Source organism: Bradyrhizobium sp. 164 (assembly GCF_023073715.1).
Classification (GTDB): Bacteria; Pseudomonadota; Alphaproteobacteria; order Rhizobiales; family Xanthobacteraceae; genus Bradyrhizobium.
This window is the reverse complement of record NZ_JADPKA010000093.1, coordinates 1-57,671: the sequence shown is the minus strand read 5'-3', so window position 1 is coordinate 57,671 and position 57,671 is coordinate 1. Positions and strand designations below refer to the sequence as shown.

Here is a 57,671-nt window from a genome sequence, read left to right as displayed (position 1 = left end):
AATTTGCGATCGGCCCTGCCCGCCGGTTGCCTGGAGGCTTCATGTTCGACGGCCCGTTTGACGTCTTTGCGTTGATCCTTGCGATCGCCGCCTTCCTGATCGCGATCAAGGCCTCCAGTCAGGCGGCTGAGCTGCGCCGCCGGCTGAGCTCGCTCGAAGAGATGTTTGACGCGCAGCGGAAAGTTAAGCCGCCGCCACTTACGCCGACTTGGGAGCAGGCGCCCGCAACCGCGACGGCCGCCGCGGAGCCGCCGCCGCTTGCGCCGGAAGCCGAGCAGGCGCCCCCGGCCCTCGCCGAACCCGTTTCGCCGCCGCCGCTCGGAACGAGCACCGAGGCCGATGCACCGCCACCCCTGCCTGCACCCGCACCCGGCTTCGAGGAGCGACTCGGCACGCGCTGGGTGGTGTGGATCGGCGGGCTTGCGCTCGCGCTCGGCGGCTTCTTCATGGTGCGCTATTCGATCGAGGCCGGCCTCGTCGGGCCCGGCGTGCGCGTGTTCCTCGGCGGCCTGTTCGCGCTGGCGCTGCTCGGTGCCGGCGAATGGACACGGCGCAAGGAGAGCATCTCCAGCATCGCGGCGCTGCCGATCGCCAACATCCCCGCGATCCTCACCGCGGCCGGCACGGCGGTGGCGTTCGCGACCATCTATGCAGCCTACGCGCTCTACGGCTTCCTGGTGCCCGCCACCGCCTTCGTGCTGCTCGGCCTCGTCGCGCTCGGCACGCTGGCCGCCGCGCTGCTCCACGGGCCCGCGCTCGCCGGCCTCGGCGTCGTCGGCGCGTTCGTGACGCCGGTCCTCGTCTCCAGCGGCAAGCCGGACTATTGGGCGCTCTACATCTATCTTGCCATCGTCACCGCAGCGAGCTTCGGCCTTGCCCGCATCCGGCTATGGCGCTGGCTCGCGGTGACTACGATCGTCTTCGCGGTGCTCTGGACCTTCATGGGGCTCGAGCTCGAGCTGCAGGTGGCCCCGCACGCCTTCCACGTCATTGCGGGCTTCACGCTCGCTGCGCTTCTCGTCGTCTGCGGTTTCATGTTCGGCCCGACCATCGAGGACGGCGAGATCGAGCCAGTGTCGTCGAGCTCGCTCGGCGCCTATCTGTTCGCGGCAATGATCATCGTGCTGTCGAGCGCGCATGCCGATCTGGCGCTCATTGCCTTCACCCTGCTGGTCGCAGGGACGCTGTTTGTCGCCTGGCGCGCGCCGGCGGCAACGGGTGCACTGGGCGCGGCTGCGGCGACCGTCTTCATCGTGTTCGCGGAATGGGCGGTGCGGGCCAATCCCGACATGCTGGTGCTGCCGGGCGGCCCCATGGCCGGCATCGGTCCTGTCCCCACCGATAGTTCGGTGACACTGCATCTGGTCACGGCCGCGATCTTCGCCGCGGGCTTCGGCATCGCAGGCTTCCTCGCGCAGGGCCGGTCCAATTCGGCGATCATCCCGGTGGTGTGGTCGGCAAGTGCGGTCGCGACGCCGATCGCGATCCTGGTTGCGCTCTTCGCCCGCATCGCCCATCTCGACCGCTCGATCCCGTTTGCGATCCTCGCCGTGCTGCTCGCTGCCGCCTTTGGTGCTGCGACCGAATCGCTGACGCGGCGCGAGACCCGGCCGGGCGCCATGATCTCGACGGCGCTGTTCGCGACCGGTACGCTCGGCGCGCTCGCGCTGGCGCTGACCTTCGCGCTCGAGAAGGGCTGGCTCACCATCGCGCTCGCGCTGATGTCGCTCGGCACTGCCTGGATCTCGATGCAGCGGTCGATCCCGTTCCTGCGCTGGCTCGCCGCCGTCTTCGCCGGCATCGTCACGGCACGCATCGTCTATGATCCCTGCATCGTCGGCGATGCCGTCGGCACCACGCCGATTCTGAACTGGCTGTTGTGGGGCTATGGCCTGCCGGCGCTGTCGTTCTGGGGCGCGAGCATGTTCCTGCGCCGCCGTGCCGACGATGCGCCGCTGCGCATGGTCGAGGCTGCGGCCGTCCTGTTCACCGCGCTGCTCGCCTTCATGGAAATCCGGCACCTTGCGACCGGCGGCCGCATGACCTCGCCGCCTTCGCTGCTGGAATTCTCGCTGCAAGTCTGCGTCACGCTCGCGATGGCGATCGGGCTGGAGCGCCTGCGGCTGCGCAGCCACAGCATCGTGCACAATGTCGGCGCGGTCGCGCTCACCGCGATCGCCGGGCTCATCAGCGTGTTCGGCCTGCTGATCCTGGAGAACCCGCTGCTGCTCTCCAGCGTCAATGTCGGCGGCCTCGTGTTCAACCTGCTGCTGCTCGGCTATGCGCTCCCCGCGGTGCTGATGCTGCTGTTGTCCTATGCGGTGGCGGGCCATCGCCCCGCCGCCTATGCCAATACGATTGCGGGCGGGGCACTTGTGTTCGCGCTCACCTACGTGACGCTGGAGATCCGCCGCTTCTATCACGGCCCGGTCCTGCTCTATGGCGGCACCACGGGCGCGGAGCAATACACCTATTCGATCGGCTGGCTCGCCTTCGGCGTGGTGCTGCTCGGCGTCGGCATCCTGGTCAATTCGGAGCGGGCGCGGCTCGCCTCTGCCGCCGTCATCGCGCTGACGATCCTGAAGGCCTTCGTCATCGATATGTCGACGCTGACAGGCGTCTACCGCGCGCTGTCGTTCATGTGCCTCGGCGTCGTGCTGGTCGCGATCGGCTGGCTCTACCAGCGCATCCTATTCCGGCGGCAAACGCCGCCGGCTCCGCAGACGAGCGCGTAGGGATCAGTGGAGGTCCCCTCACCTGGATCGCATCTTCGATGCGATCCGACCTCTCCCTTCGGGAGAGGTGAGCCAAGAGCCTGCGCCGCTTTTAGGCCGCGCGGACCGACTCCAGGAACTGCGCGACTTCGACCCTCAGACGGGTGCTGTCGGTCGCCAGTGATTTCGCCGCCGACAGCACTTCAGTCGAGGCCGAGCCGGTTTCGATCGCCCCGCGCTGCACGTTGGTGATGTTCGACGATACTTCCTGGGTGCCGAGCGAAGCCTGCTGGACGTTGCGCGATATCTCCTGCGTGGCCGCGCCCTGTTCTTCGACCGCGGCGGCGATCGCAGCGGAGACTTCGGACAGACGCTCGATGGTGCCGCCGATCTCCTGGATGGCGCTGACGGATTCCTGCGTGGCGGCCTGAATCCCTGCGACCTGCGCACCGATCTCGCCGGTGGCTTTCGCGGTCTGCTCGGCGAGCGCCTTCACTTCCGAGGCAACGACGGCGAAGCCGCGGCCGGCCTCGCCGGCGCGTGCGGCCTCGATGGTGGCGTTCAGCGCCAACAGGTTGGTCTGGCCCGCGATGGTGTTGATGAGCTCGACGACGTCGCCGATGCGCGAGGCCGCCTGAGACAGCGCGTTGACGCGCTCGTTGGTCCGCGCCGCCTGCTCGACGGCTTCTGCGGCCATCCGCGCCGAGTCCTGCACGCGGCGGCTGATCTCGGTGATGGAGGAGGACAGCTCCTCCGAGGCGGAAGCAACCGCCTGGACGTTGGTGGAGGCTTCCTCCGAGGCGGCGGCGACGACGGTCGCGAGCTCCTGGCCGCGCTGGGCGGTGCCGGTCAGCGTCGCTGCCGATGCTTCGAGCTCGGTCGAGGCTGATGACACGGTCTCGACCACCTCGCCGATCATGGCCTCGAAATTGCGCGTGATGGCATCGACGCGGCGGCCGCGCTCGATCTTGGCTTCGGCATCGCGCGCCGCTGCCTGGTCGGCGGCTTTCTTGGCGATCAGCGCCTCCTTGAAGATCTGGAGCGCATCGGCCATGGCGCCGATCTCGGTCTTGTCGCCGCGATGCGGCACGTCGGCCGAGAGGTCGCCCTGGCCGAGCGACTGCATCGGACGGATGATCGAAGCAATGCCACGAGAGACGTCGCGCACGAGATAATACGCGGCGCCGATCGCGATCACGACCGAAAACACAATGATGCCGACCAGGACGCGGAAGATCGTGGCGTAACTGTCGGACGCCTGCTTGGTCTCCAGCTCGGCGCCCTGATTGTTCAACTCGATACCCTTCTGGAGCAGCGGATCGGCGGCCTGGGCCATTTTCGCGACCTTGGTCTGCAACAGCTCGTTGGCATCGGTCGGGAAGCGGCCGACGCTCTTGCGCGACAGCGCCATCACCTCCTGAACGCCATTCAGATACTCGGCCCACGCCTTCGCCCATTGTTCGTAGAGCGCGCGCTCCTCGGCGGCAGTGATCAGCGGCTCGTAGACCTTGCGGGTCTTCTCGATGCGTTCGCGGAGCGAGGCGAGGCGCTTCTCTGCGGCATCCTTGCCTTCAGCACTATCCTGCATCAGGTGCAAACGAAGTGCGACGCGCAGCTCGTTAATGTCGGCGCGCATCGAGCCGAGCGCACGCACGCTGGGGAGCCAGCTCTGCGCAATCTCGACGGTGTGGGCGTTGATGTTCTGCATCGTGCCGATCGCCGTCACGCCGACACCGGCGAGCGAGAGCACGAGGACTGACAACACGGTCAGCAGCTTGAAGACGATCGACAACTTCGACATCACAACAAATCCCAACGATGCCTGGCAACGCGCACATCACCTGCGCCACAGGCGTCACGACGGACGACCGGGCCGAGGTCAGTTCAACAATGCTGGCTGGTTCTTATCCCGTAAGATTGCGCTCTATCCTCGCAAGCAGGCGTTAACATCGTCCTACGTAAAACTACCGGGCGGGCGGACATTCGTTGTTTTCTGCAATCATCCGCTGCACCTGCACGGATCTCGCGCTGCACCGCGCTTGATGGAGCAACATCTCCAAGGCTAACGGTCGCAGGGCGAAATACGCACGCGCGCGACCGCCGCAGGTTCGCGCGCGGCGGCTGCAAGCGATGCCTATTGAACGTCGTCAGCCGGCGCGCACAGAGCCGAGAAACTTGCCGACTTCGAGCTTGAGACGGTTGCTGTCGCCGGACAGCATTTGCGCGGCAGACAGGATCTGAGAAGACACCGAGCCGGTCTCGCTTGCGGCGCGCTGCACGTCGGTGATGTTGGACGACACCTGATGAGTGCCTGCCGCCGCCTGCTGCACGTTGCGAGAAATTTCCTACGTCGCGGCGCCCTGCTCTTCCACGGCGGCCGCAATCGTCGAGGAGATTTCCGACAGCTTCTCGATGGTATCGCTGATGGCCTTGATGGTACCGACCGAATGTTCGGTCGCGGACTGGATGCTGGCTATCTGCTGCCCGATCTCGCCAGTCGCCTTCGCAGTCTGCTCGGCGAGCGCCTTGACCTCGGAGGCAACCACTGCAAATCCCTTGCCGGCTTCGCCAGCGCGGGCCGCCTCGATTGTGGCGTTGAGTGCGAGCAGATTGGTCTGGCCCGCGATCGTATTGATCAGTTCGACCAAGAAGGTCTCGTCATAGTTGTAAATTGCAACCTGAAGTCGGAGCCTAGGAAGCTTTGCATCCGACGGTCTCTCCAACAAGGCTGACGCGAAAGACCGGCTGCTTGTTCTCGTCGAGCAGCTCCATGCGCCACTCGGCATTCGGCTTCAGGCCGCGGGCGATGCCGCCGAGCAGATTGGCACAAACCTCAGTCATCTCAGTCCAGGCCGCTGCGCGGTCCTCGAACTCGTACGGCTGATCGGCGGCGCCGGAATAGCGACCGGTGCTGATGCGGAAGAAGTACAGCGACATCGTTGAACCCCTTGCGTCGGGGCGTCCCCCGGCCGTACGCAAACTGGGACGCGAACAGCTACCAAGGCATGAAAGCCGCCGTCCGTATGACTACGGCGCGGCGGCTTCGTGCTCGATCGATTCTTCAACGAAAAACTGTGCGGCTGTCCTGTGCAGCCAACTCACTGCGTCGAGCGGCGCAGCTCCAGCGGAGCCTCGGCCTTCGCGGGTTCCGACTTGGCTTCCGACTTCACCGGCTCGAGGCGACCGCTCTCGACACGCGGCGTCTCGACCCGCGCGGCGACTTCGGTGTTGGGTGCAGCGATCGAACCGGTCCGCTCCGAGCTGCGCAACGAGCGCGGACGCGCGGCGGCGCGCGCCATTAGCATCTGATTGCCGCCCTGATGGTGGAAGTCGCAATAGGCGAAGCCCATGCCTGACACCGAGCCGCGGAAGCTGCGATCATCGGTCTTTTCCAGGTTGAAGCAGGGCTCGAACGGAATCCCCTTGATCGAGGCGCAGACGTTCTGGCCGCGGATTTGGAGCGTATTGCCGGGCAGACGAAGATGCTTCACCGGGCCCGCGCCCGAGAATTGCACCGCGCCGGCGGCACCGAGGTCGTCGAGGATGCGGCCCGCACCGCGGGTGCCGTCGAAACAGGTGAAGGCGAACACCTTGCCGGCGACGAAACGGCGCGCCTCGTCAGCATTCATGCTCCCGGCAATGGCCGGCGCAAACGTCGCTGCCGCCGTGACAGCCCCCAACACAATACGCGCAAGCATGCTCAACTCCGAACCAACCCCCGCAGCGGGCGATGCCTTATCTCTCTTTACCCGCTGCTTACCATACCAACCATGGCAACATTGGAGCAGCTTGGTTGGTAAAGTCTGAACGCCGTCAGACAATTTTTACCACGATGCGGCCGCGAACCGCGCCGGCCAGAATTTTCGCGCCCCAGTCGGGCACCTCGGCGAGGGGAATTTCCTGAGTGATTTCAGCTAGTTTTGTCCGGTCCAGATCGGACGCCAGGCGCTGCCAAGCGGCTTTCCGCGGCTCGATCGGGCACATCACCGAATCGATGCCGAGAAGGCACACTCCGCGCAAAATGAACGGCGCGACAGAAGATGGCAGGTCCATGCCGGCCGCCAGGCCGCACGCCGCGATCGCTCCACCGTATTTCGTCATCGACAGGAGGTTGGCGAGCGTGGTCGAGCCGACGCTGTCGACGCCACCCGCCCAGCGCTCCTTGGCCAGAGGCTTCGCCGGCGCCGACAATTCGTTGCGGTCGATCACTTCGGCTGCGCCCAGATGCTTCAGATAATCTGCTTCCGCGGCGCGACCGGTCGAGGCGATGACGTGATAGCCGAGCTTCGACAGCACGGCGGTCGCAACCGAGCCGACGCCGCCGGCGGCGCCCGTCACCACCACCGGACCACTCTTTGGCGAGAGGCCCTGTTTCTCCAGGGCGATCACGGACAGCATCGCTGTGAAGCCGGCGGTGCCGATCGCCATGGCGTCGCGCGCCGACAGGCCCTGCGGCAGCGCCACCAGCCAGTCGCCCTTCACCCGCGCCTTCTCGGCATAGGCGCCGAGATGGGTTTCGCCCATGCCCCAGCCGGTGCAGACCACCTTGTCGCCCGCCTTCCACTGCGGATGCGAGGACGCTTCGATCGTGCCGGCGAAATCGATGCCGGCGATCATTGGGAAGCGCCGCACCACCGGCGCCTTGCCGGTAAGTGCGAGGCCGTCCTTGTAGTTCAGCGTCGACCATTCCACACGCACGGTGACGTCGCCGTCCATCAGCTCGGCTTCATCGAACTGCGTCAGCTGCGCGGTGGTGCCCTTGTCCGCCTTGTCGATCCGGATCGCCTTGAACGTGGCCACGACTAAACTCCCTGACTTGTTTGTCGAGGATGTTTAGCCGATCAGGCCGGCTGCGCAACCGCCCGTGTCACCGGTTTCTCCACGATCGGAAGATTGATCAGTGCAGAAAGCACGCCGAACACGATCGAGAGCCACCAGATCGGCGTATAGGAACCGAAGCGCTCGAACACGATGCCGCCGAGCCAGACACCGAGGAAGCCGCCGACCTGATGGCTGACGAAGGCAAAGCCATAGAGCGTTGCGAGCCAGCGCGTGCCGAACATCAGCGCCACCAGCGCCGAGGTCGGCGGCACCGTCGACAGCCAGGTCAGGCCGGAGATCGCACCGAACGCGATCGCCGAGAACGGCGTGATCGGGAACGAGATGAAGGCAAGGGTCGCGAGCGCGCGAGTGAAGTAGATGGTCGAGAGGATGTAGCGTTTGGGCAGATAGTTCTGGAGGTAGCCGACGCTGAGCGAGCCCACGATGTTGAACAGGCCGATCGCCGCGATGACCCAGCCGCCGGTTTGCGCCGAGATGCCACGATCGACCAGGAAGGCCGGCAGATGCACGGTGATGAAGGCGAGCTGGAAACCGCAGGTGAAGAAGCCGAGCACCAAGAGCACGTAGGAGCGGTGACCGAAGGCTTCCGCCAGCGCCTTGGTGAAGGTCTGCTCATCCGCAGGCGCCGCGGTTGCCGTGCTTGCGACCGGCGGCGTCGAGAGCGCCAGCGACAGCGGGATGATCAGCAGCATCAGGAAGCCGAACACGGAGAGCGCCTGCTGCCAGCCGAAATTGTCGATCAGCGCGACGCCGATCGGCGCGAACAGGAATTGCCCGAACGATCCCGCCGCGGTGCCGGCGCCGAGCGCAAGGCCGCGCTTCTCGGCCGGCAGCAGCTTGCTGAAGGCCGACAGCACCAGGTTGAACGAGCAGCCGGCAAGACCGAAGCCGACCATCACGCCGGCGCCGATGTTGAGTGACAGCGGCGTCGAGGAGTAGCGCATCAGGAGCAGGCCGCCGGCATAGAGCAGAGCGCCGACACACATCACCCGGAACAGGCCAAAGCGATCCGCCACCGCCCCGGCGAGAGGCTGACCCAAGCCCCACAGCAGATTCTGCACGGCGATCGCGAGGCCGAACACGTCGCGGCCCCAGGTGAACTCATGGCTCATCGGCTGCACGAAGAAGCCAAGCGCCGAGCGCGGACCGAAGCCGAGCATGCCGATGGCGCAGCCGCAGAGAATGATCACAGCCGGGGTGCGCCAGTTCGAGGAACGTGAGGCCGGAGCGAGCTCGCCGATCTGTGTCGACATGGTGGTCCTCGTCTGTCGTTGGCGGTTCTGCAAATCGGCAGCCGCGAATGAGCCCGGTTTAATGCACCTGCATGAAAATCCCAAGTCAAAAACGATTGCATTCCACGGGGAGCTGCCACCGGAGCATTGCAATTCACGCGGCCTCGCCTGACGGGCACTTGACGGGAATGTGTGCGGCAGCGCCTAGGCGTCTTCGGTAAAGCATGCTATTCTTGATTTACTCAGTTTGAGCATATAAGAGCTGGGTGACATTCGCTCCGGCCACTCGGCCGGACTATTCAGGACCTGTATATACTCAAATTGAGTATAAACAATGCGAGGGAGGCTTCGATGCCGATCATTGGAATTTACGGCCCCGACGATTTCGCCAACCGGCCGCCCGGCCAAATCAATGGCCAAATCAATGGCCATCAAGTCCATGACCATGTCGTCAGCTCCCCTCCCGCCGCGCCGAGCCGGCCGGGGCTTGCGCTGCCGATGCCCTCGCTGGACTGGACGCCGGAGGTCGAGCGCGCCACGGCATCCCTGTATGAGCGCGTGAAGCAGGTGATCCCGCCGATCGAATGGCCGCTGATGGCGCCGACAATCAAGGCGATCAACGAGCTGAAGGCGGCGCGGGGCGCGGTGATCCTCGCGCACAACTACCAGGCCCCGGAAATCTTTCACTGCGTCGCCGACATCGGCGGCGATTCGCTCCAGCTCGCGGTCGAAGCCACCAAGGTGAAGGCCGGCATCATCGTCCAGTGCGGCGTGCACTTCATGGCGGAGACGTCAAAACTGCTCAACCCGGACAAGACGGTGCTGATTCCGGACTCGCGCGCAGGCTGCTCACTGGCCGCCAGCATCACCGGCGCAGACGTTCGCCTGCTGCGCGAGAAATTCCCTGGCGTGCCGGTCGTTGCCTACGTCAACACCTCGGCCGAGGTGAAGGCCGAGGTCGACATTTGCTGCACCTCGTCGAACGCGGTGCAGGTGGTCGAGAGCCTGAATGCGCCTAGCGTGATCTTCCTGCCCGACCGCTATCTCGCCACCTACGTGGCCTCGAAGACCGACGTGAAGATTATTGCCTGGAAGGGCGCCTGCGAAGTGCACGAGCGCTTCACGGGTGAAGAGCTGCGCAGTCTTCGCGATGACGATCCCTCGGTGCAGATCATCGCGCATCCCGAATGCCCGCCGGACGTGTTGGCGGAGGCCGACTTCACCGGCTCGACCGCGCACATGATCAGCTGGGTGCGCAACAAGCGGCCGCGGCGGCTGGTGATGATCACGGAATGCTCGATGGCCGACAATGTGCGGGCCGAGCTGCCCGACGTGGAGATGCTGCGCCCCTGCAATCTCTGCCCGCACATGAAGCGCATCACGCTTGCCAATATCCTGGAGAGCCTGCTGACGCTCCGCGAGGAAGTGACGATCGATCCCGCGCTCGCGGAGCGCGCACGGCGCTCGGTCGAGCGGATGATCAATTTGAAGAATTGAGAGCGAGAAGCAGCAACACACCCGTCGTCTGAGACAAGCGCGCGCAGATCCGGGACCGACAGGACGCGAGTATTGGCACGCTGGTGGTCCCGGCCTGCTGCAACAACAACAGCAATGGGTTCTGGCTTTGGCCAGGACGACAATGAAGAAACCATGCAAGACAGAATCGAAAATCTCACCCGCACCACCGACGACGTGGTCATCGTCGGCGGCGGTCTTGCCGGATTGTTCTGCGCGCTGAAGCTCGCGCCGCGGCCCGTGACGCTGATCTCGGCTGCGCCGCTGGGACAGGGCGCATCCTCCGCGTGGGCACAAGGCGGCATCGCAGCGGCAGTGGCCGAAGCCGATAGTCCGGAAGCGCATACCGCGGATACGATTGCCGTCGGGGGCGGTCTCGTCGATAAAGCCGTTGCACTTGGGATGGCGCGGGAGGCGGCGCCGCGAATCCATGATCTTCTCGCCTTTGGTGTCCCATTCGATCGCGACCTGGAAGGAAAGCTCGCCGTCGGACGCGAAGCCGCACATTCGGCCCGGCGCATCGTACATGTGCGCGGCGACGGAGCCGGTGCCGCGATCATCGCGGCCTTGAGCGAAGCTGTGCGCCGCACGCCGTCGATCCGTATCATCGAAGGTCTGGTCGCCGAAGCATTGTTGACCGAGCACGGTGCCGTCACGGGCATTCAATTGCGCGAGGCCGGCCATCCCTGTGCACGGCCGATCACCCTCGCCTCGCGCGCGATCGTGCTGGCCACCGGCGGCCTTGGGCATCTCTATGCCGTCACCACCAATCCGCTCGAGGCCAGCGGCTCGGGCCTTGCGATCGCCGCTCGCGCCGGTGCGGTGATCGCCGATCCGGAATTCGTGCAATTCCATCCGACCGCCATCAGGGTCGGGCGCGATCCGGCGCCGCTTGCGACCGAGGCGCTGCGCGGCGAAGGCGCGACGCTCATCAACGGCAATGGCGAGCGTTTTATGGCGGCGCGCCATCCGCTCGCCGAGCTCGCACCGCGCGACATCGTCGCCCGCGGCGTCTTTGCCGAAATCGCGGCCGGACGCGGTGCCTTCCTCGATGCGCGGCAGGCGCTGGGTGCGCCCTTCGCCGACAAATTTCCGACCGTGCATGCAAGCTGCCTCGCCGCCGGAATTGATCCCGCGGCAGAGGCCATCCCGATCGCGCCGGCCGCGCACTATCACATGGGCGGCATCGCGGTGGACGCGCGCGGCCGCAGCTCGATCGACGGGCTCTGGGCCGGCGGCGAAGTGGCCTGCACCGGCGCGCATGGCGCCAACCGGCTCGCTTCCAATTCGTTGCTGGAGGCCGTGGTCTACGCCGCGCGCATCGCCGAGGACATCGCCGGCTGCGCCGTCCCCGCGCCCGCCCGGCTTCCGGACGCATTGGTGATGCCGCGCGGCGGCGCGCCGGAGGCTACGGCCGTGAAGCGGCTGCGAGCCATGATGAACACACGCGTCGGCGTCATCCGCGACGCCGACGGATTGGCGGAGGCCGTCCGCAGCTTCGCCGCGCTTGAACGCGAGGCCGGCAACATCGCGCTGCGCAACATGGCGACCTCCGCGCTGCTCGTAGCCGCTGCTGCCTGGAGCCGGCGCGAGAGCCGCGGCGCGCATTTCCGCGCCGACCATCCGGCGGATGTCCCTGCCCTGGCGCAACGAACGATGACCACGCTCGACGCTGTGCGCGAAGTGGCCGACGGCCTCGCCGATCGCCCGATGCCACCCACCGCGCAACCCATCATGGCCTGACGGAGCTCTCATGATCACCGCAACCTCGCTGCTCTATCCCGACGCCTTTCTCTCGCCCCTCGCAATTGACGAGGCCGTGCAGCGCGCACTCGACGAAGATCTCGGTCGCGCCGGCGACGTCACCTCGCTGGCAACGATTCCGGAAGCAACGACGGCGCAGGCGATCCTGGTCGCCCGCCAGTCCGGCGTGATCGCCGGATTGCCGCTGGCGCTGGCGACGCTGCAAAAGCTCTCGCCCGACATCGACGTGCGTGCGCATGTCCGCGACGCGGCACGGGTTGCCCGGGGGCAGCAGGTGTTGACGATCTCAGGGCCCGCGCGCGCCATTCTCACGTCGGAGCGGACCGCACTGAACTTCGTCGGCCGCCTGTCGGGTATCGCGACGCTGACGGCCGACTATGTCGCGCGCACCGAAGGCACGCGGATGCGCATCTGCTGCACGCGAAAGACCACGCCGGGATTGCGGGCGCTGGAAAAGTACGCCGTGCGCTGCGGCGGCGGTTTCAATCACCGCTTCGGCCTCGACGATGCGATCCTGATCAAGGACAATCACATCGCGGTCGCCGGCGGCATCCGCCCCGTGCTGGAGCGCGCCCGCGCTCATGCCGGCCATCTCGTCAAGATCGAGATCGAGGTGGACACGCTTGCGCAACTGCGCGAGGTACTGGCCACCGGAATGGCCGACGCGGTGCTGCTCGACAACATGGATACCGCGACGTTGCGCGAGGCGGCGCGGATCAACGAGGGCCGCCTCAAGCTGGAAGCGTCCGGCGGCGTCACACTGGACTCGATCGCGGCGATCGCCGCCACCGGCGTCGACTACGCCTCGGCCGGCGCGCTGACGCACTCGGCGCCGAATTTCGACTGTGCGCTGGATATCGAGGCGTGATGGTCCTTGCCTCTCCCCGCAAGCGGGCGAGGCAAGAAAACTACCGCCGCTCGCCCATCTCCGCGGAACTCTTGGCTTCCTGCGCAAGCGCGGCGGAAAGCGCTGCGGTCTGCGCGGGCGTGCCCCAGCTTGGCTCCTCGCTGCCATCGCCCCAGGCGCGCGGACGGTAGAAGGTGTGCACGCCGGTCTTGTACATCTTCTTCATCTCGGCGACCCAGGACGGGCGCACCCAATAGGCATGGTAGTGCGTGGACTTGCCGACCTCGGGCAGCCAGATCTGGCCATCGAGCATCGCCTTCGAAATCTTCTTGGCGCGCTCCCACATCTCGGGCTCGCGGATCACGTCGGCGTTGTTGTCGCAGGCGAAGGTGAACTGGCAGGCGAGGTGGCGGTACTTGTTCTGATAGACCACGCCGCACACGGTGTCGGGATATTTTCCCGAGAACACGCGGTTCATCACGACCTGCGCGACCGCCATCTGGCCGCGCACGGCCTCGCCGCGCGATTCGAAATAGACCGCTTCGGCGAGACACTTCTCGGACTTGGCGCGCGACTTGTCGTCGAGCGCGAGCCGCTCCGCGGGCGATCTGGCGCGCTGGTTGTCGGCGTTGACCTCGCCCTTCGGGGCGACGCTCTCGCCGCTCTCGATGTCCTTGGCGATCTCGGCTGTCGGCGGCGACAGCGAGGCCGTCACCTTCATATCGGGATCAGGCATTACGATCAGCGGCTCGGCCCCGGGCTGCCAGCTCTCGATGCTCTCGAGACTACCGCCGAGCGAGGAGCTGCCGAAGAACAGGTTCGACGTCTTGACGCTGAAGGGATCGCGCGCCGGGGCGGCCGGCGCCGTGGCCCGCTTCAGCGCTTCCAGCGGCTGCACCGCGATCGCGCGCGCGGCATCGCTCGCCTGCGGCGCATTGGTATATTGCGGCAGCGGCGGTGCACGGAGCGCTTCCTGGAGCTCGGGATCGAGCGCGGCCGCGGACTCCGGCGACATCGGCGGCGGTAACGCGGCGGTCTTGGCACCGAATACCGAGCTGTTCGAGGTCGCGGGATTTTCCTGCGCGGGCACTGCCGGCGGCGCAGCGGCCTCGGGAGGTGTCGTCGGGGTCATGATCGCGAGGCGATCACCCTTCATCGAGCGATCGACCTTTGGAAAATCGGCGGCCTGGTAGTGCGGCGGCGTCTGCAGCGCCGGATTGCGGCTGATCGCACCCGTGACGTCGCGACCATCGATGCTGGCGAGGCGAACCATTGCGCTCTGCGGAACCGAGGTGCCGATCGGCCGGGAAAAACTGTAGGTGGCGAGCTGGATCGAGGACGCCGCGGAATACACCTGCTTCTGCCAACGCTCGGCGACGCCCGGTTGGCGCGCCAGCAGCGAGGCAATGTCCTGATAGCCGGTCTCTCTCGGCATCAATGCGAAGATGCAGAGACCGATGCCGAAGGACGCGAACCGCGCGCCCTTCGGATGGTTACGCAACAGTGACATCGATACGCTCACGCTACGCTTACGCCAGTTCCGATCGAACGTCAGTACATCCGTGCAATTCGATCTTGATTGTAAGTATCCAATTTAGGTTGCCGGTGCGTTAATCGACGTGGCGCGCACGGCACACTCAAGCAAACACGGGTGTTTTCACGGGGCGATCGCGCGCGGTGGTAAATGCGTCGTCACGTCAGGGGGTAAACAACCGGTCAACGCGAATGGTGAAGGAACTCTTGCGCACATGTATCAATACGGGACGCGCGATCATTATGCTGTTTGGCGTTTGCGCAAAGCGTTCCCCCATCACGGGTGTCATGCTTCGCGAAAGCGGGGCATCCAGTACGCCGCGTCGTCTCGATTCATCACGACCGTCTCGGCGTATTGGATTGCCCGGTCAAGCCGGGCGATGACAGGGAGTGCGGCGAACGCGTCCCGCAAGCTCGTCATTGCGAGCGCAGCGAAGCAATCCAGTCTGCCTCCGCGGAAAGATTCTGGATTGCTTCGCTGCGCTCGCAATGACGGTAGGGATACAGCATCACGCAAAGAGGCGGGGTTGGGGCCCCCGCCTCTTTCATTCCAGCATATCGATGCTGCTTACGCCTGGCTCGCGATTGCCTTGCCGAGCGCGGCTTGCGCCGCAGCCAGGCGGGCGATCGGCACGCGGTAGGGCGAGCAGGAGACGTAGTCGAGGCCGATCGTGTGGCAGAAGGCGACGGAGGCGGGATCGCCGCCGTGCTCGCCGCAGATGCCGACCTTGAGCGAGGCCCGCGTCTTGCGGCCGCGCGCGACGCCGATCTTGACGAGCTCACCGACGCCCTCTTGATCAAGCGCGATGAAGGGATCGACCGAGAGGATGCCCTTCGCCACGTAGGGACCGAGGAAGCTCGCCGCGTCGTCGCGGCTGATGCCGTACGTCGTCTGCGTGAGATCGTTGGTGCCGAACGAGAAGAACTCGGCGCTTTCCGCGATCTCGGCCGCGAGCAGACAGGCGCGCGGCAGCTCGATCATGGTGCCGACTTGATAGGCGATCTTCGTATTGGTCTCGCGCATCACCGCCTGCGCAGTCGCATCGATCCGCGCCTTGACGAGGTCGAGCTCGGCCTTTGTCGCAATCAGCGGGACCATCACCTCGAGACCGACGGCCTTGCCGGTGCGCTTCTGCGCCTCGACCGCGGCCTCGAAGATTGCGCGCGCCTGCATCTCGGCGATTTCAGGATAGGCGATCGCGATGCGGCAGCCGCGGAAGCCGAGCATCGGATTGAACTCCGAGAGCTCGCGGGCGCGGTCGGCCAGGCGCCGCGGATCAGTGTTCATGGCGCGCGCCACTTCCTCGACCTCGGCATGGGTGTGCGGCAGGAACTCGTGCAGCGGCGGATCAAGCAGGCGGACCGTGACGGGAAGACCCTTCATGATCTCGAACAGCTCGACGAAGTCGGCGCGCTGCATCGGCAGCAGCTTGGCGAGCGCGGCACGGCGTGCCTGCTCGTCTTCGGAGAGGATCATTTCGCGCACCGTGCGGATGCGCGTCTCCTCGAAGAACATGTGCTCGGTGCGGCACAGGCCGATGCCCTCGGCGCCGAACTTGATCGCGGTGCGGGCATCCTCGGGCGTATCGGCATTGACGCGCACGCCGATCTTGCGGACCTGGTCGGCCCAGTTCATCAACGTGCCGAACTCGCCGGACAGCTCCGGCTCGATCATCGGCATGCGGCCGGCGAGCACCTGGCCGAGCGAACCATCAATGGTGATGACGTCGCCGGTCTTGAAGGTGCGCGAGCCGATGCTCATGGTACCGCGGCCGTAATCGACGCGGATGGTGCCGCAGCCGGAGACGCAGGGCTTGCCCATGCCGCGCGCGACCACCGCCGCGTGCGAGGTCATGCCGCCGCGCGTGGTCAAGATGCCTTCGGCGGCGTGCATGCCGTGGATGTCTTCCGGGCTGGTCTCGATCCGGACCAGGATCACCTTGCGTCCATCGGCCTGGAGCTTGGCCGCCTCGTCCGAGGAGAACACGATCTCGCCGGAGGCTGCTCCCGGCGAGGCCGGCAGGCCGGTCGCGATCACGTCGCGCTTGGCGTTGGGATCGATGGTCGGATGCAACAGCTGATCGAGCGAGGCTGGATCGATCCGGGTCACCGCTTCCTTTTTCGAAATCAGGCCTTCATTGGCCAGCTCGACCGCGATGCGCAGCGCCGCTTTCGCAGTGCGCTTGCCGCTGCGGGTCTGGAGCATCCAGAGCTTGCCCTGCTCGACCGTGAACTCCATGTCCTGCATGTCGCGGTAGTGCTTCTCGAGCAGCGTGTAGATCCGCGTCAGCTCCTTGAAGGCCTCCGGCATCGCCGATTCCATCGACGCCCTGTCGGAGCCCGATTCCTTCCGCGCCTCCTCGGTGATGTCCTGCGGCGTGCGGATACCCGCCACCACGTCCTCGCCTTGCGCGTTGATCAGGAATTCGCCGTAGAGCTTGCTTTCGCCGGTCGAGGGATTGCGCGTGAAGGCAACGCCGGTCGCGGAGGTATCGCCCATGTTGCCGAACACCATGGCCTGCACGTTGACCGCGGTGCCCCAGGATTCCGGAATGTCGTGCAGCTTGCGGTAGGTCACCGCGCGCGCGTTCATCCAGGAGGAAAACACCGCACCGATCGCGCCCCAGAGCTGGTCGTGCGGATCCTGCGGGAATTCCTTGCCAGTCTCGCGCGCGACCGCGTCCTTGTACTTGCCGACCAGCTCGACCCAGTCGTCCGCGGACAGATCGGTATCGAGCGTGTAACCCTGGCTGTCCTTGAAGGTGTCGAGGATTTCCTCGAAATGATGATGCTCGAAGCCGAGCACCACGTCCGAATACATGGTGATGAAGCGGCGATAGCTGTCATAGGCAAAGCGGCGGTCACCCGACAACTCGGCCAGCGCTTCCACGGTCTGGTCGTTGAGGCCGAGATTGAGCACGGTGTCCATCATGCCCGGCATCGAGGCGCGCGCGCCGGAACGCACGGAGACGAGCAGCGGGTTCTTGGTGTCGCCGAACACCTTGCCGGTCAACTTGCCGACATGCTCCAGCGCCTTCTCAACCTGCGACTGCAGTTCCTTCGGATAGGTCTTGTCGTGTGCGTAGAAGTAGGTGCAGACCGAGGTCGGGATGGTGAAGCCCGGAGGTACCGGCAGGCCCAGATTGGCCATCTCGGCAAGGTTGGCGCCCTTGCCGCCGAGCAGGTCACGCATTTCCGAGCGGCCTTCGGCCTTGCCGTCACCGAATGTGAACACCCATTTGCCGGCCTTGGCCGCTGCTGGCGCCGCCTTGGCGGAGGTAGCCTTCTTGGGTGCGGGCTTTGCAGCGACCTTCGGCAGAGCCGCCTTGGTCACAGCCTTTGCCGCCGGCTTGGCAGCGGGCTTTGCAACGGGCTTGGCGACCGGCTTCGGCGTGCTCTTGGCCAGCGCCTTGCGGGCCCGCGGCGCGGCCTTTGCGGCAGTGGAGGACTTTGATTTCGCTGGGATTTTCGCTGGCATTTTCTTGGGCTTCGAGGCGGCTTTGGCCATAGCTTGCACACAACCTGCGAGAGGAATGGGAAATCGCGGGCCTTACACCACTTTGGGCGGGCCCGCGCAAGTCGGAGAGTTCCGAAAAGTGAACGCCTAGAAGCGGAGCCACTTCAGGAGCCCAAGCCCGATCGCGCCATTCACGATGAGAAAGATCGCGACGATAAGATTCAGGAGTCGCGGCATGATCAGGATGAGCACGCCCGCAATCAACGACAGGATCGGCGAAATGTGGGCGACGGTGATGTGCATGAATTATCTTTCTGTGGAGGTGGACGAATCGCGGGCGGATCATAGCGGCCCCGGTTCCGCGAGTAGAGACGCGGAAAGCCAATGCGAGTTCCCGGCTTCTCGAAAACTGCCCGAAATTGCCGCGGATACGGCAGGCCTTTTCCCGGAACATTGCGAAGTCGCATGCATTGGCCACCGGTTGCGCCACTGGCGCTTGCCAAACATCACATCGAAGGAGTTGCCCATGCGGAACAGGATTCTTGCCCTTGCAGCGCTGGGCGTTGCGATCGGCTCGCCCCTTGCGGCACAGGCGCAAAGCGATGTCACGGTGGGACGCGCGCCTACCGTGGTCGACAGTGCCCCCAGCATTGCCGTCGACCAGCGGCCGGCCTTCCGCGACTATGTCGTCGAACAACGTGTGCCGCCCTTCCGCATCCCGGATCGCGTGGTGGTGGGCGCCACCTTACCCGAGAGCGGCGTCACGTATTATGACGTGCCGCAGCGTTTCGGCGCCACCACCTATCGCTACACCGTCGTGAACGGCGAGACCGTGCTGGTCGAACCGCGCTCGCGTCGCATCGTCGAGGTGCTGGACTGAGACTGAGATCGACTACCTGAGATCGACTAGATGTCCGGCGCGCCACATCAGGCTGGCGCGAGCAGTGTTAAATCGGACATCAGGCCCCGCCCGGTCCTCCCCCCGCCGGGCGGGGCACTTTTTTGCGGGCTCCTGTTGCGCTCGTGTCCCGAGCAAGCGAAGCGCGACCCGGACCCGGAAGCCCCAAGCGCGCGGCGACATGGGGCCGGCTCTGCAGCGCATCACTCCGCGAAGGGCGGCGCGCTGCGCAGCGTCCGGGCACGAGCCTCAATCCTGAATCTTCGAGAAATCCGCCACCGCCCGTGTGGCGCTGCGAATCTCGTTCAGCAGCTTCAACCGATTCTCGCGCACCTTCGCATCGTCGTCATTGACGCGAACCTTGTCGAAGAACGAATCCACAGGCGGACGCAATTTCGCCAGAGTGCTCATGGCCGCGGCAAAGTCTTCCTTGGCGACGGCGGCGCTCGCTTCCGCCTTGACCTCGCCGATCGCTTTCGCCAGCGCCTTCTCTTCATCGAGGCTGTAGAGCGCAGCATCCGGCGCGCCGTCGAACGTACGCTTGTCCTTCTTCTCCTCGATCGAGAGGATGTTGCTGGCGCGCTTGGTGCCGGCCAGCAGGTTCTTGCCGTCGTCAGTGCCGAGAAACCTGCCCAGCGCCTCGACTCGGCGCACGATCATCAGAAGATCGTCCTGGCCGCCGAGCGCGAACACGGCATCGACGAGATCGTGACGCGCGCCCTGCTCGCGGAGCTGGACCTTGAGGCGGTCGGCGAAGAAGGCGAGCAGGTCTATCGGAAGCTTTTGCGCATCGGCCGGCTTAACCGACAAACCGGCGAGTGCGGACGCCGCCACCTTCATGACCGACAAACGCAGCGCGTTCTCGGCAATCAACCGGATCACCCCGAGGGCAGCTCTCCGCAGCGCATACGGATCCTTGCTCCCCGTCGGCTTCTCGTCGATGGCCCAAAAGCCAACGAGCGTATCGAGCTTATCGGCGAGCGCCACAGCAACGCTGACCGGATCGGACGGTACGCGATCGGCAGGTCCTTGCGGCTTGTAGTGCTCCTCGCAGGCGGCCGCGACCGAAGCGTCCTCGCCCTGCGCCAACGCATAATACTTGCCCATCAATCCCTGCACCTCGGGGAATTCGCCGACGACTTCGGTCAGCAGATCCGCCTTGGCCAGATGCGCGGCGCGCGTTGCCTTGCCAACGTCGGCGCCGACCAGCGGCGCGATCTCGGCCGCCAGGCGCTCGATGCGCTTGATTCGCGCGGCCTGCGTGCCGAGCTTCTCGTGGAACACGATCTGCTCGAATTTCGGCAGCCGCTCCTCGAGCTTGGTCTTCAGATCCGTTTCATAGAAGAACTTCGCATCACTGAGCCGCGCGCGGATGACCCGCTCGTTGCCGGCGATGATGGTCTTGCCGCCGTCGGTCGCCTCGATGTTGGCAACGAGGATGAACTTATTGGCGAGCTCGCCCGTCTTGGGATCGCGCACCACGAAGCACTTCTGGTTGTTGCGGATCGTGGCGCGGATGACTTCCGCGGGCGTCGTCAAGAATTCCGGCTCGAACGAGCCCATCAGCACGACCGGCCATTCGACGAGGCCGGCGACCTCGTCGAGCAGGTTCTGGTCCTCGACGAGCTCGAACCCTTGCGCGAAGGCGAGCTGCTTGGCGTCGGTGAGGATCGCATCCTTGCGGCGCTCAGGGTCGAGCACGACTTTTGCGGCGAGAAGTTTAGCCTCGTAGTCCTCGAAACGACGCACGGAAATCGCCGCAGGTGCGAGGAAGCGATGGCCGTAAGTGGTTTGGCCGGCCTCGATGCCGTCCACCGAGAACTTCACGACGTCGGGCTGTTCCGTCTCGAGCCCGAAAGTCGCGGTGATTGCGTGCAGCGGACGCACCCAGTTCAGCGATCCGGGTTTGCCGGAGCGCGCGCCCCAGCGCATCGCTTTCGGCCAGGGGAAGGTGCGGATGATCACCGGCAGGATTTCCGCGAGCACGTCGATCGCGGCGCTGCCGGGCTTCTCGATCAGCGCAATATAGAAGTCGCCCTTCGGATCCCGTTGGATTTTGGCTTCGTCGAGCGAATTCAAACCGGTCGCTTTCAGAAAGCCCTGCACGGCCGCATCGGGTGCGCCGATCTTCGGTCCGCGGCGTTCGGTCTTGAGGTCAGGCTGGCGCGCAGGGATGCCGTGCACGGTGAGCGCGAGGCGGCGCGGCGTCGCGAAAGCCCTTGCGCCCTCGTAGACGAGGCCTTCGGCGACCAGCCTGTCGGTGACCATGCGGCGCAGATCGTCGGCCGCCTTGGCCTGCATGCGCGCGGGGATTTCTTCCGAGAACAGTTCAAGCAAAAGATCGGGCATCAGGCCGCTCCGCCCGCTTCAGTATGGATCCAGGCTTCGCCACAGGCCTTGGCCAGCTCGCGCACGCGCAGAATGTAGCTCTGCCGCTCGGTCACGGAGATCACGCCGCGCGCATCGAGCAGATTGAAGACGTGGCTCGCCCTGATGCACTGGTCATAGGCCGGCAGTGCCATCAGATGCTGCCTGCTGTTGTCGCCTTCGCGCCAGCCGGCGTCCAGATATTTCCTGCAGGCCGCTTCGGCCATCCTGAACTGCTCGAACAGCATCGCGGTGTCGGCATGTTCAAAGTTGTGCCGCGAATATTCCTGCTCGGCTTGCAGGAAGACGTCGCCATAGGTGACCCTGGCGTCGCCATCGCGGCCGTTGAAGTTGAGGTCGTAGACGCGATCGACGCCCTGCACATACATCGCGAGGCGCTCGAGCCCGTAGGTGAGCTCGCCCGCCACCGGCGCGCATTCGAAGCCCGCGACCTGCTGGAAATAGGTGAACTGGCTGACTTCCATACCGTCGCACCAGCATTCCCACCCGAGGCCCCAGGCGCCCAGCGTCGGGCTCTCCCAATCGTCCTCGACGAAGCGGATGTCGTGCACGGCGGAATCGATGCCGATCGCGGCGAGCGACTTCAGGTACAGCTCCTGAAGGTTCGGCGGCGACGGCTTCATGATCACCTGGAACTGGTAGTAGTGCTGCATCCGGTTCGGGTTCTCGCCGTAGCGACCGTCCTTGGGCCGGCGCGAGGGCTGCACATAGGCCGCGTTCCACGGCTTTGGCCCGAGCGCGCGCAGGGTGGTCGCCGGATGAAAGGTGCCCGCGCCCATCTCCATGTCGTAGGGCTGCAGGATCACGCAGCCCTGCTCGGCCCAGAACCGCTGGAGCGCGAGGATGAAGCCCTGGAACGAGCGTTCCGGGCGCATATGGGCGGGCAAGGAGGCGTCCATCGTCAGATCAGGCTCTCGCGGGGGGGGGTTTTGAATCGCGCGGGACCGTATCGGCGGCGGGGATGGGAATCAAGGCGAAGGGGGCGGGAAAGCAGCCCAGTTCTCCGTCATAGCCGAGCTGTCCCTGCCATCCACGAATGTTTGGCGCGGCACGAAGAACGTGGATGCCCGGGAGAAGCCCGGGCATGACGAATGGCGCAACTACCCCGGGCGGTAAGCTCCGGTCACGGGGTCACGTTTCAGCGTCTGGATGTCCCCCATATGGGCGGCTTCGGTGACGCGCGACAAGCGCATCTCCTCCAGCTCCTGGTTGATCCGGACAGCGGTCTTGTAGGCCCAGCGGACCACGGCAAGCCCGCCCAGCACGCCCGCGAAAGCGACGAACGGCGGCATCGGTCGATCCTTGTCTAGTGCTCAGCCCCCACGCGCATTGTTGCGCAGATGGACCTGCGCCGCAATCGGAGGGCAGAGGGGCCAAATGGCGCGGGAGTGCGAGCCCTAGAACCCGAATTTCGCCCAAATCGCCCGCGTCTCGACCGCCGAGATCAGCTCATCAGGCAGACCGGCCATTGTTTCCAGCGCCGAAAGCTGACCCGCCCCGGGCGATTTCCGGCCCAGAAGACCGGACAACAGACCGGTCGGCTGCGCGATCACAGGGGTGAGAACCTTCTCGCCGTAGCGGGCACGAAGAGTTGAGCGGAGATCGCCGATGCTGTCGGCGAGCCCTAGCGCGACCGCGCTCTCGCCCGCCCAATATTCGCCCGTGAACAGGGTGTCGTCGGTGCCCCTCAGGCGTCCGCCGCGGCTGTCCTTTACCAGGGCAATGAAGATCTGGTGGATCTCACGCTGGATCGCCTTCAGCTTCGCCACGTCATCAGGATTTTCCGGGAGGAACGGATCGAGCATCGCCTTATGGGCCCCGGCGGTGTAGAGGCGCCGCTCGACGCCGAGCCGCTTGATAGCCTCCTGGAAACCAAAACTGCCACCGACCACGCCGATCGAACCGAGGATCGAAGAGGGATCGCAGATGATCTCATCGCCGGCACAGGCGATCATGTAGCCGCCTGAGGCGGCGACGTCCTCGACGAAGACCAGCACGGGCAGCTTCTTCTCCGCCGCGAGCTGCTTGATGCGCAGGTAGATCTGGCGCGACTGCACCGGCGAGCCGCCAGGCGAATTGATCACCAAGGCCACCGCCTTGGCGTTGCGATGTGAAAACGCCCGCTCCAGCACGCGCGCTACGCCCGCGAGCGTCATGCCGGGGCGCAGCGGCGTCACTGCGCCGATCACGCCGGACAGCCGCACCACGGGCACAATTGGCGTGCCGGGCCGGAAACGCGCCGGCAGATATTGCATGAGCTTGTCGGCCAGGCCGGAACTCTCACGATCGTTCAAATGTTCGGCCATGCCGTTACCTCTGTTTAACCATTTTTTATCACGCGACTGTCATTGGAAGTGCCTGGAACGTGTTTTGCAGATTTCCCGTTGGGAGGCTGCAATGAGGCAGCGGAGAACGCCATGAAAATCTATTTGCTGATGCTGCTGATCGGTGCGCTGTTCATGGCGATCCGCCTGACGACGCCGCAGGAACAGCAGTCGGAATCGCTTCCGCAATAAGCAATCACGGCTCCGCCAGCGGCAAGACCGCCCTCCCCTCCAGAATCTCCTTCACCTCTTTTTCAGGCACGCCCGACTCGTCGTTGAGCATGAGCCCCGGCAGCACTCGCGCCGGCGCCCGGCCGCCTTTCACCGCGCGCACCAGCACCCGGATCGCGGGCCGTCCCGCCTCGCCGTGAACCGGCAGGATCGAGAGACTGCCGAAGCCCCGTGACAGCGCTGCCAGGACGTCGGCGATCCCATCTGCACGCCAGATCAACGTCAGCACGCCGTTCGATCGGAGGATGCGCCGCGCCGCATACACCCATGCATTCAGTGTCTCGTCCCTCGCGACATGGGCGGTGTGACGCGCCTGGTCCGGCGAGCCGCGATGCCGAACCGGATCGTTGAAAGGCGGGTTCATCAGCACCACGTCGACGCTGTCGGGCACGAGCCCATTTGCCGCAAACGCCTGTGCATCGGCAGTGACGTCGAGCACGATCGTCTCGGCGGCAATTCCATTCGCCGCCGCATTGGACCGCGCAAGCTCTGCCAGCACCGGATCGATCTCGACCAGGCCGAGCCGCAATCCAGCCACGCGCCTGGCAAGCGCGAGGCCCGCCGTACCGATGCCGGCGCCGAGATCGATCACGCGATCGCCCGCCTTGGCCGCGGTCGCCGCCGCAAGCAGGATGGCGTCGTGTCCGGCGCGATGGCCGGATCGCTTCTGCTTCAGGCGCAACTGCCCGCCGAGAAAGGTGTCCTCGGTGATATCAGCTGCGGCCTCAATCATCGCCGCGCAATTCGTGGCTGAGCCCGGCCGCGGTGAGAAGCTGGCGGGCCTCGAGGGCGTCATCCTCATGGACCAGGATCCGCCGCGGCAAAATGCCGAGCGAGCCCTCGATGATGCTCATGTTCTGGTCAAGCACCAGATGATGGATATTGGCACCGTCGAGCAGCGCGCCGATCGCTGACACCAGCACCATGTCGTTGGTCCGAACCAGTTCACGCAAACGCAGGTCTCCTGCCTGAAAAAGAGGGAAGCGGCAAATGTCAATGGTTCCGCGGCACTTGCCGCATCCGCCACCAGTTTCTATTGTCTTTCCATCAGAATAGCCCTTCCGGGGCAAATATTGGAGACCGGCGTGGCCGTCATCGTACCTTTCGAAACTCCCGGCGCGTCGATCGAAGAGCTGGTTGCCCTTGTCGCCGGTGACATGGAGCGCGTCAACGCCACGATTCTGTCGCGGACCGGTTCGGATGTGACCATGATCCCGGAGGTCGCCAATCATTTGATCTCCTCCGGGGGAAAACGCCTGCGGCCGATGCTGACGCTCGCCATGGCCAACCTCGCCGGCTACACCGGCGACGGCCACATCAAGCTCGCCGCCTCCGTCGAGTTCATGCATACCGCGACCCTGCTCCACGACGACGTCGTCGACGAAAGCGAGATGCGCCGAGGCAAGCTGTCGGCGCGCATGCTCTGGGGCAACGAGGCGAGCGTGCTGGTCGGCGACTTCCTGCTCGGCCAAGCCTTCCGCATGATGGTCGAGGTCGGCTCGCTGCGCGCGCTGGACATCCTCTCTGCGGCCGCCGCGACCATCGCCGAGGGCGAGGTGATGCAGCTCGCCGCGGCCAAGAACACCGCGACCACCGAGGACGAATATCTCGCCGTGATCCGCGGCAAGACGGCCGAGCTGTTCGCCGCCGCCTGCGAGGTCGGCCCCGTGATCGCCAACCGCCCGAAGGCGGAGCAGACCGCCTGCCGCTCGGTCGGCATGAATCTCGGCATCGCCTTCCAGCTCGTCGACGACGTGCTCGACTATGGCGGCAAGAGCGCCAAGCTCGGCAAGAACACCGGCGACGATTTCCGCGAAGGCAAGATCACGCTGCCGGTGGTGCTCGCCTTCCGCCGCGGCAACGACACCGAGCGCGCCTTCTGGATTCGGGCACTGGAGCGCGGCGACATCGGCGATTCCGATCTCGACCACGCCATCGGCCTGATGAACAAGCACCGCGCGCTGGAGGACACGCTGAGCCGCGCCCAGCACTACGGCGCCATGGCCGTGGACGCGCTGGCACTGTTCCCGTCCTCGCCGATGAAGAGCGCGCTGGAACAGGTCGTGGCGTTCTGTCTGGCGCGATCACATTAAGCGTGACAGCCTGACGCGCTTTCCACTCGTCATTGCGAACTCAGCGAAGCAATCCGAAATCCTTCCGCGGTGGCGATCTGGATTGCTTCGCTCCGCTCCCAATGACGGAGCGTTAGGCAGCATCGCACTCCCTCCCGTGTCCCGGACGCGCTGCAACGCTCTTCGCGGGGCCGCGCAGAGCCGGGACTCACGCGGCACGCGCAGCTAGATGGGTCCCGGCTCCGCAGCGCACCGCCAAGAGGCGCTGCGCTGCGTCCGAAGCACGAGCGCGGTCCGGCAAGTGCCCACCGCACATTCCTACCAGACGCGCTGTCTCCCCCACCGAACCATCATATCACTTACACTGCTCGCGCCTGCTGCTGCCCGCTCCAGTCACTTGCTTTTTGCAAGTCACTCACTTACCTTCCTGCCATGCAGCCCAAATCTTCCTCCATCCTGGAATGCCCTGTCGGCCGCGCCGTGCAGACGGTTGGCGAATGGTGGAGCATTTTGATCCTGCGCGATGCCTTTCAGGGCGCGACGAAATTCGACGAGTTTTCGCAAAGCCTCGGGATCGCGCCGAACATCCTGTCGCGGCGGCTCGCCCATCTCACCGAGAACGGCATGTTTGTTCGCCGCCGCTATCATGAGCGGCCGCCGCGCTACGAATATGCGCTGACGGACAAGGCGCGGGATTTCTTTCCCGTGATCGTGGCGCTGCTCGCCTGGGGCAACAAGCATCTCGCTCCAGAGGGCGAAGCCATCCGGCTGGCGAGCCGCGACGAGATCCGCCCGTTCGATCCTGTCGTCGTCGATGCCGCCGACCTGCGTCCGATCACGCTCACCAATGCAGTCGTCATCGCAGGTCCACGCGCCAGCCGCGGGATGCGCAAACGACTCGCTTCACTCAAGGCCATGAACCCGGCCGTCGCGCCGTCTGGAGACTGACATGCGTCGTATCGTCGTGACGGGAATGGGCGCGGTGTCGCCGCTTGGCTGCGGTGTCGAGCGGTCTTGGCGCCGGCTGCTGGCCAGTCAAAGCGGGCTGCGCCCTCTGCCCGAATGGGCGCAGGTACTGCCGGCGCACATCGCCGGACTCGTGCCCGACAAGGGCGATGACGCCGAAGCCGGCTTCGATCCCGCACAGGCGGCTGCGCCAAAAGACCAGCGCAAGATGGACCGCTTCATCCTGTTCGCGCTGCTCGCCACCGCAGAAGCAGTGTCGCAAGCCAAATGGATGCCGCAGGACGCCGCGGCGCTGGCGCGGACTGCGACGATCATCGCTTCCGGCGTCGGCGGCTTTCCGGCGATCGCAGAGGCGGTGCGCATCACGGAGCAGCGCGGCGCGCGCCGGCTCTCGCCCTTCACGATCCCCTCGTTCCTCGCCAATCTCGCCGCTGGCCACGTCTCGATCAGATACGGCTACAAGGGACCGCTGGGCACGCCCGTCACCGCCTGCGCGGCCGGGGTCCAGGCGATCGGCGATGCCGCGCGCATGATTCGCGCCGACGAGATCGACGTCGCAATCTGCGGCGGTGCGGAGGCCTGTATCGATATCGTCAGCCTCGGTGGCTTTGCTGCGGCACGTGCGCTGTCGAGCGGCTTCAACGATGAGCCTGCACGCGCCTCGCGCCCGTTCGATCGCGACCGCGACGGTTTTGTGATGGGCGAAGGCGCCGGCATCCTAGTGATCGAGGAACTGGAGCATGCGCTGGCGCGCGGCGCGGCGCCGATCGCGGAGATCGTCGGCTATGGCACGACGGCGGATGCCTATCACATGACCTCAGGGCCGCCCGACGGTGATGGCGCCCGCCGCGCCATGGAGATCGCGCTTCGGCAGGCGAACCTTGCGCCCTCGGATGTGCAGCACCTCAACGCCCATGCGACATCGACGCCCGCCGGCGACGAGAGCGAGCTTGGCGCCATCGCCGCGCTGTTCGGCCGTGACCGCGGCATTGCCGTGAGCGCGACCAAATCGGCCACCGGCCATCTGCTCGGCGCCGCCGGCGGGTTGGAGGCGATCTTCACCGTGCTGGCTTTACGCGACCAGATCGCGCCGCCGACGCTTAATCTCGAAAACCCGGATCCTGGCGCTGACGGCATCGACATCGTCGCCGGCGCAGCGCGGCCGATGCCGATCCAGAGCGCCATCTCGAACGGCTTCGGATTTGGCGGGGTCAATGCCAGCGTGATCTTCCGCCGGATGGGCTAAACGAGGGGCCTTGCAATCGCGTCAGGCTTCGCTACCAAAACACAATGATCACGACGAATTTCTGGCTGTTCCTGGTGGCAGCTTGTCTCATTGCCGCCGTTCCCGGCCCCGGCATCTTCTATGTCGCGGCACGGACATTATCGGAGGGACGCGTCAGCGGTTTCGCATCGACTGCGGGCACGGCGCTGGGCGGACTGGTTCATGTGGTGGCGGGCAGCCTCGGCATCTCCGCGATCATCCTGGCCAGCGCCGAACTGTTCGCCGCAGTGAAATTTATCGGCGCGCTCTATCTGGTCTGGCTCGGTATCAAGACTTTTCGCAGCGCCGGCCGGGCACCGTCTCTCGAGAGCGAGCCCATCGGCGACAATCGCGCCTTTCGCGACGGCGTGCTGGTGGAGGCGCTGAACCCGAAGACCGCCGCGTTCTTCCTCACCTTCATTCCGCAGTTCCTCGATCCCGCGGGATCGAACCCCGCGCTGCAATTCGTCCTCCTCGGCGCAATCTCGGTGACGCTGAACACGCTCGCCGATGCGGTGGTGGTGCTGATGGCAGCAGCGACGCGCAAGCAGCTGATCGGACGGCCGCATCTGATGCGGCGCCTCACGCAGGGCTCGGGCGTCTTCATCGCCGGCCTCGGCCTGTCGCTCGCGCTGGCCCGGCGGCCGGCAAATGGCTAGCGCCCCGCAAAGCCGGTTCTATGAATCGCACGGCCTCCGGCTACATTTTGCCGATTGGGGCAACGAAAACGCGCCCACCGCCGTCCTGGTTCACGGCGGCCGCGATCATTGCCGGAGCTGGGACGTCATCGCTCGATCGCTGCAGCCGCATTTCCACGTGCTCGCACCCGACCTGCGCGGACACGGCGATTCCGATTGGACCCGAGGCGGCAGCTACGCGCTGACGGAATATGTCTACGATCTTGCCCAGCTTGTCCGCATCATTGCTGCGCCGCAGGTGACGCTCATCGGCCATTCGATGGGCGGCATGGTCAGTCTGATCTTTTCGGGCTCATTCCCCGAGCTGGTCTCCAAGCTCGTCGTCCTTGACGGCGTGACCATGTTGCCGGACACGCCGAAGCCGCCGGTGCATGAGCGCATCGGCAAATGGGTGGCGCAGCTCGACAAGCTGCACGACCGCACGCCGCGCCGCTATTCGACGCTCGAGGCCGCAGCCGCGCAGATGATGCTTCACAACAAGCGGCTGTCCCGCGACCTCGCGCTGCATCTCGCCACCCATGGCGCGCGGCAGAACGAGGACGGCACCTATAGCTGGAAGTTCGATCCCTACCAGCGCGCCAGTGCGCCGCACCGGCTCTGGCCAGACGACCACGTCGAACTCTGGGCGCGCATCGCCTGCCCGACGCTGCTGCTCAATGCCGGCGAAAGTTTTCTGGTCGGCGCAAAGGCAGCGGGCCTGGAGAGGTATTTCCAGAACGCGCGCGTCGAGACCATCGCCGGGGCGGGACACTGGCTGCAGCATGACAAGCCGCAAGAGGTGCTGGCTAAGATCCGGCGGTTTCTCGGGCTCGACAAGCAAAGTGCGGATTAGCTCACAACGTAGCCTTCATGAGCGCAACGACATGCAGGGCGCGGCAAGAAAGAATCCCGGATCGCATCGCTCATCCGGGCTGCGCAGCGTCTCCGCGGAAATACTAGCTCAACGTCCCCGCATGCACCCACCAGCCGGGATGATCGCGCCGGATCCTTTCGGCGGCGGCATGGGCGTCGGTGGGCGCGCCGTAGATCGCAAAGCACGTCGCGCCGGAGCCGGACATGCGGGCGAGCTTGACGCCGGCAGAGGCACGCAAGGCTTGCAGGACCTTGCCGATCACCGGCTCGATGCGCATTGCGGGCGCTTCGAGGTCGTTGGGGACAGTTTCGAGAACGTCGACCCAGTCAGCGATCGAGGCCCCCTCCTCCGGCCAGGCCGGAGCGCGGATGACGTCGGTGACGCCGACCAGGAGCTCGCCATTGCGCAGGCCCAGCGCCTGGAACACGTCCTTGGTCGCGACCGGCACCCGCGGATTGACCATGACGCAGGGCATGTTCGGCAGCGCGAGCGGCAGCAGTTGCTCGCCGACTCCGGTCATGTCGCAGGCCCGCGAGAGCAGGCACACCGGCACGTCGGCGCCAGTTGCGAGCGCGACGTTCTGGAGACGGGGATCATCGAGCGACAAATCGTTGAGACGGGCCAAGAGCCGAAGCGCCGCCGCGGCATCCGCCGAGCCACCGCCGATGCCGGCCGCGACGGGGAGCACCTTGTCGAGCACGAAGGCGCCCAGCTTCAGGCCCGGTACGGCCTCAGCCAGAAGCTTGGCGGCCTTGAGCACGAGATTGTCGGCGTTATCGCCGCAGGCTGTGGCCAGCGGTCCGGTGGTTGTGAGCTTCAACTCGCCGCCGGGCTCCAGCGTCAGCCGGTCGGCGCAGTCGGCAAACGCAACCACGCTTTCGAGATCATGATAGCCGTCGGCACGACGGCCGACGACGCGAAGGCTCAGATTGACCTTCGCCCGCCCCAGTTCAATCAACGCCGACATCGGCGACACGCCCCCAGAACCTACGTCTTTCCTTCACATGATCTTGCCGAAAAAGCGCTACACGATTTCCGGATCACGCGCTCAGCTCAGCCGCCCTTGCCGTCGTCCTTCTTCTTCTCGGCCTGCGCCGCCGAAGAGTTCGAATTGTCGTCCGGCAGACCGTTGGCGATCTTGGCCTCGATCTTCGGCAGTTCTTCCGGCTCGGGCTTGAGATCGCGCGCATGCGACCACTGGAATTTTGCTTCCAGCGTGCGGCCGACGCGCCAGTAGGCGTCGCCGAGGTGATCGTTGATGGTGGGATCCTCGGGCTTGAGATCGATCGCGCGTTCGAGGTTCTTCACCGCCTCCTCGTAATTGCCGATGCGGTAATAGGCCCAGCCGAGGGAGTCCACGATATAGCCGTCGTCGGGACGCTGCTCGACGGCGCGCTTGATCATCTTCATGCCTTCGTCGAGATTCACGCCCTGGTCAATCCAGGAATAGCCGAGATAGTTGAGGACGTGCGGCTGGTCGGGCTGGAGCTCTAGCGCCTTCTTCATGTCGGCTTCGGCCTTGGCCCACTGCTTGGAGCGCTCCTCGCAGATGCCGCGATAGTAATACCAGACGCTGTTGGCCTTGTCGTTGCCGGGCGGCAGCACCTCGATCCCTTGCGAATAGGTCGCGCCGCAGTCGCCGAACCGCTTGCGGCCACGCTCGATATTGCCGAGCGCCATGATGGCTTCGAGGTCCTTGGAATCCTCCGACGTGACGCCCTTGAGGATCTTGATCGCCTCGTCGGTGCGGTCGGCGGAATCAAGGTCGATGGCGAGCTGGATCTGCGCGTTGCGCTTGAGCGGCGAGGACGAGGGCACGCGCTCATAGACCTTGATCGCCATCTGCGGCCGCTTCACCGATTCATAGAGGTCGGCGAGCGAGAGCAGCGCCAGCGGATGGCTGGGCTGGAGGTAGAGCGAGAGCTGGAGATAGACCAGCGCCAGATCCTCGCCGCCGCGGCGGGTCAGCGTGGCGCCGATGCCGTAGAGCGCTTCGGCGGCGCCGGCTTGCGCGGAATCGACGAGCGGCGGCATCTTCTTGCCCGCCTTGGTCTCGCGCAGGCCTTCCAAGATCAGCGGATGACGGGCGAGCTTCTTGTCGAAAGCCTGGTAGACGGTAGTCGCCGCGGCGGAATCCTTGTTGCGCGACAGCCAGCGCGCATAGGCCTCGGTGATGCGCAGCATGGAATCGTCGAGCTTGTAGGCGCGCTCGAAGCGGGTGCCGGCGTCCTTCTCCTTGCCGGAGAGCTCGAGGATCATGCCGGCGTGCAGATCCTTGAACAGCGGATACCATTCCGGACCGGCCAGCTTGTCGATGGTGGCGACACCGCCCTTGGCATCGCCCGCACCATAGGCGGCCCAGCCCGACAACAGCGTGGCGACGAGATCAGTGATCGGACCTCGGATCGACTGGTTGATGTTGGTTTGCGCCGCCGCGTACTTCTTCAGCTTGAGATCGTGAACGCCGACGACGAGCCGCGCGACGCGGTTGGTCTTGTCGATGGTGAGGATGCGCTCGGCGAGTTTGACCGCCTCGTCGATGTCGCCGTCGGCGACCGAGGAGATGAAGGCACGGTCGAGCAGTTCGTTGTTCTTCGGATCGGTGCGCAGGGCCGAGCGGTAGAACGCCGCGGCCGAGGTCGCGTCGCGCTCGACGCTGGCGTGGCGGGCGGCGAGATAGCTGCCGGCGCCGGTGAGCGACTTCAGATCGTTCCGGGTCGGAAACTGCGCCGCCGTGTTCTCCGGGTGATCCGGCGTCTGCGCCAGGACCGCGCCGGGGACCGCCATGATCGCGGTGCCCATGAAGGCGATGGCGGCAGCAGTCCAGCGGTTGAAACGATTTGAAAACATCAGGGCTCGCCTTGAGTTGGTAGTGCCTGGGTTTGCAGCAGAGGCCGTATCGCATGCGAACGCGGCCGGTGGCATCGGGACCCGGAACCGTCAGGCCAGACAATGCCGCTTTTGGCGCCTCGCCGCAAGGATTCGGACCGGCGATCCCCGGCGCACGTCCCAACGCGGCCAAGTGAATCCGCCAACAGCGCCCCAAGACGCCGCTACTATGGCCTTATCGTGGCCGCCAGCCGCTCCGGCGGCCCCCGGTCTCACGCGAACGTGCGTCACATTGCCGGGGTGGCGTAACCCCGGCCACATCGGGCCTGGATACGTGATCCCGGCTTACATTGCCTCGTAATTCGGGCCGCCACCGCCTTCCGGGGGAACCCAGGTAATGTTGCCGTTGGGGTCCTTCACGTCGCAGGTTTTGCAGTGGACGCAATTCTGGGCATTGATCTGGAAACGCGGGCCAGACCCCTCCTCAATCCACTCATAGACGCCGGCCGGGCAATAGCGGCTCGAGGGACCGGCGAACACGTCGTGCTCCGAGGTCTTCTGGAGGTTCATGTCAGCGACCTTGAGATGGACCGGCTGGTCCTCCTCGTGATTGGTGTTGGACAAGAACACCGAGGACAGCTTGTCGAAGGTGATCTTGCCATCCGGCTTCGGATAGTTCTTCGGTGCATGCTGCTTGGCCGGATCGAGCGTGGCGCGGTCATGCTTGAGATGCGATTGCGTGCCGAACAGCGAGGCCCCGAACAGCGTGTTGCACCACATGTCGAAGCCGCCCAGCGCGACGCCGAGCACGGTGCCGAACTTCGACCACAGCGGCTTGACGTTGCGGACCAGGAACAAATCCTTGCCGACCGACGAGGAACGCCAGGCGTTCTCGTATTCCACGAGCTCGTCATTGGCGCGCTCGGCGGCGATCGCCGCAGCGACGTGCTCGGCGGCGAGCATGCCGGTGCCCATCGCATTGTGCACACCCTTGATGCGCGGCACGTTGACGAAACCGGCCGCGCAGCCGATCAGCGCGCCGCCGGGGAAGCTCAGCTTCGGCACCGACTGGTAGCCGCCCTCGGTGATGGCGCGCGCCCCGTAAGCGAGCCGCTTGGCGCCTTCGAAAGTGCCGCGGATCGAGGGATGGGTCTTGAAGCGCTGGAATTCGTCGAATGGGGACAGATAGGGATCGTCGTAATTCAAATGTACGACGAAGCCGACGGCGACGAGATTGTCGTCGTAATGATAGAGGAATGAGCCACCGCCGGTCTTCATATCGAGCGGCCAGCCGAAGGAATGCTGGATCAAGCCCTTCTGGTGCTTGGCGGGATCGATCTGCCAGACCTCCTTGAGCCCGATGCCGAACTTGGGCGGTTCGGCCTTGGCGTCGAGTGCGAATTTGTTGATGAGCTGCTTGGTCAGGCTGCCGCGCGCGCCTTCGGCGAACAGCGTGTACTTGCCGAGCAATTCCATGCCGCGGGTGAAGGAGTCCTTCGGCTTGCCGTCCCGGCCGATGCCCATGTCGCCGGTGGCGATGCCCTTAACCTTGGCCTCCTCGTCATAGAGCACTTCGGCCGCCGCAAAGCCCGGATAGATTTCGACGCCGAGCGCCTCGGCCTTGCGCGCCAGCCAGCGGCAGACATTGCCGAGCGAGCCGATGTAGCAATGATGATTGTCCATCAGCGGCGGCATCATGAAGTTCGGCAGCTTGATCGCGCCGCCGGCCGTCATCCAGTAGAAGCGGTCGTCCTTCACCTGGGTTTTCAGCGGGCAGTCGGAATCCTCGCGCCAGTCCGGAACGAGCTTGTCGAGCCCGGCCGGGTCGATCACGGCGCCGGAGAGAATGTGCGCGCCGACCTCGGAGCCCTTCTCCACCACGACGACGTTGAGATCGGCGTTGAGCTGCTTCAGCCGGATCGCAGCCGACAGGCCCGAGGGGCCGGCGCCGACGATGACGACGTCGAATTCCATGGATTCGCGAGGAGGGAGTTCTTCGGTGCTCATCTGATCTCAGCCCTTGAGACGGTCCTTGGTCGATTGCGCCCTCTTGTTTCCGATTTTTCCGGGTAGGACAACCTCGGAAATACGTTTCGCCGGGGTGCAAGACCGCCCAAGCTGATATAAAAGTCAGACTTTCCCATGATCCCCGAACCCGCACCCACCATCCGCGAGCTTCTCGCCTTCTATCTGGAGGCCGGTGTCGACTGCGCGCTCGCCGAGGAACCGATCGACCGCCTGGCGGAATTAGAAGCCCCGCCACCGGCTCCGCCCGTGGCACCGCCGGTCGAGCCATCGCGGCCGGTCGCCGCGCCGACGCTAATGCGCGGCGAGGCAGCCCTTGCCCCCGACGTCGCGATTGCTTCGGCACGCGAGGCCGCGCGCACGGCGCCGACGCTGGATGCACTGCGCGAACTGATGCAGAGCTTCGAGGGCTGCGCGCTGAAGCACACCGCGACGCGGCTGGTGTTCGCCGACGGCAATCCTAAGGCGCGCATCATGTTCGTCGGTGAGGCGCCCGGGCGCGACGAGGACATCGAGGGACTGCCCTTCGTCGGGCGCAGCGGCAAGCTGCTCGATCTCATGATCGGCGCGATCGGGCTCAACCGCACCACCGCCTATATCGCCAACGTCATTCCCTGGCGGCCGCCCGGCAATCGGACGCCGACGCCGCAGGAGACGCAGATCTGCCTGCCCTTCATCCAGCGTCAGATCGAACTGGTCAATCCGGATGTGCTGGTGACGCTCGGCAATCCCTCGACGCAGACGCTGCTCGGAACGCGCGAAGGCATCATGCGCACCCGCGGCCGCTGGTTCGACTACGACACCGGCCAGCGCACCATCCGCGCGCTGCCGACATTTCACCCGGCGTACCTGCTGCGCTCGCCGTCCTACAAGCGGCTGGCTTGGCAGGATCTGCGCGCGGTTGCGAAGGTGCTGGCGGGGTCGTGAGGGACGGGACACTCTCCTTCGTCATTGCAACGGAGAGAGCGCTACGTCCCCTTCGGCCGCACGATGGCCCAGCCGATGCGCAAAAGCTGCTGGCGGCCGGTTACCAGCCATTCGAAGGCGCGCGGGACTTCCGGGACGATGTTGGGAAATCGTTTGAGGATCTCCGGCGGCGGGGTGCCGGCGGTGTCGGAGGCGCGCCAGACCACGACGCCGCCGGTCTCGCTGAACTTGGCCTGATTCATCCACGGCGTGCGCGCAGGATCGGCATCGATGAAGAGATGCGGCCGGCCGGAATGCAGCGCGATCAGGCTCGCAAGCTGGGTCTCGCCGGCGACCGCGCGCAGGCGATGATTGGTGCGGCGGGCGAAGCTCTCGTCGAAGAAATCCGAGATCGCGCGCGCCGGCATCGAGGTCGCGATCTCGCCGGTGCCGGTCCAAGGCATGATCAGGACGGCGAGCACGACGCCGATGGCGGGCGCGATGATTGCGGCGGCCCAGACCATGCGCAGCATCCGCGCGCGGCGCATCGCGATGAGATCCCCTGCGGCGGCCACCACGGCAAGCCCGGACATGACCAGCATGACGGCGGCGCCGCCGACGACGGATTCGAGCCCGAGCAGGCCGGAGATCAGCACCGCGCCGAGTGGCGGCGCCAGCGCGAAGAAATAGACGAAGTTGCTCGCGAGCGGCTCGACCGGCGGGCGATAGATGATCGGCGGCTCCTCGCCCTTGCCGGCGAACATCCCGGTATTCAGGAAGGTCAGCGCCGGAATCGCCGCCGCCCCAAGCGCGAGCCCGCCGAGCAGCCAGGCTGCGTGCAGGACGCGGGCGTTGAGCTCCGAAACTTGCGGCAAGACCGGCATCGTCAATGTCTCGGCGCGCATCAGCCAAATCGCATAGGGCAGCGCCAGCACGGCGACGACGATCAGCGCGAATAGCGGATCGAGCCCGCGCAGCGTCCTGCGGCCTCCCGCCGTCGAGATCGCGAAGACGACGATCAGGAGGAGGAGGAAGATCGCGGCGGGCGTCGTGAGCAACAACAGGCCGGCCTCGATCGACCAGACGAACCAGGCATTGCCGCGGCGCTGGCCGATGATCTGCCAGGAGTGCAGCAGCAGCAGCGCCCAGAGCGGCCGTGCCAGCACCAAGGGTCCGAAGTCGAGCGCGGACGAGGAGAAGGCTAGCACGGTCATGGTCAGCAGCACGGCGAGCACCGCCTGCTGTGAGCCGACGACGGCACGAGACAGATGAAAGAGCGCGATGAAGGTCGCGATCTCGCAGAGCTCAGCGAGGACATACACGCCGAACATGTGACCGCCGGCGGCGCGATAGGCCATGTCGGCGAGCCAGACAGGCAGCGGCGGGCCGAGATCGGTGCCGACCTGGTACTCGCGGCCGAAGGCCAGCAGCGTCGCCAGACTGCCGGGCGGGCTGCGGTAGAACACCAGCGCCACGAACAGCCACATCGCCGCCTGGAGCAGCACGGCGATCCACACGATCAGCCGCGGCCGGGCGCGAATGAGCTCGATGACCAGCGAGGTAAACCGCATGCAACGTCCGAAAGATGCAGCCAACCCGTCCAGCCGGCCCTGTTCGCTCACACCTGTTTTGATAAAGGGCGCTGCGCGTCGTGGCAACCGCCGCAAGTCGTCATGCCGGGCTTGACGGATGGGGGAGGCTGCGGAGGAAACACCTAGAGATTCGCAGACGCGTCGATCTCGATTTGGGCTTCCACCTGCACCTCGACCTCCGCGACAGAGAACAGATCCTGCGCCGGCTCGACGGTCCAGGGCATGTGCTTGGCGCGGGCGGCGGCGACGGGGGCGAAGAAGCTGCGGTGGTGGATGGAGGGGCCGAGGCGATCCAGGGCGTCGAGATGCTCGGGGACAGCGTAGCCCTTGTGCTGCTCGAAGCCGTAGCCGGGGCAGTCCTGCGCCAGCGCGCACATCAGCCGGTCCCGCGTCACCTTGGCAACGATGGAGGCGGCCGCGATTGACAGCACGATGCCGTCACCGCCGATCACGGCCTCGCAGTCGCATTCCGTATCGAGCCGGTCGCGGCCGTCGACGAAGACGTGGCGCGGCGCCTCGGGCAGCGCCACCACCGCGCGCTTCAGCGCCCATAGCGAAGCACGCAGGATGTTGTCGCGGTCGATCCGCGCGGGCGAAGCCACGGCGACCGAGACCTGCGCGGTGGCGCAGATCTTGTCGAACAGTTTTTCGCGCTCTTCGGCGGTCAGGCGCTTGGAATCATCGATGCCACGGGGAATGCGGTCGGGATCGAGGATCACGGCCGCCGCCACCACGGGGCCGGCGAGCGGTCCGCGACCGGCCTCGTCGCAGCCTGCGACCGGCCAGACGCCGCGCTTGATCAGCGCGCGCTCACGACGGAAGCTCGGCGGGGCCACGGCAATGATGCCTTTCCGGCCGGCGCTTTTGCCGGTTAAAGCCTGAACCTCCGACGCCTTAGTTTCCGACGACTTGGCTTGCGGCGGCTTGCCTTCCAACGTGTTGGCAGGCGCAGCCTTCTTCGCACCGTCTTTTTTTGGCGTGTCTTTGGCCAGCTTCTTGGCGGACTTGTCCCGAATCATGGTGGGGATCGTGCGCAAGCGGCTTCGCCAGCGCAACCTGGAACCCGAGACAATTCCCGTTATTCAGGTGAGCCGCCCTATTCCGCCAAATGCACCCGTCGGTCCTCGCCCACCTCGATCCCGGGTGCGACCACGACCTCCCAAGGATGGCCATCGGGATCGGTGAAATAGCCGGAATAGCCGCCGTAATCAGTCTCGTGCGCCGCTTTCAGCAGCGCTGCACCCTTGTCGACAGCGAAAGCCAGCACCGTATCGACCTCCTCGCGCGTCCGGCAGTTCCAGGCGAGCGTCATCCCGCGAAATGCCGGCGGTCTTGGATTGTCCGGCAACCCGGCGTCGGCGGCGAGCTGATCCCAGGGATACAAGGCGAGCACCGGACCACCGGTGTCGTAGAATGCGACCGCCTCACCGGTCGCCTTGAGCAGGCGCGAGAAACCGAGCGCCTCGTAAAAGGCAATGCTGGCGCGGATGTTGCTGACACCGAGCGTGACTACGGTCAGCCGCGGCACCGGCACGGTGGTTTCCTCACTCATGTTACGCCTCGTCCACTTCGCGATCAGAACAGGCTGAGCTGATCGCCGTTCCGCTTCGGCCGCGCGAAGTGATCGGTGGTCAGCTTGGAGCGCCGCTTGTTGAGGCCGAGCCTGTCGCAGGCGATCTCGAAGCGACGGCCGATGGTCCAGGCCATCGGGCCGGTCCCCTTCATCCGCTCGCCCCATTTCGCATCGTAGTCGCGGCCGCCGCGCATGTCGCGGATCAGCGTGAAGACGTGGCGGTAGCGGTCTGGATAGTTCGCCATCAGCCATTCGCGAAACAGATCGCGGACCTCGAGCGGCAGCCGCAGCAGCACGTAGGAGGCTTCCTTGACGCCGGCATGGGCTGCGGCATCAAGAATGCGCTCGATCTCGGAATCGTTCAGCGCGGGGATCACGGGCGCGACCATCACAGTGGTCGGAATGCCCGCCTCCGAGAGCTGCTTGAGCGCTTCCAGTCGCTTCGGCGGCGTCGCCGCCCGCGGCTCCATGGTGCGCGCGAGCCTCGGATCGAGCGAGGTGACGGAGATCGCGACCTTGGCGAGGTTGCGCTTGGCCATCCGCGCGAGAATGTCGATATCGCGCACCACCAGGACCGATTTGGTGACGATGCCGACGGGATGCCCGGCGCGCTCCAGCACCTCTAGGATGCCTCGCATGATCTTTCGCTCGCGCTCGATCGGCTGATAGGGATCGGTGTTGGTGCCGATCGCGATCATCCGCGGCTCGTAGCCGCTGGCAGCGAGTTCCTTCTCGAGCAGCGCCGCCGCCTCGGGCTTGGCAAACAGTTTGGACTCGAAGTCGAGCCCGGGAGACAGGCCGAGATAGGCGTGCGTCGGCCGCGCGAAGCAATAGACGCAGCCGTGCTCGCAGCCGCGATAGGGGTTGATCGAGCGGTCGAAACCGATGTCGGGGGAATCGTTGCGGGTGATCACCTTGCGTGAGGTGTCGATCCCGACCGTGGTCTTGAACGGCGGCAGTTCCTCCAGGCTCTGCCAGCCATCGTCGAAGGCGACGCGGGCCTCGGCCTCGTAACGGCCGCTGGCGTTGGACTGGACGCCCCGCCCTCGCCTGCGTGCGCGATCGATGGCGACGCCAAGCTCGGGAAAATCGACAGGAAAATCAGAAGGCGCACCCGCCGGCTCGGAGGGCGCCGTAACCGGCGGGTGCTTGAGGGCACGAGAAGATGCTCGACTCATGAACCCAACATAGCACGCGCCCAGAACAAATCAAGAACAAGAGCAAAAACGCGGAAACAACCCCATGCACAGTAGCGCTGCCCAAACTTCGGGCGCGCGCCCTTGACCTCACGCAACACCGGCGGGGCGGCGATCCCGTTTCATGGCGAAGGGATCAATCGCGCCGGAACAATGTTGATGACGATCGCTGGGTGAAGGTCGGCAAGAACATGACAAATCAACGACAATTGCGCGCCGCGAGCAGCGAACTCGATCTCCTCGATCGCTACTGGCGTGCCGCCAACTATCTCTCGGTCGGGCAAATCTATCTCCTCGACAATCCGCTGTTGCGCGAACCGCTACGGCCCGAGCACATCAAGCCGCGCCTGCTCGGCCATTGGGGCACGACGCCCGGCCTGAACTTCATCTATGCTCACCTCAACCGCGTCATCCGTGCGCTCGACCTCAACGTGATCTACGTCTGCGGTCCCGGCCATGGCGGCCCGGGCATGGTTGCCAACACCTATCTGGAAGGCAGCTACAGCGAGATCTATCCCGACATCGCGCGCGATACTGAGGGATTGCGCAAGCTGTTCAGGCAGTTCTCCTTCCCCGGCGGCATTCCGAGCCACGCGGCGCCGGAAACGCCGGGCTCGATCCACGAGGGCGGCGAGCTCGGCTATGCGCTGGTGCACGCCTATGGCGCGGCATTCGACAATCCCGACCTCATCGTCGCCTGCGTCGTCGGCGACGGCGAGGCCGAAACCGGCCCGCTGGCGGCGTCGTGGCACTCGAACAAGTTCTTGAACCCGGCCCATGACGGCGCGGTGCTGCCGATCCTGCACCTCAACGGCTACAAGATCGCCAACCCCACCGTGCTCGGGCGGATGCGCAACGAAGAGATCCGCGACCTCTTCCGCGGGCTCGGCCATGAGCCGCTGTTCGTCGAAGGCGACGATCCCAAATTGATGCACCAGGCCATGGCGGATGCGCTCGACGTCGCGCTCGTCAGCATCCGCTCGATCCAGCAGCACGCCCGCGATGGGCGCAAAAGCGTCGAGCGACCGCGCTGGCCGATGATCGTGCTGCGCAGCCCCAAGGGCTGGACCGGCCCGAAGGAGGTTGACGGCAAGAAGGTCGAAGGTTTTTGGCGCGCGCATCAGGTGCCCGTTGCGAGTTGCCGCGAGAATCCGGCGCATCTGAAGGTGCTCGAAGACTGGATGCGCAGCTATGAGCCGGACAAGTTGTTCGACCCCAGCGGGGCGCTGATTCCCGAGCTTCAGGCGCTCGCGCCCGAAGGCCAGCGGCGAATGGGGACCAATCCGCATGCCAATGGCGGACTGTTGAAGAAGGAGCTGAAGCTGCCGGACTTCCGCAGCTTCGCTGTCGAGGTACCGCAGCCCGGCGGTGTCGTGGCGGAAGCCACACGCGAGCTCGGCAAATTCCTGCGCGACGTCGTTCGCCTCAACGCCGAGGCGCGCAATTTCCGCATCATGGGCCCGGACGAGACGGCATCAAACCGGTTAGACGCGGTGTTCGAGGCAACCGAACGCGTCTGGATGGAGCCAACCGAATCTTACGACGTGCATCTCGCGCAGGACGGCCGCGTCATGGAGGTCCTGAGCGAGCATCTCTGTCAAGGCTGGCTCGAAGGCTATCTGCTCACCGGCAGGCACGGCTTCTTCTCCTGCTACGAGGCCTTCATCCACATCGTCGATTCCATGTTCAACCAGCACGCCAAATGGCTGAAGGTGACGCGCGATCTGCCATGGCGCCGCCCGATCGCCTCGCTCAACTATCTCTTGACCTCGCATGTCTGGCGCCAGGACCACAACGGCTTCAGCCATCAGGATCCTGGTTTCGTCGATCTCGTCGCCAACAAGAAGGCTGACATCGTCCGCATCTATTTCCCGCCTGATACCAACACGCTGTTGTGGATCGTCGATCATTGCCTGCGCACCTACAACCGCATCAACGTCATCGTCGCGGGCAAGCAGCCGGCGCCGCAATGGCTGTCGATGCAGGAGGCGGCTACGCATTGCGACGCCGGCATCGGCATCTGGACCTGGGCGGGCACGGAGGAGGCAAACGCAGAGCCCGACGTCGTGATGGCCTGCGCCGGCGACGTGCCGACACTGGAGACGCTCGCCGCCGTCGACCTGCTGCGCAAGGCGCTGCCCGAATTGAAGATCCGCGTCGTCAACGTCGTCGACCTCATGACGCTGCAACCTCGGGCGCAGCATCCGCACGGCCTCTCCGACCGCGACTTCGACAGCCTGTTCACATCGGACAAGCCGGTGATCTTCGCCTATCACGGCTATCCTTATCTCATTCACCGGCTGACTTATAACCGCACCAATCATACCGGCATGCATGTGCGCGGATTTGCCGAGGAAGGCACCACGACGACGCCGTTCGACATGGTCGTGCTCAACGGGCTCGACCGCTACCATCTCGCGATCGAGGCGATCGAGCGCGTGCCGGGGCTTGCGACCAGGGCTGCGCAGGTCAAGCAACAGTTCCGCGACAAGCTGATCGAACATTCCCGCTACGTCCGCGAGCATGGCGAGGACATGCCTGAGGTCCGCGACTGGGTCTGGCCGAACAGCGCCGGCGGCAACACGCCAGCCGAAGCCGGCGACTGAAGCCATGTCGGACACTGTCCTTGTGCTCAACTCCGGATCGTCGAGCATCAAGTTCGGGCTGTTCGAGTTGGCGGCGTCCGGCCCCGGCCTGCTCTGCAACGGCTTGCTCGACGAGCACGAAGCAACGCCCCGCCTCGTGGTGAAGCGCCCGGCGGGCGAGAAGCTGTTCGAGACGCGAAGGGACGCGTCGGATACGGACAGCGGTCATCTGTTCGCCGACGTGCTGACCTTCGTAGACCAGCATTTCGGCGAGCATCGCCTGCGCGCCATCGGCCACCGCATCGTCCACGGCGGGCCGGACTACTCCGGACCCGTCGCGCTGACGGACGACGTCTATGCCAAGCTGGAGGCGCTGACCCCGCTGGCCCCGCTGCACCAGCCGCGTTGCCTGGAGCCGATCCGCATCATCCAGGCGACCCGCCCCGGTCTGACGCAGATCGCCTGTTTCGATACCGCCTTCCACCACAGCCTGTCGCCGCCCGCGCGCCGCTTCGCCATTCCGAGGCGCTATGAGGAGCGCGGCGTGCGGCGCTACGGGTTTCACGGCCTCTCCTTCGAATATGTCGCGGGCCGCCTCGCGGCAATCGCGCCGCAGCTCATCGCAAAGCGCACCGTCATCGCCCATCTCGGCAATGGCGCGAGCCTGTGCGCGCTGCACGAGGGCCGCAGCATCGACACCACGATGGGGCTGACGCCGCTCGACGGCCTCGTGATGGGCACGCGCTGCGGCACGATCGATCCCGGCGTGCTGCTCTATCTGCAACAGCACGAGAACATGCCGGCCGACGACCTTCAGCATTTGCTCTATCATGAGTCAGGCCTGCTCGGCGTCTCCGGCATCTCCGCGGACATGCGCACGCTGCTCGCGAGCAGCGAGGCCGCGGCGCGGGAGGCGGTCGATCTCTTCGTGCTCCGCGCGACGCAGCAGATCGTCATGCTGGCGACTACGCTTGGAGGGTTGGACTGCCTGATCTTCACCGGCGGCATCGGCGAGCATGCGAAGGAAATCCGGTTCGCAATTGGTGAACGCCTCGCCTGGCTCGGCATGCGGATCGATGCCGGTGCGAATGATGCCGCGCGCGAGCGCATCAGCCGGGGCGATAGCGCTATTGAGGTGTTCATCATTCCAACGAATGAGGAACTCACGATCGCGCGGCATTGTGCGGCGGCGCTGCAGATAATAGAGGGCGCATCGGATTAGCCCTTGATGACCGTCAATCCGTCGTTGCGAGCGAAGCGAAGCAATCCAGACTGGCTCTTCGGCGGGACACTGGATTGCTTCGCTTCGCTCGCAATGACGAAGAATGCGGTAAAGCAGCGCATCACAACGCACCGGCGAGCGTGGGGAGAACCCCTCACCCAAGTGAGTTTGCAAGTGAGCTTGCAAGTGAGCTGTGCCGACCAGCGGCGCTGCCCTCTCTCACAAGATGAGAGGGCGCAGTCACGCGCATCTCGCTCTCATTTCTAATGCGTCCCCGACCAGATCTGGAAGCACCCGATCGCGACCTCGATCACGATCAGCACCACCACCGCAATTTCGAGGCGGAGCGAGCGCTGGGTGTCGATGATGTCGGTCAGCGCGTTGGCGGTCTCCGACACCGCCGTGAGCTTGCGCTCGAGTGTGTCGAGGCGCTCCTTCAGCTCATACTCGTCCTCAAGACGGGCATAGAGCCGGTCGAGCTCGGGCTTCTCCCAGAGCACGTCGGGTTTTTCGGCGACGGCAACACGGCCCGCGACACGCTGCTGGACGAGAAGCGCGTTGCCGATCAGCCGCAATATACCTTTGCGCCGGCGCGGTGTACGGCCGCGCTCGGCGAGCTCCCGCGCAAACGGCTCGATCACGTCGAAGACCGCGGCGACGCGCCGCTCGTCGCGGGCCAGCGACGTGCTCTTGGCGAGCGCATCCGCGATCAGGAGTAGCCGGTCGTCGGAAAATTTGGCGAGGCAAATCGGTCCGCCGGGCTGGATCGCCTCGGCATTTTCGTCCTTGCAGAGCTGCGCCTGCGCGGTCTCTTCCTCATACGGACTGAACTCGCCGATCACCCGCGGCTTCAGGCTGTCGATCAGCACCTTCTCCTCGGAGGGCAGAAGTCCGATCAGCACCACGACGCCATAGCGGAAGATCACGACAAGCCCGGCATGGACGCGAAAGGCGGCCGGCGTCGAGGACACCAGTGTGCCGATCTCGAGGCCGGAGGCATTGATGCGGTCGCCCAGCATCAGGGCGCGAACCCGCAGGGTCGGCGCGGCGTCCTGCTTCGGCGTTGCTGCCGTCGTGTTGACAGCGAGTTGATCGGCGTTCATGCGAAGCCTCCGTCAGCACCCAATCGGCACCCAAGTCGCACATCTTTCCCGTTCGGCGGCTGGTTGCAGCCGATCCTCAACTGGACGATTGCGAACTGCCCTGCGCGGCGCAATATCGCTCCGGGTTAATACGGCCCGGATGAGCTTGTGCCGAAACATTCAACAATAATACCATCCCGCACGCGACACATTTGGGCGGTGGCGGGTTTACCATTGCATGCCGAAACCCGCCGAAAAGTTGCACTCGGCAACGCCACGTGTTTATGACAACATCATGAACAGCTACGCTTCTTCCGAAGTGCAGATATTAAAGCTTCAATCATGCTGAGCGTCATCATTCCGACCGAAGGCGTCGAGCAGACGGCAGTCGCAACGCTGGCCGCGCTCGTCCACGGCGCCGCGGCCGGCGTCATCCGGGAAGTGCTCCTGGTCGATGGCACCGGCAACGGTGTCATCGAGCGCGTCGCCGATGTCGCAGGTTGCCGCTTCATCGGCTTCGAGGGATCTTCGCAAGGCGCCGCGCGCGCCGCCGGCGCCCTCCAGGCCCGGTCGCCATGGCTGATGTTCCTCCCCGCCGGCGCGGTGCTGGAAACCGGCTGGATCGAGGAGACCACCCAGTTCATCCAGGCCGTCTCGAGCAGCGGCCGCGATCGCGCGGCGGTGTTTCGCTATGCGCGCTCGCCCTACGCCGATACCGGGCTCCGCGACATTTTCCGCGCCGTGGCGCGCAAGCTCGTCGGGCCGCTCGGCGATCAGGGGCTTTTGATCGCACGTGATCACTACGACCGGATCGGCGGCTACTCGCCGCAGGCCCGCCGTTCCGAGGCACGGCTACTCCGGCGGCTCGGCCGCTCGTCCCGGACCATGCTGCGCAGCCGGATCGTCATGGTCGGCTGAAGCCACCCGATACTTGTCAAAGTCAAACAATTGTTTGACAATGGCAAGTATCGAGGTGACCCATGTCAATTGCCGCTACCGACGACCACATTGCAGCGGTCCGCGCCTTCAACCGCTTCTATACCCGCAAGCTTGGTGTGCTCGACCAGCACCTTGGAAAAAGCCCATTTTCGCTCAGCGAGGCCCGGGTACTCTATGAACTCGCGCATCGCGACGACCTGGCGGCCAAAGAGATCGGAAACGAGCTTGGTCTCGATCCCGGCTATCTCAGCCGCATCATACAAAGCTTCGACGAAAAGGGGCTGATCACGCGAAAGCCCCTGCCCGCAGATCGCAGGCAATACCAGCTCAGCCTCACCGCCAAAGGGCGCCAGGCCTTCGCCAAGCTGAACCTGAGCTCGCAAAATGAGGTCGCCGCAATGCTGGCTCAGGTTTCGGCCAGCGATGCAGCGCGTCTTACGCAGGCCATGGCGACCATTGAGGCCGTGCTGGAGCAACGTCGAAGCCAGCCCGCGCCTTTCATGCTGCGCAGCCATCGCGTCGGTGACATGGGCTGGGTCATCTCCCGGCAGGCCGCCGCCTATGCCGCGGACTATAATTGGGACATCAGCTACGAGGCGCTGGTCGCCGAGATCTGCGCAGAGTTCATCAAGAACTACGACGCCGCGCGCGAGCACTGCTGGATCGCGGAGGTGGGTGGCGAGCCGGTCGGCTCGATCTTTCTGGTCAAGGCCACCGATGAGATCGCCAAGCTGCGCCTGTTGCAGGTGGAGAAGAAGGCGCGAGGGCTCGGCGTCGGCCGCGCGCTGGTCGAACAATGCATCCAAGGCGCGCGCGAGAGGGGCTATAGCAAGATGACACTGTGGACGCAGAGCATCCTCGTGGCCGCGCGGAGCATCTATCAAAGTGCAGGCTTCAAGCTCGTGAAGGAAGAGAAGCACCACAGCTTCGGTGCCGATCTGGTCGGCGAGACGTGGGAGCTGGATCTATAACGCTCTTGCAGCAAGCGAGGTGCGCATAAATGATGCCCTCGCCCCTTGCGGGAGAGGGCATGTCAACTGTCAGACACGGGCTCGCTTGGGTGAGGGGTATCTCTCTGGGCACGCCGTGCGGAAAGATACCCCTCATCCGGCGCTTCGCGCCACCTTCTCCCACAAGGGGAGAAGGGAAGAAAGTATGGCTACACCGTCGCTCCCTGCGCTTTCGGCCGGCGCAAGTGCTCGTCCAACCGCGGCATGATCTCAACGAAATTGCAGGGACGCGTGCGGTAGTCGAGCTGCGCGGCAAGGATGCCGTCCCAGCCGTCTCGGCAGGCGCCGGGGGAGCCGGGCAGGCAGAAGATGTAGGTCGCCCCCGCAACGCCCGCAGTAGCGCGGCTCTGGATCGTCGACGCACCGATCTTGGCATGGCTCAGCATGTGGAATGCGATCGAGAAGCCGTCCATGCGCTTCTCGAACAACGGCTCGATCGCCTCCGGCGTGACGTCGCGCCCGGTGAATCCGGTGCCGCCGGTGGTGATGACGACGTCTATGCCGGCATCCGCAATCCAGCCGCGGACCACGCTGCGGATCGCCTCGATGTCGTCGGTGACGATCTCGCGCGCGGCGAGCTGATGGCCGGCGGCGGTAAGGCGCTCGGCGAGCGTCTGGCCCGACTTGTCGTCGGCGAGGGCGCGCGTGTCGGACACGGTGAGCACCGCGATGTTGAGCGGGATGAACTGTTTTGTTTCGTCGATGGAGGCCATTCTTCACTCTCGCTCGTCGTTCCGGGGCTCGCGGAGCGAGAACCCGGAACCTCGCGCCGCAACTTCTGGATTCCGGGTTCGCGCTACGCGCGCCCCGGAATGACGGCTTACAACGCGCCGGCACCGAACGTGTTGCAGGCCTGCACCGTGCCCTGCTGGTAGCCGGTCATGAACCATTGCTTGCGTTGCGCCGCCGAGCCGTGGGTGAAGGAATCTGGCACGACGCGGCCCGTCGCCTGGCGCTGCAGCGTATCGTCGCCGATCGCGCTTGCCGTGGTCAGCGCGGCGTCGATGTCGCCGGGCTCGAGGAAGTTCGGACGCTTCTTGGCCTCGCGGTTGACCCAGACGCCGGACAGGCAGTCGGCCTGCAATTCCACCTTCACCTGAAGCGCATTCGCCTCGGCCTTGCTGCCGGCCTGCTGCTGCAGCCGCGTCACGCGCGGGATGATGCCGAGCAGGTTCTGGATGTGATGGCCGGCCTCGTGCGCGATGATGTAGGCGGTGGTGAAGTTACAGGCGGACTTGCCGGAGCAGCCGCGGAAGCGCGTCTCGACCTCGCGGAAGAAGCCGGTGTCGAGGAAGATGGTGCGATCCGGCGGGCAATAGAACGGCCCCATCGCCGATTGCGCCATGCCGCAGCGGCCGCCATTGGTGGCATTGCGGAACAGCACGATCTTCGGGCCGGTGTAGGACTGGCCGGAGGCCTGGAAGATCTCGCTCCAGCGATCGTCGATCTCGCCGAGGATGCCGGAGATCATGCTGCCCATCTCGTCGGTCGGCGCGCCGCGCTTGCCGGAGGACGCCTGGCGGTCGGTCTGGTAGGTCGGTGCATGGCCGCCGCCGGTGAGGATCTCGGCGCCGCCGATCAGGATGCGCGGGTCGATGCCGAAGGCATAGCCGACCAAGCCGAGGATGATGATGGTACCGATACCGAGCCCGCCGCCGCCCATCGGCAGCCCGAACCCGCCTCCTCCGCCGCCAAACCCACCACCCTCGTCGCGACGATCCTCGATGTCGTCGCTGCGGCGGAAGTCGTCGTAACGCATGGCGGCTTTTCCCCTGGGGGTCCCTGATTCGAGTTCGGCGGCGCGCATGACCACTGAAGCTCAACGCGCCACACACGTAAAATTTCCGTTGCTTTTATCAATATCGTGGCCGGCAAAAATTGCCTAGTGCGACACCATGCCGATGCCAGCAATTTTTTCCGAGGCTCGAGCAACTTTTTCCGAGAGAAATTTGGCGCCTTCCTGGAGCCTCGACTGCTTCCGCGACGCGAAGAAGCGCGAATTGCACTGTAAAACAGGGGGAATGCGCGCGACGTCCCGCACACAATTGGCGATGCGGAGGCTGCTCACGAAAGCGGCGGGTTAAGTCGATTTTTACTTTGCCGCTTCAATGTAACGGTCAGTCGGTTGTTTGGTCCCGCGTCGCCGACAGCGTCGCCTGAGTCAGAGTTCTTGAGTCATGGTAGAGTCGCGTCGCGGGGCGTCTGCAAGGGCGCCCCGCACAAATTTTGAGTCCCCTTCGCATCGTATCATCCTCGGTGATTGCGTCGCCGAGATGTCGAAGCTTCAGGCCGGTTCGGTCGACCTCGTGTTTGCCGATCCGCCCTACAATCTTCAACTTAAGGGCGATCTCAAGCGCCCTGACGAATCCCATGTCGATGCCGTCGACGACGACTGGGACAAGTTCGATTCGTTCTCCGCCTATGACGATTTCACCCGCGCCTGGCTGCTTGCCGCCCGCCGCGCGATGAAGCCGTCGGCGACAATCTGGGTGATCGGCTCCTACCACAACATCTTCCGCGTCGGCGCCATCATGCAGGATCTCGGCTTCTGGCTCCTCAACGACATCGTCTGGCGCAAGACCAACCCGATGCCGAATTTCCGCGGCCGCCGTTTCACCAACGCGCACGAGACCATGATCTGGGCCGCGCGCGACGAGAAGGCCAAGGGCTACACGTTCAACTACGAGGCCCTGAAAGCTGCGAACGAGGACGTGCAGGCGCGTTCCGACTGGCTGATTCCGCTCTGCACCGGCGAGGAGCGCCTCAAGGGCGCCGACGGCAAGAAAGTTCATCCGACGCAGAAGCCGGAAGGCCTGCTCGCGCGTGTGCTGCTGTCCTCCTCCAGGCCCGGCGATCTCGTGATCGATCCCTTCAACGGCACCGGCACCACCGGCGCGGTCGCAAAACGTCTCGGCCGCTCCTATATCGGGTTCGAACGCGACAAGACCTATGCGAAGGCGGCCGAAGCCCGCATCGCGGCCGTCGAGCCGCTGCCGGAAGAGAGCCTGGCCCCGTTCATGACCGCGCGCGAAGCGCCGCGGGTGGCGTTCTCCGAGCTGATCGAGCGCGGCATGATCATGCCCGGCACGAAGCTGTTCGACGCCAAGAAGAAGCTCGGCGCTCTCGTGCGCGCCGACGGCGCCATCATGTTAGGGGACAAGGTCGGCTCGATCCACCGCATCGGCGCCGTGGCGCAAGGCTCGGCCGCGTGCAACGGCTGGACTTTCTGGCACGTCGAGACCAAGAAGGGCCTCAAGCTGATCGACGAGCTCCGCGCCGAGATCCGCGCCGGCATGGCGGCGGAGTAGTTTCCCCTCTCGATGGTCATTCCGGGGCGCGCCTCTTGGCGCGAACCCGGAATCCATTGGCCCCCGTGCCCCCGTTGTACGATGGATTCCCGGCCCGCGCTTCGCGCCCCTCGGCATGACGAGCGTAGTTGAACGCGCCCGCTGTCAGGACTAGGATCAGCACATCGCACCCCGTCCTGGTCCGGATCCCATGCGACGACAGTCCGAGACATTGCTGCTGGTGCCGCTGCTGCCGATCTTCCTGCTCGGCATGTTTCCGATGTTCCTGATCGCACTGTTGGGATTTTTCGGCCTCGCCTTGTTCGGAGTGCTCGTGGTCTGCGTCGGGCTTGCCAGCAGCAACGAGGCCCACGACAACTTCAACCACGATGTCATCGTGCACGGCTACGCGCGCGGATCGGAGCGCAAGGCGCGGGCCTCCGACATGCATCTCGCGACCAAGCTCGGGCTGCGCCTGGAAGCGGTCGGCGCGGCGATGGTCATTACGGCGGCGATCGGGCTGGTCTGCGCCGGCTGATCTGCGCCGCGCGCAGATACCGCCCGGCAAACTCGCCGGTTGCGCATCCGCATGGTTCGGGTCAGACAAAGCGGCCTCGCGGCAATGATGCGGCGCCGCTCTCGGCAACGAACCCCTGGGGAGATGATCGATGCTCAAATTCTACTTCAACGGATCGCCGAACCCGACCAAGGTCGCGCTGTTCCTCGAGGAGGCCGGACTGCCGTTCGAGCCCATCGCGATCGACACCCGCAAGGGCGAGCAATTCACGCCGGAATTTCTCAAGATCAATCCGAATGCCAAGGTGCCGGCGATCGACGACGGCGGCACCATCGTTTTCGACAGCAACGCCATCCTGCTCTATCTCGCCGAGAAGACCGGCAAATTCCTGCCCGCCAATCGCGCCGAACTCCTGTCCTGGCTGATGTTCGTGGCAACCGGTGTCGGCCCCTATTCGGGCCAGGCCGTGCACTTCAAGCATTTTGCGCCGAAGGACCAGAACCACGACTACGCCCACAACCGCTACCAGTATGAGACCGATCGCCACTACAGGGTTGTCGACGCTCACCTCAAAGACCGTCGCTACATGGCCGGCGACGACTATTCGATCGTCGACATGGCGCTGTGGGGCTGGGCGCGGATGGTGCCGTTCAAGCTTGGCGACGACGCCTTTGCGCGATACCCGAATGTGAAGCGGCTGGTGGACGAGATCTCAGCGCGCCCCGCGGCTGCGCGTGCCATCGCGTTGAAGGACAAGTTCACCTTCAAGGCCGAGATGGACGACGAGGCCCGCGCCAACATGTTCAAGCACATGACGGCGAAAGTGGCCTGATCGCGCCGCGCCGGTCCATGAGGCCACGCGCATGCGCGTGGCCTCGTGCTTTTGCGACTCAGGCGGCGTGGACCGAGTTCAGGAACCTGGCGACCTCGACCTTCAAGCGGTTGCTGTCCGCCGATAGCGAGCGCGCCGCCGAGAGCACCTGCGAGGAGGCCGAACCGGTCTCGGACGCCCCGCGCTGCACGTCGCCGATATTGGTCGAGACGCGCTGGGTCCCGTGCGCGGCCTGCTGCACGTTGCGGGAGATTTCCTGCGTGGCGGCGCCCTGCTCTTCCACGGCGGCGGCGACCGCCGAGGAAATCTCCGACAGCCGCTCGATGGTGCCGCTGATCTCCCTGATGGCGCCGACCGATTGCTCGGTAGCGCCCTGGATGTTGGCAATCTGCTGGCCGATCTCGCCGGTCGCCCTCGCCGTCTGCTCCGCGAGCGCCTTGACCTCGGACGCGACGACGGCAAAGCCGCGGCCGGCCTCGCCCGCGCGCGCAGCCTCTATGGTGGCGTTGAGTGCGAGGAGATTGGTTTGCCCGGCGATCGTGCTGATCAGCTCGACGACATCGCCGATCCGAGCGGCCGCCTTGGAGAGCTCGCCGACACGGTCATTGGTCCTGCTCGCCTGACCCACGGCCTCACCCGCGATGCGGGCGGATTCCTGCACCTGGCGGGCGATCTCGCTGACCGACGAGGACAGCTCCTCGGTGGCGGAGGCGACCGCCTGCACGTTGGCGGTGGCTTCCTGCGATGCGGACGCCACTTCAGTCGACAGATCCTGGGCGCGCGAGGCGGTCGTGGTCAGCGTGCCGGCGGACGCTTCCAGCTCGTTCGACGCCGATGACACTGTGTTGACGATCTCGCCGACGGCCCGCTCGAACTGGTCGGCAAGCCTGACCATGTCTTTCTTGCGGTTTTCGGCCTGCCGCGCCTCGAGTTCGGCCTGCTCTGCGCGCATGCGCTCGGTGTCGATCATGTTGTCCTTGAATACCTGGATCGCTTTGGCCATGTCGCCGATCTCGTCCGCCTTGCCGCTCCCGGGAATGTCGACATCGAGATTGCCGCCGGCCAGCCGCCCCATCGCGCGCGTCATCGAGGTGAGGGGCCCGACGATGCTGCGGGCGATCAGGAAGGCGACGATGCCGCCGAACAGGATGGCGAGGCCGCCGGCGATCTCCTGAATGGTCGTCGTGCCGGCGATCACAGCTTCGGCATGGTTACGCGATTCCTGATAGTCTTTCTTCAGCGTCGCTTCCGCGGCCTTGAGCCTGGCGATACTATCGACGATGAGGGGCGCGAGATTCTTGTGATAGATCTCGTCGGCCTGAAGCATCGCGGCCGATGTCGTCTCGAACGCGGATTTGTAGATTCCGAGCGAGGTCTTCACCGGCGCGAGCGTGGCGCGCAAGTCCGTCGCCTGTGGGCTTTTCTCGATCGCCGCGAGCCGTTGCGCTGCCCTGTCCACGCTCGCCCTGAAATTCGCCGGCCCCTGCGCGTCACGCACGGCCAGAAAACGCCAGTTTGCGACCCGGACAAGGAGGATTCTGGATTCGAGGTCCGCGACCAGCGCTGCGGTGTCCTCGTCGGCCGAGGCGCGCGCCGCATCGACCAGCTTGCCCATCTTGACGGCCAGCTCCTCCCCGCTCGGCAGCAGCGTCGCCTTGCCCGTTCTTGCCTCGTTGACGGCGTCTCCGAGATTGTCACGCAGCCGTCGCATTTTGGCGATGTCGTCGATGAGGCCGTTGTAGAGCGCTCGCCGCTCCTCCGAGCGCGTTCCCTTCGCCCCGACCTGCAACAGCTCGGTCGCCGCGGTCTCCCGCTCTTGCGCCTCCTTCATCGCCGGCTCGTTGGCGTCGTAGACGTAACGCAGATTGGCGCGCTGAATCGCCTGAAGATGGGCCGATATCTCCAGCACCCGCGCCGTTGCTGTCCGAGAGCGCGGATTGTCTTGCGACCTGATCCTGCACCGCCCGCAAATTCCAGACGGCGACCACCGCCATCACCAGACCGACCGCCACAAGGGCCATGAAGCCTGCGTACAGGCGTCCCCTGATCCGCAAACGAAACTTCGGCATTCCCACTGTCCACCCAGATGCATTTCACTTCGAGCGGCCGAACAATTCCGGCGATCGTCACCGGCCACCCTGGCAGCCGCGCGTCGCGTCTTTGCGACTCACGCTGCACCGCGACACAATGGGGGACACTCGTTAATTGAACCTTCCAATTTTTCACGCCGAGCCGCGGCAACGCCGACGCAACTGCCGATTTTGTCGGCAGTTGCGCAAGGTTCTGGCGTGCGTCCCGCACCGGCTTGCAGATCGCTGCATGGGATGCCCTGGACGCGCTCTCTCTATTTCCGCCGGACAGGCTTCTTCAGCTCGTAGGCGATCTCTGCCCGGGTTATCCCACAGTCCTGAAGCTCCCGTTCGGTCATGGCGGCGAGCTGAGATCGTGCCTGAGACCGCTCGCGCCTGAGGCGGGCCATTTCGACCAGCGCCTGCCAGGTCTGCACGATCGTTATCGGCTGTGGCGGACGACATCGGCCGGCGGAGGTGACGCGGCTCAATCCACTCAGCTCGCCGCCCTCATGCCCGCTTGGGGAAAAGGACCGAGCGCCTTCTCGGTCAGGACTGAGTCGCAATATTCCCGGATCTCCTTGATCTTGCCGTCCTCCAGGCGAAACACGAGACAATAGTCGTTGTCGTAACGGACACCTTCGGGCGTGACGTTGTCGCCCTTGGCTTCCACCACGACGATATCGCCATCGGCAATGAAGCGGTGGGCGACCGTGCGCGTGCGGTCACGCAGGCGGGTGCGGACATAGCCGTGCAGATCGTTGAGGATCGCCTCCTTGCCTGCGAAGGTGCGCGACCAGGAATATTGCCCGGTCACGACCCATTTGGCGTCGTCGGCAAGGCTCGCGGCGAACAGCGCGCGGTCGCGCGCTGCGGGATCAGGGTTGGCGGCGGCGGCAAAGATATCCTGCATCAGTTTCTTGTTAGCGCTCGCGCTCATGGCGGCATCTCCTTGTGGTGACATCGGGGAAGATCATCGCCGGCCGAATACAATTCTTCAAATCGATAGCTAATATGATATCTATTCACCTCATGAATTTGAATTCGCTTGACCTCAACCTCCTGACCGCTCTCGATGCATTGCTGCGCGAGGCCAATGTCAGCCGCGCCGCACTCCGGATCGGGCCTGTCGCAACCGGCGGCGAGCCATGCGCTCCAGCGCCTGCGTGACATCTTTGGCGATCCGCTTTTGGTGCGTACCGGCGCGCGCATGGAGCTGACACTACGGGCCGAGGCGCTCCGCGCACCGCTGGCCCACGCGCTCGACCAGGTGCGTGGATTGTTCGTGCCTGAGGACTTCGACGCGGCGCGTAGCGAACGGCAATTTCGCCTGATGATGCCGGACCTTGCGGTCGAGCTGTTGATGCCGCCGCTGATGGAGAAGGTGACGCGCCTTGCGCCCAATGTCCGCATCGAAATCGTGCCATGGCGGGGACCTGCGATCTTCCACGCCGAGTTCGCCCGCACCATCGACCTCGTGATCTCGATCGGCAACGCCTTCAAGGGATTTCACCGCCAGCTGCTTTACACCGACAGCGATGCGCTGGCGGTGCGGCGCGGCCATCCCATGGGGGCGAAGCTGAAGCGCCGCTCGGCGTTCCTAGCTGCGCGTCATGTCGGCGTGATCATCCGCGGCCAGAGCGAGGATCTGATCGATACCTGGCTGCGCAGCAAAGGCATCGAGCGGCACGTCTCGCTGGTCGTGCCTGGATACCTCGAAGCCCTGCACGTCGCCGCCCGCACCGACCTCGTCGCCTTCGTGCCGCGCCGGCTGATCGCGGCGCTGTCGAGCCAGCTCGGCCTCGTCACGGTGACGCCGCCGCTCGACCCCGGCATCGACGAGCAGTTCATGTTCCATCCGACCCGCGCGCAGATGGACCCGGGATCGGTCTGGCTGCGGCGGCTGATGCTGGACACCGGACGGGAGTTGGAGAAAGCCAAGCGCAAGCTCCCGTAGGGTCGGCAAAGCGAAGGTGCCCACCATCTCGCGGCTTGGAAATGGGTGGGCACGGCACTTCGCGCCTTTGCCCACCCAACAAGGCCGCTTATGCCTTCTGCGCCTCCATTACCTTGCGCACGGCGGGGCGGTCGGACATGCGCTTGAAGTGATCCGCGATCTTCGGCGTCGCGTTGATGTCGACGCTGTCGCCTTCGAGCCAGGTCGAGAGGGTGTAGAGATAGGGATCGCAGATCGTGTACTGCTCGCCCATCACCCAAGGGCCCCGAAACATCTTCTGCTCGATCAGGGAGAAGCAGGCGCCCATGGTCTTCGGGACCATCGCCTTCATGTCGGCGAACGAGCTCTCCTGCGTCGCCCAGCGCGGACCGCGCATCTTGTGGGCATGGTTGATGTGTACGGTCGAGCAGAGATAGGAGTTGAACGACTGCACCTGGGCGAAGTCGAATGGATCGTCGAGCGGCGCGAGCTTCGCCTTGGGGAAGGTCTGCGCGAGGTAGGCCAGCATCGCCGGCGTCTCGGTCAGGACGCCGCGATCGGTCACCAGCGCCGGCACGCGGCCCTTCGGATTGATGGCGAGATAGTCCGGGCTGTTCTGCTGGTTATCTTTGAAGCTCAGCCGTTCGGCCGTGTAGTCGGCGCCGGCCTCCTCTAAGGTGATGTAGGTGGCGAGCGCGCAGGTGCCAGTGGCGTAGTAGAGCTTGAGCATGTCGGACCTCGTGGGAAAGCTGGAAATTAACGGCTGCCGGCCCCCACGTCCATAGCACGATACCCTCTTCGCAGTTGCCCACCGCCGCCCGCCTGTGCCAAGACGCCGGCAACAGGAGGGGGTTTGTCATGACGGTACTCATCGCCGGTGGCGGCATCGGCGGGCTGACGCTTGCGCTCAGCCTGCACGGAATCGGCGTTCCCGTAAAAGTGTTCGAGAGCGTCGCGGAATTGAAGCCGCTCGGCGTCGGCATCAACGTGCTGCCGCATGCGGTGCGCGAGCTGATCGAGCTCGGACTGATGGAAAAGCTCGACGCCAGCGGCGTGCGCACCCGCGAGCTCGCCTATTTTTCCAAGCATGGCAAGCCGATCTGGAGCGAGCCGCGCGGGCTAGAGGCCGGCTACAAATGGCCGCAATTCTCGCTCCATCGCGGCACGCTCCAGCAGCTCCTGCTCGACACTGCGGTCGAGCGGCTCGGCCGCGAGAACATTCTCACCAGCCATCATCTGACCGGCTGGACCGAGACGGCGGGTGGCGTGCGCGCCGACTTCATCGACAGGGCGACCGGCAAAGCCGCAGGCAGCTACGACGGCGCGATCCTAATCGCCGCCGATGGCATCCATTCCGCCGCGCGCGAAAAGCTCTATCCGAACGAAGGTCCGCCGATCTGGAACGGCCGCATTCTCTGGCGGGGCGTCACGCCGGCGAAGGCCTTCCTCACCGGCCGCACCATGATCATGGCCGGCCATGAGATCCTGAAATTCGTCTGCTACCCGATCTCGAAAGAGCCGGATGCGGCGGGCAATCACCTCATCAACTGGGTCGCCGAGCGCCACATGCCGCCGACCTATCAATGGCGCCGCGAGGACTATAACCGCACGGCGCGGCTGGAGGAATTTCTGCCCTGGTTCGAGAGCTGGCGGTTCGACTGGCTCGACGTGCCCGGCCTGATCAAGAACTGCCCGCACGCCTACGAATATCCGCTGGTCGACCGTGATCCGGTGTCGCAATGGACGTTCGGCCGTGTCACGCTGATGGGCGATGCCGCTCATCCCATGTATCCGATCGGATCGAACGGCGCCTCGCAGGCGATCCTCGATGCCCGCGTCATCACGCGTGAAATCCTGGCGCATGGACCGACGCAGGCAGCGCTGCTCGCCTATGAGGCCGAGCGCAGGCCCGCGACCACCGACCTCGTCCTGCTCAACCGCAAGAACGGCCCCGAGCAGGTGATGCAGCTGGTCGAGGAGCGCGCGCCCGACGGCTTTGAGGTCGTCACCGACGTGCTGTCGCAGCAGGAGCTGGAAGACATCGCCGCCAACTACAAGCGCGTCGCGGGTTTCCAGGTCGAGGCGCTGAACGCCAAGCCGGCAATCGTGAGCAAGGACGCGAAGCGGGTCGGTATGCGCTAGCTCAAAGCGAGTGCGCATGAGTGTGCCCTCGCCCCGTGTGGGAGAGGGCAACTCGCCGGTAGACACAGACTCACTTGGGTGAGGGGTTCTCTCCGCGCGTTCACGCGATTTGAGTTCGCGGAGAGATACCCCTCATCCGGCGCCAAAGCCGAAGCTTCGCTTCGGCGTCTTTTAAGGACGGCCGCCGGAGGCGGCCTTTGCCACCCTCTCCCACAAGGGGAGAAGGGAAGTGGGTCCAAACCGGCTACATGGGTAACAGACTAGACCGGCGACATGGGTAACAGGTCAACTATTCGGCAAGGAGGGCTTGCCGATGGCTTGGAAGGAGACC

General features: G+C 65.1%; 46 protein-coding genes and 3 pseudogenes. 20 read left to right on the top strand and 29 right to left on the bottom strand.

The annotated features are described in order from the left end of the window. Positions 1–41 precede the first annotated feature (41 nt). Entirely contained in the window at positions 42–2,735 is a 2,694-nt protein-coding gene (locus tag IVB01_RS27615) for a DUF2339 domain-containing protein (protein ID WP_247280307.1), read from the top strand. A gap of 91 nt (positions 2,736–2,826) precedes the next feature. On the opposite strand, the gene IVB01_RS27610 is transcribed toward IVB01_RS27615, so the two are convergent. The 6 genes and pseudogenes from IVB01_RS27610 to IVB01_RS27585 all read right to left on the bottom strand — a co-directional run bounded on the left by IVB01_RS27610 (position 2,827) and on the right by IVB01_RS27585 (position 8,809). Then, entirely contained in the window at positions 2,827–4,515 is a 1,689-nt protein-coding gene (locus tag IVB01_RS27610; RefSeq protein ID WP_247280306.1) for a methyl-accepting chemotaxis protein, read from the bottom strand. A 346-nt stretch (positions 4,516–4,861) separates the two neighbouring features. After that, positions 4,862–5,362, bottom strand: a pseudogene (locus IVB01_RS27605) (methyl-accepting chemotaxis protein); the annotation flags it as partial. 43 nt (positions 5,363–5,405) lie between these two features. Next, positions 5,406–5,651: a hypothetical protein gene (locus IVB01_RS27600; protein ID WP_247280305.1), complete on the bottom strand. Its 246-nt coding sequence runs from the start codon at positions 5,649–5,651 to the stop codon at positions 5,406–5,408. Between the two features lie 161 nt (positions 5,652–5,812). After that, positions 5,813–6,412 carry a hypothetical protein gene (locus IVB01_RS27595; RefSeq protein ID WP_247280304.1) on the bottom strand — a complete coding sequence of 200 codons (600 nt, stop codon included), beginning with the start codon at positions 6,410–6,412 and terminating at the stop codon, positions 5,813–5,815. 115 nt (positions 6,413–6,527) lie between these two features. Then, positions 6,528–7,514, bottom strand: coding sequence for an MDR family oxidoreductase (locus tag IVB01_RS27590; RefSeq protein WP_247280303.1), 987 nt, complete (start codon positions 7,512–7,514; stop codon positions 6,528–6,530). Positions 7,515–7,555: 41 nt separating this feature from the next. Next, positions 7,556–8,809 (bottom strand): MFS transporter, encoded by a 1,254-nt coding sequence (locus IVB01_RS27585; RefSeq protein WP_247418045.1) that lies wholly within the window; start codon positions 8,807–8,809, stop codon positions 7,556–7,558. A gap of 330 nt (positions 8,810–9,139) precedes the next feature. Here IVB01_RS27585 and nadA point away from each other — a divergent pair, with 330 nt between their 5' ends. The 3 genes from nadA (at position 9,140) to nadC (ending at position 12,935) form a co-directional block, all read left to right on the top strand. Further along, positions 9,140–10,285 (top strand): quinolinate synthase NadA, encoded by a 1,146-nt coding sequence (nadA, locus tag IVB01_RS27580; protein ID WP_247280301.1) that lies wholly within the window; start codon positions 9,140–9,142, stop codon positions 10,283–10,285. A gap of 153 nt (positions 10,286–10,438) precedes the next feature. Then, positions 10,439–12,046 carry an L-aspartate oxidase gene (locus tag IVB01_RS27575; RefSeq protein ID WP_247280300.1) on the top strand — a complete coding sequence of 536 codons (1,608 nt, stop codon included), beginning with the start codon at positions 10,439–10,441 and terminating at the stop codon, positions 12,044–12,046. 10 nt (positions 12,047–12,056) lie between these two features. Then, the gene (gene nadC, locus IVB01_RS27570; protein ID WP_247280299.1) at positions 12,057–12,935 is read left to right on the top strand and encodes a carboxylating nicotinate-nucleotide diphosphorylase; all 879 of its coding nucleotides are present in this window, start codon (positions 12,057–12,059) and stop codon (positions 12,933–12,935) included. Between the two features lie 40 nt (positions 12,936–12,975). On the opposite strand, the gene IVB01_RS27565 is transcribed toward nadC, so the two are convergent. From IVB01_RS27565 to IVB01_RS27555, 3 genes are all read right to left on the bottom strand, one after another. Beyond that, positions 12,976–14,424, bottom strand: coding sequence for a cell wall hydrolase (locus IVB01_RS27565; RefSeq protein ID WP_247280298.1), 1,449 nt, complete (start codon positions 14,422–14,424; stop codon positions 12,976–12,978). 591 nt (positions 14,425–15,015) lie between these two features. Beyond that, the gene (gene ppdK / locus IVB01_RS27560) at positions 15,016–17,955 is read right to left on the bottom strand and encodes a pyruvate, phosphate dikinase (protein WP_247279671.1); all 2,940 of its coding nucleotides are present in this window, start codon (positions 17,953–17,955) and stop codon (positions 15,016–15,018) included. A gap of 96 nt (positions 17,956–18,051) precedes the next feature. Next, positions 18,052–18,207, bottom strand: coding sequence for a DUF3096 domain-containing protein (locus tag IVB01_RS27555; protein ID WP_008562090.1), 156 nt, complete (start codon positions 18,205–18,207; stop codon positions 18,052–18,054). Between the two features lie 223 nt (positions 18,208–18,430). Between IVB01_RS27555 and IVB01_RS27550 the strand changes: the two genes are divergently transcribed. Further along, the gene (locus IVB01_RS27550) at positions 18,431–18,784 is read left to right on the top strand and encodes a DUF1236 domain-containing protein (RefSeq protein ID WP_247279670.1); all 354 of its coding nucleotides are present in this window, start codon (positions 18,431–18,433) and stop codon (positions 18,782–18,784) included. A 267-nt stretch (positions 18,785–19,051) separates the two neighbouring features. On the opposite strand, the gene glyS is transcribed toward IVB01_RS27550, so the two are convergent. From glyS to IVB01_RS27520, 6 genes are all read right to left on the bottom strand, one after another. Further along, positions 19,052–21,151 carry a glycine--tRNA ligase subunit beta gene (gene glyS, locus IVB01_RS27545; protein ID WP_247495008.1) on the bottom strand — a complete coding sequence of 700 codons (2,100 nt, stop codon included), beginning with the start codon at positions 21,149–21,151 and terminating at the stop codon, positions 19,052–19,054. After that, positions 21,151–22,089 (bottom strand): glycine--tRNA ligase subunit alpha, encoded by a 939-nt coding sequence (locus tag IVB01_RS27540; RefSeq protein ID WP_247279668.1) that lies wholly within the window; start codon positions 22,087–22,089, stop codon positions 21,151–21,153. Before IVB01_RS27540 ends, glyS begins: the two co-directional genes overlap by 1 nt. A gap of 201 nt (positions 22,090–22,290) precedes the next feature. Further along, complete coding sequence (locus IVB01_RS27535) at positions 22,291–22,482, bottom strand: hypothetical protein (protein WP_247279667.1); 192 nt, start codon at positions 22,480–22,482, stop codon at positions 22,291–22,293. 105 nt (positions 22,483–22,587) lie between these two features. After that, positions 22,588–23,496: a S49 family peptidase gene (locus IVB01_RS27530; RefSeq protein ID WP_247279666.1), complete on the bottom strand. Its 909-nt coding sequence runs from the start codon at positions 23,494–23,496 to the stop codon at positions 22,588–22,590. Positions 23,497–23,710: 214 nt separating this feature from the next. Further along, the gene (locus IVB01_RS27525) at positions 23,711–24,478 is read right to left on the bottom strand and encodes a methyltransferase (RefSeq protein ID WP_247279665.1); all 768 of its coding nucleotides are present in this window, start codon (positions 24,476–24,478) and stop codon (positions 23,711–23,713) included. Further along, complete coding sequence (locus IVB01_RS27520) at positions 24,471–24,698, bottom strand: DUF2007 domain-containing protein (protein ID WP_247279664.1); 228 nt, start codon at positions 24,696–24,698, stop codon at positions 24,471–24,473. Before IVB01_RS27520 ends, IVB01_RS27525 begins: the two co-directional genes overlap by 8 nt. 132 nt (positions 24,699–24,830) lie before the next feature. Between IVB01_RS27520 and IVB01_RS27515 the strand changes: the two genes are divergently transcribed. The 5 genes from IVB01_RS27515 to IVB01_RS27495 all read left to right on the top strand — a co-directional run bounded on the left by IVB01_RS27515 (position 24,831) and on the right by IVB01_RS27495 (position 29,577). Next, positions 24,831–25,838, top strand: a complete 1,008-nt coding sequence (locus IVB01_RS27515) for a polyprenyl synthetase family protein (RefSeq protein WP_247279663.1) — start codon at positions 24,831–24,833, stop codon at positions 25,836–25,838. A 411-nt stretch (positions 25,839–26,249) separates the two neighbouring features. Beyond that, a complete protein-coding gene (locus IVB01_RS27510) occupies positions 26,250–26,765 on the top strand; it encodes a helix-turn-helix domain-containing protein (protein ID WP_247279662.1) in 516 nt (171 codons plus the stop codon). A 1-nt stretch (position 26,766) separates the two neighbouring features. After that, positions 26,767–28,029 carry a beta-ketoacyl-ACP synthase II gene (gene fabF, locus IVB01_RS27505; protein ID WP_247279661.1) on the top strand — a complete coding sequence of 421 codons (1,263 nt, stop codon included), beginning with the start codon at positions 26,767–26,769 and terminating at the stop codon, positions 28,027–28,029. 44 nt (positions 28,030–28,073) lie between these two features. Continuing rightward, a complete protein-coding gene (locus IVB01_RS27500; protein ID WP_247279660.1) occupies positions 28,074–28,706 on the top strand; it encodes a LysE family translocator in 633 nt (210 codons plus the stop codon). Next, a complete protein-coding gene (locus tag IVB01_RS27495; RefSeq protein WP_247279659.1) occupies positions 28,699–29,577 on the top strand; it encodes an alpha/beta hydrolase in 879 nt (292 codons plus the stop codon). The genes IVB01_RS27500 and IVB01_RS27495 overlap by 8 nt, the downstream gene beginning before the upstream one ends. A gap of 103 nt (positions 29,578–29,680) precedes the next feature. Here the strand turns inward: IVB01_RS27495 and IVB01_RS27490 are convergent, their stop codons facing one another. The 3 genes from IVB01_RS27490 to IVB01_RS27480 form a co-directional block, all read right to left on the bottom strand. Continuing rightward, positions 29,681–30,565 (bottom strand): 4-(cytidine 5'-diphospho)-2-C-methyl-D-erythritol kinase, encoded by an 885-nt coding sequence (locus IVB01_RS27490; protein WP_247279658.1) that lies wholly within the window; start codon positions 30,563–30,565, stop codon positions 29,681–29,683. An 86-nt stretch (positions 30,566–30,651) separates the two neighbouring features. Then, positions 30,652–32,448, bottom strand: coding sequence for a tetratricopeptide repeat protein (locus tag IVB01_RS27485; RefSeq protein ID WP_247279657.1), 1,797 nt, complete (start codon positions 32,446–32,448; stop codon positions 30,652–30,654). A gap of 324 nt (positions 32,449–32,772) precedes the next feature. Beyond that, positions 32,773–34,434 carry an electron transfer flavoprotein-ubiquinone oxidoreductase gene (locus IVB01_RS27480; protein WP_247279656.1) on the bottom strand — a complete coding sequence of 554 codons (1,662 nt, stop codon included), beginning with the start codon at positions 34,432–34,434 and terminating at the stop codon, positions 32,773–32,775. Positions 34,435–34,569: 135 nt separating this feature from the next. Here IVB01_RS27480 and IVB01_RS27475 point away from each other — a divergent pair, with 135 nt between their 5' ends. After that, the gene (locus tag IVB01_RS27475) at positions 34,570–35,379 is read left to right on the top strand and encodes a uracil-DNA glycosylase (protein WP_247279655.1); all 810 of its coding nucleotides are present in this window, start codon (positions 34,570–34,572) and stop codon (positions 35,377–35,379) included. 41 nt (positions 35,380–35,420) lie between these two features. Here IVB01_RS27475 and IVB01_RS27470 read toward each other — a convergent pair whose 3' ends face one another. The 4 genes from IVB01_RS27470 to IVB01_RS27455 all read right to left on the bottom strand — a co-directional run bounded on the left by IVB01_RS27470 (position 35,421) and on the right by IVB01_RS27455 (position 39,701). Next, positions 35,421–36,929 carry a glycosyltransferase family 39 protein gene (locus IVB01_RS27470; RefSeq protein WP_247279654.1) on the bottom strand — a complete coding sequence of 503 codons (1,509 nt, stop codon included), beginning with the start codon at positions 36,927–36,929 and terminating at the stop codon, positions 35,421–35,423. Positions 36,930–37,072: 143 nt separating this feature from the next. Then, positions 37,073–37,969, bottom strand: coding sequence for a ribonuclease HII (locus IVB01_RS27465; protein WP_247279653.1), 897 nt, complete (start codon positions 37,967–37,969; stop codon positions 37,073–37,075). Positions 37,970–38,046: 77 nt separating this feature from the next. Next, positions 38,047–38,502, bottom strand: coding sequence for a VOC family protein (locus IVB01_RS27460; protein ID WP_247279652.1), 456 nt, complete (start codon positions 38,500–38,502; stop codon positions 38,047–38,049). Positions 38,503–38,525: 23 nt separating this feature from the next. Then, the gene (locus IVB01_RS27455; protein ID WP_247279651.1) at positions 38,526–39,701 is read right to left on the bottom strand and encodes a PA0069 family radical SAM protein; all 1,176 of its coding nucleotides are present in this window, start codon (positions 39,699–39,701) and stop codon (positions 38,526–38,528) included. Between the two features lie 209 nt (positions 39,702–39,910). Between IVB01_RS27455 and IVB01_RS27450 the strand changes: the two genes are divergently transcribed. Together IVB01_RS27450 and IVB01_RS27445 are read left to right on the top strand one after the other, a co-directional pair. Next, positions 39,911–42,325: a phosphoketolase family protein gene (locus IVB01_RS27450; RefSeq protein WP_247279650.1), complete on the top strand. Its 2,415-nt coding sequence runs from the start codon at positions 39,911–39,913 to the stop codon at positions 42,323–42,325. Between the two features lie 4 nt (positions 42,326–42,329). Next, positions 42,330–43,526, top strand: a complete 1,197-nt coding sequence (locus tag IVB01_RS27445) for an acetate/propionate family kinase (protein WP_247279649.1) — start codon at positions 42,330–42,332, stop codon at positions 43,524–43,526. Positions 43,527–43,789: 263 nt separating this feature from the next. On the opposite strand, the gene IVB01_RS27440 is transcribed toward IVB01_RS27445, so the two are convergent. Then, positions 43,790–44,629, bottom strand: a complete 840-nt coding sequence (locus IVB01_RS27440; protein WP_247279648.1) for an RMD1 family protein — start codon at positions 44,627–44,629, stop codon at positions 43,790–43,792. Between the two features lie 321 nt (positions 44,630–44,950). On the opposite strand from IVB01_RS27440, the gene IVB01_RS27435 reads away from it, so the two are divergent. After that, entirely contained in the window at positions 44,951–45,526 is a 576-nt protein-coding gene (locus IVB01_RS27435) for a glycosyl transferase (RefSeq protein ID WP_247495007.1), read from the top strand. 62 nt (positions 45,527–45,588) lie between these two features. Continuing rightward, positions 45,589–46,518, top strand: a complete 930-nt coding sequence (locus IVB01_RS27430) for a helix-turn-helix domain-containing GNAT family N-acetyltransferase (RefSeq protein ID WP_247279646.1) — start codon at positions 45,589–45,591, stop codon at positions 46,516–46,518. Between the two features lie 188 nt (positions 46,519–46,706). Here IVB01_RS27430 and moaB read toward each other — a convergent pair whose 3' ends face one another. Next, entirely contained in the window at positions 46,707–47,270 is a 564-nt protein-coding gene (gene moaB / locus IVB01_RS27425) for a molybdenum cofactor biosynthesis protein B (RefSeq protein WP_247279645.1), read from the bottom strand. Positions 47,271–47,377: 107 nt separating this feature from the next. Beyond that, on the bottom strand, positions 47,378–48,316 hold the full coding sequence (locus IVB01_RS27420) for a neutral zinc metallopeptidase (protein ID WP_247279644.1): 939 nt from the start codon (positions 48,314–48,316) through the stop codon (positions 47,378–47,380). Positions 48,317–48,734: 418 nt separating this feature from the next. On the opposite strand from IVB01_RS27420, the gene IVB01_RS27415 reads away from it, so the two are divergent. The 3 genes from IVB01_RS27415 to IVB01_RS27405 all read left to right on the top strand — a co-directional run bounded on the left by IVB01_RS27415 (position 48,735) and on the right by IVB01_RS27405 (position 51,193). Further along, positions 48,735–49,865 carry a site-specific DNA-methyltransferase gene (locus IVB01_RS27415; protein ID WP_275974795.1) on the top strand — a complete coding sequence of 377 codons (1,131 nt, stop codon included), beginning with the start codon at positions 48,735–48,737 and terminating at the stop codon, positions 49,863–49,865. Between the two features lie 190 nt (positions 49,866–50,055). Then, complete coding sequence (locus tag IVB01_RS27410) at positions 50,056–50,382, top strand: hypothetical protein (protein ID WP_247279642.1); 327 nt, start codon at positions 50,056–50,058, stop codon at positions 50,380–50,382. A gap of 130 nt (positions 50,383–50,512) precedes the next feature. Beyond that, entirely contained in the window at positions 50,513–51,193 is a 681-nt protein-coding gene (locus IVB01_RS27405) for a glutathione S-transferase family protein (protein ID WP_247279641.1), read from the top strand. Positions 51,194–51,251: 58 nt separating this feature from the next. Here IVB01_RS27405 and IVB01_RS27400 read toward each other — a convergent pair. The 3 genes and pseudogenes from IVB01_RS27400 to IVB01_RS27390 form a co-directional block, all read right to left on the bottom strand. Beyond that, positions 51,252–53,262 (bottom strand): annotated as a pseudogene (locus IVB01_RS27400) (methyl-accepting chemotaxis protein). A 275-nt stretch (positions 53,263–53,537) separates the two neighbouring features. Next, a complete protein-coding gene (locus IVB01_RS27395) occupies positions 53,538–53,672 on the bottom strand; it encodes a DUF1127 domain-containing protein (protein WP_247279679.1) in 135 nt (44 codons plus the stop codon). Positions 53,673–53,758: 86 nt separating this feature from the next. After that, positions 53,759–54,202 carry a nuclear transport factor 2 family protein gene (locus IVB01_RS27390; RefSeq protein WP_247279639.1) on the bottom strand — a complete coding sequence of 148 codons (444 nt, stop codon included), beginning with the start codon at positions 54,200–54,202 and terminating at the stop codon, positions 53,759–53,761. A gap of 92 nt (positions 54,203–54,294) precedes the next feature. On the opposite strand from IVB01_RS27390, the pseudogene IVB01_RS27385 reads away from it, so the two are divergent. After that, positions 54,295–55,219: pseudogene (locus IVB01_RS27385) on the top strand (LysR family transcriptional regulator). Between the two features lie 88 nt (positions 55,220–55,307). On the opposite strand, the gene IVB01_RS27380 reads toward IVB01_RS27385, so the two are convergent. Next, complete coding sequence (locus tag IVB01_RS27380; protein WP_247279638.1) at positions 55,308–55,928, bottom strand: glutathione S-transferase family protein; 621 nt, start codon at positions 55,926–55,928, stop codon at positions 55,308–55,310. Between the two features lie 128 nt (positions 55,929–56,056). On the opposite strand from IVB01_RS27380, the gene IVB01_RS27375 reads away from it, so the two are divergent. Beyond that, the gene (locus tag IVB01_RS27375; RefSeq protein WP_247495006.1) at positions 56,057–57,340 is read left to right on the top strand and encodes a flavin-dependent oxidoreductase; all 1,284 of its coding nucleotides are present in this window, start codon (positions 56,057–56,059) and stop codon (positions 57,338–57,340) included. Positions 57,341–57,671: the final 331 nt, after the last annotated feature.

Bases quoted from the DNA above. Each gene is read 5' to 3' on its own strand.
- IVB01_RS27565 (WP_247280298.1), bottom strand. From the start codon at position 14,424: ATGTCACTGTTGCGTAACCATCCGAAGGGCGCGCGGTTCGCGTCCTTC.
- IVB01_RS27420 (WP_247279644.1), bottom strand. From the start codon at position 48,316: ATGCGTTACGACGACTTCCGCCGCAGCGACGACATCGAGGATCGTCGC.
- IVB01_RS27475 (WP_247279655.1), top strand. From the start codon at position 34,570: ATGATCCCCGAACCCGCACCCACCATCCGCGAGCTTCTCGCCTTCTAT.
- IVB01_RS27535 (WP_247279667.1), bottom strand. From the start codon at position 22,482: ATGCCGCCGTTCGTCGCTTTCGCGGGCGTGCTGGGCGGGCTTGCCGTG.
- IVB01_RS27375 (WP_247495006.1), top strand. From the start codon at position 56,057: ATGACGGTACTCATCGCCGGTGGCGGCATCGGCGGGCTGACGCTTGCG.
- IVB01_RS27610 (WP_247280306.1), bottom strand. From the start codon at position 4,515: ATGTCGAAGTTGTCGATCGTCTTCAAGCTGCTGACCGTGTTGTCAGTC.
- IVB01_RS27600 (WP_247280305.1), bottom strand. From the start codon at position 5,651: ATGTCGCTGTACTTCTTCCGCATCAGCACCGGTCGCTATTCCGGCGCC.
- IVB01_RS27405 (WP_247279641.1), top strand. From the start codon at position 50,513: ATGCTCAAATTCTACTTCAACGGATCGCCGAACCCGACCAAGGTCGCG.
- IVB01_RS27410 (WP_247279642.1), top strand. From the start codon at position 50,056: ATGCGACGACAGTCCGAGACATTGCTGCTGGTGCCGCTGCTGCCGATC.
- IVB01_RS27380 (WP_247279638.1), bottom strand. From the start codon at position 55,928: ATGCTCAAGCTCTACTACGCCACTGGCACCTGCGCGCTCGCCACCTAC.
- IVB01_RS27390 (WP_247279639.1), bottom strand. From the start codon at position 54,202: ATGAGCGCGAGCGCTAACAAGAAACTGATGCAGGATATCTTTGCCGCC.
- IVB01_RS27430 (WP_247279646.1), top strand. From the start codon at position 45,589: ATGTCAATTGCCGCTACCGACGACCACATTGCAGCGGTCCGCGCCTTC.
- IVB01_RS27490 (WP_247279658.1), bottom strand. From the start codon at position 30,565: ATGTCGGCGTTGATTGAACTGGGGCGGGCGAAGGTCAATCTGAGCCTT.
- IVB01_RS27525 (WP_247279665.1), bottom strand. From the start codon at position 24,478: ATGATTGAGGCCGCAGCTGATATCACCGAGGACACCTTTCTCGGCGGG.
- nadC (WP_247280299.1), top strand. From the start codon at position 12,057: ATGATCACCGCAACCTCGCTGCTCTATCCCGACGCCTTTCTCTCGCCC.
- IVB01_RS27540 (WP_247279668.1), bottom strand. From the start codon at position 22,089: ATGGACGCCTCCTTGCCCGCCCATATGCGCCCGGAACGCTCGTTCCAG.
- glyS (WP_247495008.1), bottom strand. From the start codon at position 21,151: ATGCCCGATCTTTTGCTTGAACTGTTCTCGGAAGAAATCCCCGCGCGC.
- IVB01_RS27575 (WP_247280300.1), top strand. From the start codon at position 10,439: ATGCAAGACAGAATCGAAAATCTCACCCGCACCACCGACGACGTGGTC.
- IVB01_RS27470 (WP_247279654.1), bottom strand. From the start codon at position 36,929: ATGCGGTTTACCTCGCTGGTCATCGAGCTCATTCGCGCCCGGCCGCGG.
- ppdK (WP_247279671.1), bottom strand. From the start codon at position 17,955: ATGGCCAAAGCCGCCTCGAAGCCCAAGAAAATGCCAGCGAAAATCCCA.
- IVB01_RS27615 (WP_247280307.1), top strand. From the start codon at position 42: ATGTTCGACGGCCCGTTTGACGTCTTTGCGTTGATCCTTGCGATCGCC.
- IVB01_RS27445 (WP_247279649.1), top strand. From the start codon at position 42,330: ATGTCGGACACTGTCCTTGTGCTCAACTCCGGATCGTCGAGCATCAAG.
- IVB01_RS27485 (WP_247279657.1), bottom strand. From the start codon at position 32,448: ATGTTTTCAAATCGTTTCAACCGCTGGACTGCTGCCGCCATCGCCTTC.
- IVB01_RS27460 (WP_247279652.1), bottom strand. From the start codon at position 38,502: ATGAGTGAGGAAACCACCGTGCCGGTGCCGCGGCTGACCGTAGTCACG.
- IVB01_RS27435 (WP_247495007.1), top strand. From the start codon at position 44,951: ATGCTGAGCGTCATCATTCCGACCGAAGGCGTCGAGCAGACGGCAGTC.
- IVB01_RS27555 (WP_008562090.1), bottom strand. From the start codon at position 18,207: ATGCACATCACCGTCGCCCACATTTCGCCGATCCTGTCGTTGATTGCG.
- nadA (WP_247280301.1), top strand. From the start codon at position 9,140: ATGCCGATCATTGGAATTTACGGCCCCGACGATTTCGCCAACCGGCCG.
- IVB01_RS27500 (WP_247279660.1), top strand. From the start codon at position 28,074: ATGATCACGACGAATTTCTGGCTGTTCCTGGTGGCAGCTTGTCTCATT.
- IVB01_RS27415 (WP_275974795.1), top strand. From the start codon at position 48,735: ATGGTAGAGTCGCGTCGCGGGGCGTCTGCAAGGGCGCCCCGCACAAAT.
- IVB01_RS27480 (WP_247279656.1), bottom strand. From the start codon at position 34,434: ATGAGCACCGAAGAACTCCCTCCTCGCGAATCCATGGAATTCGACGTC.
- fabF (WP_247279661.1), top strand. From the start codon at position 26,767: ATGCGTCGTATCGTCGTGACGGGAATGGGCGCGGTGTCGCCGCTTGGC.
- IVB01_RS27595 (WP_247280304.1), bottom strand. From the start codon at position 6,412: ATGCTTGCGCGTATTGTGTTGGGGGCTGTCACGGCGGCAGCGACGTTT.
- IVB01_RS27530 (WP_247279666.1), bottom strand. From the start codon at position 23,496: ATGGCCGAACATTTGAACGATCGTGAGAGTTCCGGCCTGGCCGACAAG.
- IVB01_RS27455 (WP_247279651.1), bottom strand. From the start codon at position 39,701: ATGAGTCGAGCATCTTCTCGTGCCCTCAAGCACCCGCCGGTTACGGCG.
- IVB01_RS27495 (WP_247279659.1), top strand. From the start codon at position 28,699: ATGGCTAGCGCCCCGCAAAGCCGGTTCTATGAATCGCACGGCCTCCGG.
- IVB01_RS27550 (WP_247279670.1), top strand. From the start codon at position 18,431: ATGCGGAACAGGATTCTTGCCCTTGCAGCGCTGGGCGTTGCGATCGGC.
- IVB01_RS27465 (WP_247279653.1), bottom strand. From the start codon at position 37,969: ATGATTCGGGACAAGTCCGCCAAGAAGCTGGCCAAAGACACGCCAAAA.
- IVB01_RS27395 (WP_247279679.1), bottom strand. From the start codon at position 53,672: ATGGCCCGCCTCAGGCGCGAGCGGTCTCAGGCACGATCTCAGCTCGCC.
- IVB01_RS27510 (WP_247279662.1), top strand. From the start codon at position 26,250: ATGCAGCCCAAATCTTCCTCCATCCTGGAATGCCCTGTCGGCCGCGCC.
- moaB (WP_247279645.1), bottom strand. From the start codon at position 47,270: ATGGCCTCCATCGACGAAACAAAACAGTTCATCCCGCTCAACATCGCG.
- IVB01_RS27450 (WP_247279650.1), top strand. From the start codon at position 39,911: ATGACAAATCAACGACAATTGCGCGCCGCGAGCAGCGAACTCGATCTC.
- IVB01_RS27440 (WP_247279648.1), bottom strand. From the start codon at position 44,629: ATGAACGCCGATCAACTCGCTGTCAACACGACGGCAGCAACGCCGAAG.
- IVB01_RS27585 (WP_247418045.1), bottom strand. From the start codon at position 8,809: ATGTCGACACAGATCGGCGAGCTCGCTCCGGCCTCACGTTCCTCGAAC.